This is a genomic window from Plantactinospora sp. WMMB782 (assembly GCF_049179135.1).
Classification (GTDB): Bacteria; Actinomycetota; Actinomycetes; order Mycobacteriales; family Micromonosporaceae; genus Plantactinospora.
This window is the reverse complement of sequence record NZ_JBMHMC010000007.1, coordinates 7382315-7439255: the sequence shown is the minus strand read 5'-3', so window position 1 is coordinate 7439255 and position 56941 is coordinate 7382315. Positions and strand designations below refer to the sequence as shown.

Below are 56941 nucleotides of genomic sequence, written 5' to 3'. Positions count from 1 at the left end.
GTCGGTGGTCAGCCTGCCGACGCGCGGCGGGCGGGTCGAGTCGGCAGCCCTGGTGACCCAGACCGTCAGCGGGAAGACCGTCGAGTACTGCGACGTCCAGGCGGCGATCTTCCCGGTCGACCCCGCCGCGCCGGACATCAGGATGCGGCTCGGCCTGCCGGTCGGCTGGAACCGTGCCGCGATGATGTTCGGCGGCGGCGGCTTCAACGGCACGGTCCCCAACCTCGCCCAGAACGTGCCGTTCGGCCGGCCCGACCAACCCGCGCCGCTGGCCCGGGGCTACGCGACCTTCGGCAGCGACTCCGGCCACCAGGCGGGTCCGGCCGGATCCCTGGACGGTTCGTTCGCGATGAACGACGAGGCACTTCGGAACTTCGCCGCCGGCGACGCGCTCAGGAAGACCCGGGACGCCGCCGTGCACCTCATCCGCCGTGGCTACGGTGCCGGACCTTCCCGGGCGTACTTCGCGGGCGGTTCGACGGGCGGGCGCGAGGCCCTCGTCGTCGCGCAACGCTGGCCGGACGCCTTCGACGGCGTCATCTCCGCCTACCCCGCCTGGAACAACACCGCCGAAGTCCTGCACCTCGGCCACATCGCGCAGGTGATGTCGCGGCCCGGCGCGTTCCCCGGGCCGGCCAAGCAGACCCTGCTCTACGAGAGCGTGCTGGCGGCCTGCGACGGACGGGACGGCGTCGAGGACGGCATCGTCTCGAACCCCGACGGCTGCCACTTCGACCCCCGGGTGCTGCGCTGCCCCCGGGGTGCCGACACCGGGGACGACTGCCTCTCCGACCCGCAGATCGCCTCGGTGGTCGCCGCCTCCACACCGTTGCGGTGGCCGTACCGGATCGCCAGTGGCGAGAGGTACTACCCGGGCTTCCCGCTCCTCTCCGGTGCCGACATGCGGACCCCGGTACTCGGCTTCGGCACCTCGGCCCCGGCCAACCCCATGCCGGTGACCAGCGGCTACGGCGTGCAGTACTGGGACCAGTGGGTGAAGTACTTCCTGACCAGGGACCCCGGACACAACTCGCTCGACGTCGACCCACGGCGGCCGGGCAGGTGGCTGCCCCGGATCAGTCACCTCTCCACGATCCAGGACCGCAACGACCCGGACCTGCGGCCCTTCGCGCGATCTGGAGGGAAACTGCTGCTGTTGCACGGCGCCGCCGACGAACTGGTCTCGCACTGGTCGACGAACGACTACTACCGGCGGGTGCTCGGCACCGTGGGGCCCGGGCAGACCCGGCAGTTCATGCGGTACTACCTGGTGCCGGGCGCGAACCACGCCAACGTCGGCGCACCCGCCTTCGCCGCCAACTGGGACTCGCTCTCCGCGCTCGAACGGTGGGTCGAGCAGGGCCGGCCGCCGGTCGAGCCGGTGGCCGTCGACGGCAGGGACGGCCGGACGCGCCCGCTCTGCGAGTACCCGGGCTGGCCGAGGTACCGCTCGGGTGACCCCGACAGCGCACAGAGCTTCGTGTGTTCGCGATGACGGCCCCCGACCAGCTGGTGGGCAGCGACGTGCCGGGCGACGGTCGGGTGGCGCTGCGTACCCGGGCCCTGACGAAGGTGTTCCGCGGGTTCCGGGCGGTCGACTCGGTCGACCTGGCGGTCCGCGAGGGCACCGTGCAGGCGCTGGTCGGCCCGAACGGTGCCGGCAAGACCACGCTGTTCAACCTGCTGACCGGCTTCGTCTCCCCGACCTCCGGGACGATCGAGCTGTTCGACGAGGACGTCACCGGCCAACAGCCCGAGCAGGTCGCGCGGCGCGGCGTGGCCAGGTCGTTCCAGATCACCAGCCTCTTCGAGACCCTGACCAGCCGCGAGCACGTCGAACTGGCCCTACAGGGGCTGACCAACCAGGGGTTCCGGTTCTGGCGCTCGGCGAAGCTGCTCGGCCGCGACCGCGGCCGGGTGGACGAGCTGCTCGGACAGGTGGGGCTGACGTCGCTGGCCGAGAAACCGGTCGGCCTGCTCGCCTACGGGCAGAAGCGTGCGCTGGAACTGGCCCTCGTGCTGGCCCTGGACCCCCGGGTGATGCTCCTCGACGAGCCGACGGCCGGAATGGGGATCGAGGACGTCGACCGGACCATCGAACTGGTCCGGCGGATCGCCGCCGGCCGGACCGTGGTGCTCGTCGACCACAACATGCACGTGGTCGGCAGCCTCGCCGACCGGGTGACGGTGCTCCAGCAGGGCAGGATCCTGGCGGAGGGCCGTTACGAGGAGGTCCGCGCCGACGAACGGGTGATCACCGCCTACCTGGGCGAGGCCGACCATGCTTGAGGTCACCGGTCTACGGGCGTGGTACGGCGAGGCACAGGCGCTGCACGGAGTGGACGTACGCGTGGGGGAGGGCGAGGTCGTCACGCTCGTCGGACGCAACGGCGCCGGCAAGACCACCCTGGTGCGGTCGCTCATCGGCCTGCACCGGCAGGTCGCCGGCACCGTCTCCTTCCTCGGCCGCGACGTCACCCGGACGCCGGCCCACCAGCGGGCCCGCGCCGGGATGGGCTGGGTCCAGGACGACCGGGGCATCTACGCGAGCCTCAGCGTGGAGGAGAACCTGCTGCTCCCGCCGAAGGTCTCCGACCGGGCCTGGACGCTGGCGCAGGTCTACGAGGCGTTCCCGGTGCTCGCCGAGCGCCGCAGGGCGCCGGGCACCACGCTCTCGGGTGGCGAGCAGCAGATGCTGGCGATCGCCCGGGCGCTCGGCACCGGTGCCCGGCTGCTGCTGATGGACGAGCCCTCCGAGGGCCTGGCCCCGGTGGTGGTGGCCCGGATCCGGGAGATCGTCAACCAGATCAAGGCCACCGGCGTCGGCGTGCTGCTCATCGAGCAGAACGTCAAGTTCGCCGCCACCGTGGCCGACCGGCACTACCTGCTCAGCCAGGGCCGCATCGTCGAGACCCTGGACAACTCCGAGTTCCGGCGGCGCGAGGGCGAACTCCTCAAGCACCTCGGCATCTGACCGCCCCCAGCGGACGACGCGACACACACCGACACCACACGAGGAGAACCACCATGGAGAGCAGAGGGATTCGGGCCGGTGCCGCGGCCATGACCGGAGTACTGCTGCTGGGCGCCTGCGGTGGCGGCGGCCCCGGCGGGTCGGGCGGCGACTTCACCGACGACAAGCTGGTACTGGCGGTGCTCAACGACCAGTCCGGCGTCTACAAGGACGCGTCGGGGCCCAACTCCGTCAAGGCGGTCAAGATGGCCGTGGCCGACTACCAGAAGAAGTACGGCGACGAGGCGGTGGTCGACAAGATCGAGGTGACCTCGACCGACCACCAGAACAAGCCGGACATCGCAAACACCAAGGCCAAGGAACTCTACGAGCGTGGCGGTGCCGACGTCATCCTCGACGTGCCGACCTCCTCGGCGGCGCTGGCCGTCGCCAACCAGGCGAAGAGCCACAAGAAGCTGTTCCTCGACGTCAGCGCGGCGACCACCGAACTGACCGGCGCCCAGTGCAACAAGTACACCTTCCAGTGGGCCTACAACACCTACATGCTCGCCAACGGCACCGGCACGACAGTCACCGAGAACGGCGGCAGGAACTGGCACATCATCTACCCCGACTACCAGTTCGGGCAGGACATGACCAAGTCCTTCACCGAGGCGATCAAACGGGCCGGCGGCACCGTGCAGGGCACCATCCCGACGCCGTTCCCGAACGACAACTTCGCGACCTTCCTCACCCGGGCCGGCAGCACCAACCCCGACGTGATCGGCACCATGCAGGCCGGCGGTGACCTGATCAACGTGGTCAAGCAGTTCAACGAGTCGGGGTTGAAGGAGCGGGGCATCGAGCTGGCCGTCGGGCTGATGCTGATCACCGACATCCACTCCCTCGGCGTCGAACAGTTCGCCGGGACGATGTTCACCGACGCCTGGTACTGGAACATGGACGCCGAGGCGCGCGCCTGGGCGGACCGGTTCCGTGACGAGACCGGGACCCGGCCGACCTTCGAACACGCCGGCAACTACTCCGCGGCCCTGCAGTACCTGGAGGCGGTGCAGGCCGCCGGCACCGACGACGCCGACGCGGTTGTCGGCAAGCTCGAGGGCAAGAAGCTCAACGACGTCTTCCTGCGCAACGGCGAGATCCGCGCCAAGGACCACCTCGTCGTGCACGACGCCTACCTGGCCCGGGTCAAGGAGCCGTCGGCGGTCAAGGAGGAGTGGGACTACGAGGAGATCGTGGCCACCATTCCGGCGGCGAAGGCGTTCCCGCCCGCCGAGGCGTCCCCCTGCTCGTTGTGAGCGGCTGAGCCGGTTTCGCGGCCCTGGGCGCCACGCGGCGCCCGGGGCGCGGCACCGGGAAAGGAATCCATGAACGCAGTACTGCAGTACGCCGTACAGGGCCTGGCGGCCGGCAGTTTCTACGCGCTTGCCGCCCTGGGACTGGCGATCATCTTCGGTGTCCTGGGCGTGGTGAACTTCGCCCACGGCGCGTTCTACATGCTCGGCGCGGTCGCCACCGCCGTGCTGCTCGACACCCTCGACCTCACCCTGTGGTGGTCGCTGCTGGTGGTGCCGGTGCTGATGTTCGGCTTCGGCGTCGCGGTGGAGCGGCTGCTCGTGCAGTGGCTGCTCCGGCTCGACCCGCTCTACAACTTCCTGCTCACCTTCGGCCTCACGCTGGTCCTGGTCGAGCTGGTCAAGCAGCGGTACGGCGTCTCCGGGCTGCCGTACAAGCTTCCCGGCGCGCTCTCCGGGCGGGTCGACCTGGCCGGCGTCGTACTGCCGCGCTACCAGCTCTTCGTCCTGCTGTTCTCGGTGGCGGTCTGTGTGCTCGTCTGGCTGCTGATGACCCGGACCAGGATCGGCATGATCGTCCGGGCGTCGACCGAGAAGCCCGAACTCGCCCGTGCCCTGGGCATCAACGTGGGCCGCTGGGTGACGCCGGTCTTCGGCTTCGGTGTCGCGCTCGCCGGCCTGGCCGGCGTACTCGCCGCGCCGTTCCGGGCGATCACGGCCGACATGGGGAACAACTTCGCGATCATCCTCTTCGCGGTCGTGGTGATCGGCGGGCTCGGCTCGATCGTCGGCGCGGTGGTGGCGGGCTTCATGGTGGGCCTGGTGGAGGCGTTCGGCCAGGCATACGCCCCGACCTTCGCACAGATCCTGATCTTCGTCCTGATGGCCCTTGTCATTCTGGTCCGGCCCGCCGGGTTGTTCGGACGCAAGGAGGCGACGGCATGACCGGGTCCGCGCTCACCGAGGCCCCGGCGACCGGGACGCGGGCCGTCGAGCCGGCCGGCGACACGCGGCGACGATGGGTACTGCTGGCCGCCGGCCTGGTGGCAGCGCTGGCGCTGCCGTGGTTCGTCTATCCGCCGGTGGCGACGGACATCGCGGCGATGGCACTGTTCGCGATCGCCCTGGACATTCTGCTCGGCTACACCGGCCTGCTGTCCTTCGGGCACGCGGCGTTCTGGGGCAGTTCGGCGTACGTGACGGCGCTGATCGCGACGCACTACGGCGCGCCGTTTCCGGTGGCCGTCCTCGGCGGCGCGCTGTTCGCGATGCTCCTCGCCCTTCCCGTCGGATACCTGTCGGTGCGCCGGTCCGGAATCTACTTCGCGATGGTGACCCTCGCCTTCGCGCAGATGGTCTACTTCATCGGCTACCAGTGGAGCGACCTGACCGGCGGCGAGAACGGCCTGCAGGGCGTACCCCGGGCGTTCTTCGGCATCGAGTTGGTGGAAACCGACTCGTTCTACTTCTACTACGCGGCCCTGCCGATCCTGCTGCTCGGGATGTGGGCGGCCTGGCGGATCGTGCACTCGCCGTTCGGTCGGGTGCTGGTGTCGATCCGCGACAACACCCAGCGAGCCCGGGCACTCGGTTACGAGGTGGAGAAATACAAGGTCATCGCATTCGTGCTCTCCGCCGGACTCACCGGCCTGGCCGGCGGGGTGTTCGCCATCAACCACGGCTTCGTCGCGCTTACCGAACTCCACTGGAGTACCTCCGGCGAAGTCGTGCTGATGACGGTGCTCGGCGGCATCGGCACGCTCTGGGGAGGAATCCTCGGCGCGTTCCTGGCCGTGCTGCTCGCCGACTATCTCGCCTCGTCCGGCTACAACGGTATCGACCTGGTCACCGGCGCGGTCTTCGTCCTCGTGGTGCTGCTGTTCCGTCGTGGAATCTGGGGTACCGTTCGTCATCAATGGCTGGCCCGGCAGCAGCGCCGCACGTCGTCGCGGCGCACCTCGGCCGGTACCGACCAGGCGCGGCGGTGAGCTGCGGCAGCCGCGGCGCAGGGTCGGGAAGTTCGGCAAACCCCACGATGCGCGGGAAACCCACTTCGCGCCTCAGCAGATCAGGAGAGGGCGCCAGTCGGTGACTTCGCGGAGAATACTCGAGACCAAGTACCGGATCTCGGAAACGGCGATGGCCCTGTTCCTGGAGGAGGGGTACGCGAATGTCACCGTGGAGGCCGTCGCGGAGGCGTCGAGCGTGTCCCGGCGTACCGTCTTCCGGCACTTCGAAAGCAAGGACGAACTCGCATTCCCGGACCACACCGAACGGCTCGGACTCGTCGAGCGGTGCCTCGTCGAGTCCGCCCCCGGTACGGACCCGGTAGAGGCCGTCATCGCGGCCACCGAGGAATCCCTGCGAGATTTCCTCAGCCGGCCGGAACTCGTGCTGCGACGGTACAAACTCACCCGCGTCGTCCCGGAACTACGCAAGCGGGAGGTCATCGAGCACGAGCGGTACGTGGCGCTCACCCGCTCGTACCTGCGCGACCATCTTCCACCGGACGCCCCGCCCTTCCAGGCGACGGCCCTGGCGGCCCTGATCGACGCGATCCACCGGTCCGCGCTCGGGAACTGGGTGCGCGGCGGCGGTGTCACCGACGCCGTCGCCGAGCTGGTGGCGGGGATGGAATGGGTCCGCGGCCTCATGGTCGGGCAGTCGACCTTCTCCACGTCCCCGCTGCTGCTCGCGTTGCTGCCGGACACGCCGCAGACCCGCCGCGTCCTGACCTCGTTGCGGGACGCGGCGGAGGAGCTGCGCTAGCCATGGCGGCGCAGCAGCACGGAGGCCAGGTTTCGGGCGGTCCCGGCCGAGATCACGGACGTGTTCGTCGGCCGTCACCAGCCAGGTCAGTGAGGAGGAGCAGGAGTTGCCGAACCTGACGTTCGACTTCGCGGGGAGAACCGCGATCGTGACCGGAGCGGCCCGGGGCCTCGGACTCGAGTTCGCCCGCCTTTTCCACGAGTCCGGGGCGACGGTGTTCCTGGTCGACGCCGACGCCGACGCGGTCGCCCTGGCGGCGGACGAGCTGGCCGCCGTCGGCGTCGCCTGCGACGTCACCAGCACCGAAGCCGTCGAGGCCCTGGTGGACCGGGTGGTCACGGCGACCGGTCGGCTGGACATCGTGGTCAACAACGCCGGCATCCTCCGGGACCGTCGACTGTGGAAGCTGTCCGACCAGGACTGGGCAGAGGTGCTTGACGTCCACGTGGGCGGGACCTTCCGGCTGACCCGCGCCGCGGTCCCGGTGTTCCGCGCGCAGCGGTACGGCCGGGTCATAAACGTGACCTCGTACACCGGCCTGCGCGGCAACATCGGGCAGGCGAACTACGGCGCAGCCAAGGCCGGGATCATCGGCTTCACCAAGACCGCGGCGAAGGAACTGGCGGCGTTCGGCGTCACCGTCAACGCCATCTCGCCGAACGCCGAGACCCGGATGGTCGGCTCGATTCCCGAGGAGAAGCGGCAGGAACTCGCCGCCGCCATCCCGCTCGGCCGGTTCGCGGCACCCAGCGAGATGGCCGCGGCCACGGCCTTCCTCGCCTCCGAGGAGGCCGGGTACATCACCGGGATCGTCCTGCCCGTGGACGGAGGTATTTCGATATGACCGGCCCGGACCAGCGGATCGTGCTCGTCGACGGCGCCCGTACCCCGGTGGGCAGGTACGGCGGGGTGTTCCGGGACACCCCCGCGCACGAGTTGGGTGCCGTCGCCACCCGGGCGGCGCTGGCCCGCTCGGCGGTGCCCGCCGACGCCGTCGAGGAGGTCGTGATGGGCTGCATCGGCCAGGTCGGGCCCGACGCCTACAACGCCCGTCGGGTGGCCATCGCCGCCGGACTTCCCGCCCGCACCCCCGCCTACACCGTCAACCGGCTGTGCGGGTCCGGGCTCCAGGCGATCTGGTCGGCGGCCATGGAGATGCGCTGGAACGGCATCGGCTGCACGGTCGCCGGCGGGAACGAGTCCATGACCAGGATGCCGTTCTACGACTTCGAGGCACGGGCCGGCTATCGACTGGGCGACCGCGCCCTGGTCGACGGCACCGTACTCATGCTCACCGACCCGTTCCACGGCATCCACATGGGCGTGACGGCGGAGAACGTCGCCGAACGCTACCGGGTCTCCCGGACGGAGCAGGACGAGTTCGCCGCCGAGTCGCAACGCCGCGCCGCGACCCCGGCGGCCCGGGCGGCGTTCGCCGAGGAGATCGTGCCGGTCAGCACGGGCGGGCGCCGTGGCGTCGAGGTGACGGTCGACGAGCATCCGAGACCCGACACGACAGTGGAAGCGCTCGCCCGACTCCGTCCGGCCTTCAAGGCAGGTGGGACCGTCACCGCCGGCAACGCCGCCGGCATCAACGACGGTGCCGCCGCGGTCGTGCTCGCCACCGGCTCCGCCGCGGCCGAACGTGGGCTGACGCCGCTGGTGGCCGTCGAGGCGGTCAGCACCGCCGCGCTGGATCCGGACATCATGGGCTACGCCCCGGTCGCCGCGCTCCGCAAGCTCTTCGCGCGGACCGGTACGACGCCCGACGACGTCGACGCCGTCGAGTGCAACGAGGCGTTCGCGGCCCAGGCGGTAGCCGTGATCCGCGACGCCGAACTCGATCCGGAGAAGGTCAACCCCTACGGCGGCGCCATCGCGCTCGGTCACCCGGTCGGCGCGACCGGCGCCATCCTCGCCCTCCGGCTGGCCAAGCACCTGGTGCGCAACGACCTCGAACTCGGCATCGTCACCATGTGCATCGGTGGTGGCCAGGCCCTCGCCGCCCTCTTCCGACGGGTGTGACGGCAGCGGCCCGCTCGCTGTCGAGCGGTGTTGGGAACTGGTCCGGATCGCCGTCGAGCTGGGGAGCACCGAGCCGGCCCGAATCCCGTCCGGGGACCTGGACCGGCTTCCGGTCTGCCCATGGCGGATCGGCTTCCGGTCTGCCCCTCGGGGACCCGCGTTCGGTCAGCCCTTCGCGGACCGGCTTCCGGTCAGCCGTTGCGGGACTGCTGGCACGGCATGCAGAAGCGGGCGTGCGGAAGGATCTCCAGCCGCTCGGTCGGGATGTCCTGCCGGCACTTCTCGCAGCTGCCGTAGGTGCCGTCGGTCACCCGCCTGAGCGCTTCGGTGTTGTCGGCCACTGCCCGCTGGGTGGTGGCGACGAGCGCGGTGACGGTCTGCGGATCCAGACCGATCTGCTCCGGACTCGTACGGTGCGCCCTGAGCCTGGCCAACTCCGCGGTCTGCTGGTCGAGTTGTTCCTGTAGTACGTGCCGGAGGTTTCGCAGCCGGCTGTCGTCCACGGTGGTCATCCGGATACTTCCTTTCTGGGTTACCAAGGCTGGTGAGGCCGCTCGGCGGTGCGCGCCCGGATCGTCCGGGCGGTAGGTGCCGACGCGGGTGGTGGGTCCGATGCGCCGGGTCAGCGCCGACCCGGGGTCACTGCCGACCCCGGCGGCGGACCGCCGCGAGAGCGGACAGGCCGGCGCCGTGCACGGCGGCGACGCGCGGGCGGCTGGCCGACCGGACCGGCAGCCGCAGTACGCCGGTGGCCCGGGCGGCCAGTTCCGGCGCGTCGGCGCCGCCGCCGACCAGGAGCAGGCCGCGGTGCAGGGCGGCCCGCTCGACGTCCCGCGCCCGTCCGTCGCGACGTAGGTCCTGGACGAGTTCGCTCACGGTGTGCCCGACCACGTCCACCGCGGTCGGGCCGATGAGGTCCCGGATCCCGACGTTGGCCTGGCGGGCCGCGACCAGGCCACCGTCGGCCAGCAGTGCGACCTCGACGAGCTGTGCCCCGACGTCCGCGATGAGCAGCGGTCCGGGTGCGGCGCCGGCACCGATCGCGGCGGCCCGAATGGTCGGGGTCACCAGCAACCGGGACGGGGCGAACACCGTGCCGAGCAGGTCGCGCATCGCTCGTTCGTCGTCCGGCGTGCTCCGGACCGGCCGGCAGGCGACCAGCACCGCTCCGGCGGGTAGCGGGTGTCGGTAGTGGGAGAGTACCCGGGCCAGCAACGTCCGCAGGCCCCGTTCGTCGACGATGCGGCCGCGCCGTACCAGGGGTCTGGGAATGCGCGGGCTGTCGTCGAGGCTGGGTAGCTGGACCAGTGGACGCCCGGAGGCCCAGACCCGGATGTAGGCACTGCCGAGGTCGATCCCGACGGCGGCCGGCTCCGTGCCACTGGCCCCGACGGCGGGACGATCGCTACGGAAGGCGGCCGTGGCTGATGCCGATTCCACGGCACCGTGCTGGTCGACGATGCTCAACGTCAGGCCCCCTTCCACATCGATTACGGACCGGTCGTGGAGCTAGACCGGAGCGAGTGCCGGCAGTACGTATCGCCTGCCGAGCGTCGGCAGGTCCGGCAGGTCGGTGCTGCCAGCGGACGATCTCGCAGGTCCGCGACCAGATAGAACCTCGAGCATCCGCCGCGCCGGCGGTCGCGGCACCGGCCGTCGCCGGTAACGTCGCCGCCCTCTCGTTGCCGGCGGCCGGCAAGCTGGGGCCGGCTGCCGGGATGCCGGCGTACTACCCGATCCACGACTTCTACGGCTTCCCACCGGAACTGTTCGAGGTGCAGTATCCCGCGCCGGGGCTGCCCGAGATGGCCGCCGAGGTCAGCGACGTCGTCCATCCGACCTGGGTGGGTGCGGACGTCGACAGCTGGGGCATCGACCACGGCACCTGGTCCGTGCTGGTGCACGCCTTCCCGGATGCCTCCATCCCGGTGGTCCAGCTCAGCATCAACGCCGACAAGCCCCTCGACTACCACCTCGAACTGGGCGCGAAGCTGGCCCCGCTGCGCAACCGGGGAGTGCTCGTCGTCGCCAGCGGCAACGTGGTGCACAACCTGCGCGGGATGGACTGGAAGCTCGCCGACGAGGGCTACGACTGGGCCCGGCGCTTCGACGAGGACGCCAGGGCCCGGATGCTCACCGACCCGACCGGGTTCGCCACCCTCGACGCCCACCCCGACTACGGCCGTGCCGTACCGACGCCGGACCACTTCATTCCCGCCCTGTACCTCGCCGGCCTGGCCGGAGCCACCGACGCGCCGGGCACCGAGATCCTGGTCGACGGCTACGCCTACGGGTCACTCTCCATGACGGCGTACACGCTCGGCCTCAGCTGCCCGGCCACTCCGGCCGGCAGCGGCGCGCCGCGACCGCCGGCCGACCTGCCGCCCGACGGATCCAACATCTAGTTCAGCACGCGGCGGCCAGCAGGTCCCGCAACCTGACCAGTCCGTCCTCGTGCCCGACAGCCACGACCACGTCCCCGGCCCGGAGCACGAAGTCGGGACCCGGTGCGGCGTTGACCTCCGCACCGCGCAGCACCGAGACGATCGAGGCCCCGGTGCGGCTCCGCGCCCGGGTGTCCCCGAGCGGGCGGCCCGCGTACGTCGATCCGGCCCGGATGCGGATGCGTGCCGCCCGCACCCCCTCAGCAGGCTCGACCAGGTCGGCGACGTGGTCCACGGTGACCGTGGCGTGCAGGACGTCCGCCACCGTACGCGCGTCGTTCGGCCGCAACGTGACGCTGCCGACCGCCTGCTCCGGCTCGGTCCGGTCGTAGAGCACCAGGACCTGCCGACCGTCGAGGTGCGACACGATCCCCAGCCGGTTCCCCTCCCGGGTGGTCAACACGTGGGAGATCCCCAGGCCGGGCAGACCGGTCCGTTCCATGATCATGGGCACTCCTTCTCGGATCGGAGGCGACGACCCTGGCCGGGTCGGACGCCCTGTTCGTCGGGGTGTCGGTCCCCTCGACAGGTGCTCGGTTGCCGGACGTCGGCAACCCGTATTCCCGGACCGGGCCTGTCGGCTGTGCCCGGGCAGCGGAGCGTTCTGCTGCCACACCCTGGCCAGACATCGCACGCTTCTTGGCGTCTGGCCCGGTCCCGGTGTGAGAACTCCATGTTCGCCCGCCGCTGCCGGACCGGACAGGGGCGCGGCGCGCAGACACCAGCGGGGTTAGACTGCCGAGGGTCGGCAAGTTGCGAGGTCACGGCCGGTGCCGGGGCCGGTGCTGTGCCGAGGTCGGATCCGCCGCTGCCGGCGGGTCGCCGACGGTCTGTGACGACCCCGGCGGGAGGTGCATGGAGCGTGGCCGCGTCCAGACGTGACAGGCGTGCCGCACCCCGGCAGACCTGGCTGGACGAGGTGGCCGAGGCCGCCGCCCGGGACGCCGGCAACGTACCCGTGCAGTTGCTCGGTGACTATCTTCCGTTGCTGGCCGACGCGGCGGTCTCCGGGCGTCGACCCAGAAGGGCCGAGTTGGAGGCGGTCGGCCGGCTCGGGCGCCAGGCCGCGGAGCGGGGGATCTCCGCCGGTCGGGTGGTCCAGCTCTACCTGTCGGCAGCCCGGCGGTTGTGGCAGGACCTGCCCGTGGTGGTCCGCTCCCGCGACCCGGAGGCGGTCCGCGCGGCCGCCGCCGCGGTGCTGCACGTCGTCGACGACGCGGTCGCCACCCTCGCCGAGGGCTATGCCGAGGCCCGGCGGGAACTCGTCCGCCGCGAGGAGACGCTGCGCCGGGAACTGATCGACGACCTGCTGCGGGGCGACTCCGACCTGGCCTCGCTGGTCGAGCGGACCGAGCCGTTCGGGCTCGACCTGGCCCGGGTCCACCAGGTGGCGCTGGCGGCGCCCGTCCGGCGACTGCCCGACACCGATGCCGCGATCAGCGCACTGGAAGCGGTCATCTTCGACCGGCTCGGCGACCGTGACGTCCTGGTCGCCACCAAGGACGGGCTGCTGGTCGTCATCGCGCCCGCCGAACCGGCCGCGACCGGCCCCACCACCCGCGCCGACGCTCGACGGCACGAGCTCGGCCAGTTGATGCACGGGGTACTCGACCGGCTCCGCCAGGGGCGGCCCTGGCGGATCGCGGTCGGCCGTGCACATCCCGGGCTGTACGGCATCGCCCGCTCCTACGAGGAGGCCCGGGAGGCGCTGACCATGGCCGGTCGCCTGCACGTGGACCAGCGGGTCGTCAACGCACAAGACCTGCTGGTCTACCGGGTACTGCTCCGGGACCAGCCGGCCATCGTCGACCTGGTCTCCGCCGTGCTCACCCCGCTGTCCCGGGCCCGTGGCGGCGCCGAGCCACTGCTGGCCACCCTGGAGGCGTACTTCGGCACCGGCGGGGTGGCGACCGAGTCGGCCAAACACCTGCACGTGTCGGTGCGGACCGTCACCTACCGGCTCGACCGGATCAGGAACTTGACCGGCTACGACCCGTCCGACCCCGCGCACCGGTTCACCCTGCAGACCGCCGTACTGGGCGCGAAGGCGCTGAACTGGCCCGCCGAACCCCTGCCGAGCGCCGGCTGACCGGGCTTCCCCCCGGTCGGCGCGTCCGGTCCGGCACCTCGCCGCTGGACCGGGCGACGGGCAGCACCGGGGGAGTGCCCCGGTCAGCGCCGTTCCAGCTCCGACTCCATCCGCTGGATGAGCGTCTTGCGGGCCTTGCCCGCCCGTTCACGTTGCAGCGCCGTCCGCAGCTTGCCGGTGTCGAGCGTACGCACCAGCTTGGTCGCCTCGGTGACCGGCAACTCCGCGATCTGTCCGGTCGCCGAGGCGGACTTGCGGGCCCGTTTGGCCGGCTCGGTGTTGCCGACGTACTGCCTGCCGGTCTTGGACTCCTTGCGCTTCTTCGCGTCGGTCTCGCGCCGTTGCTTCTCGGAGAGCTGCTCCCAGGCGCGCTTGGGCAGGTAGCGACCCGTTTCACCCCTGCCGCGTGCCCGGGTGTCCCCCTCCTTGGTCTGCCAGTCCTCGGCACCCCACCGCTGCAACGACTTCTGCCGCTCGTCCTTCGGGCCCAGGAAGCCCCCGCCGCGTCGCTTGTATTCCTGGGTGAGCAGCTGCGACTTGCGGGCCGACCACTGTCCCGGTCTGCCACCCTTGTCGGAAGCCTGGATCTCTTCCTTGATCTGCTCCCTGAGCTCGGGCTTCGTGTACCGCGCCATGCCCGGCGTCTACCCGGCGGCAACCGGCTCATGCCCCCGCCCGGGGACGTTTACCTCCAGGTCGCCTGCGCCAGGATCCGGTCCAGGTCGGGTGTCTGCCAGTTGTCCACGACGAGTACCTGCTCCTTCCGGAGATACCAGTACCGCTCCACGTACGACACTCCTGCCGGACCTTGGCGGGCACCCAGGCCGTACCAGTGGGAGCGGACTCCGTATTCCGTGATCACGAGGGGGTGAGGACGAGGCTGGCGGTGCGGTTGCGGGCCGGTTCGCGGAAAGGGCCCTGGGACTGGTCGGCGGAGCGCAGCGTGAAGGCGGTCAGCGGCAGGTCGCCCGCCTGGGCCAGCTGCCGGGCCGCGACCCGGGCCCGGGTCAGCGCGGTGTTCGAGCCGCCACTGGTCGGGCCGCCGGGCACCGGCACGCTGTGCCCGACCACGGTGACGGCCACGTCGAGGTCGGGCAGCCGGCGTCCGACGTCGGCGAGCACGTCGGCGCCGTGCGCGGTCAGCCAGGCGTCCCGGCTGAACAGCCCCTTCCGGAAATAGACCTCCACCGCGCCCGGCCGGCGTTTCACGAGCACGCCGGGCAGGGTGACGGCGCGGGCGATGGCGTCGAGCCGGACGGCCAGCGCCTGCGCGGCCGCCGCCCGGTCCGCCTCCAGCTTGTCGAGCTGGCTCTCCAGCGCCGCCGCGCGGCGGCGCTCGGCGTCCAGGGCGGCGGTGTCCGGCGCCGGGGTGTTCACGGAGGCGGCGGGCTTCGCGGGCGGCGAGGCCGACCGCGACGGAACCACGAGTACGGTCCCGGCGGCGAGCACCACCACCAGCCCCGCCCCGGCCGCAGCGAGGCGTACCGGTGGGGCGAGCGGGTGTGCGCGCCGGTCACCGGCGAGGATGGCGGCGATCGCCCGCCGACCCGCGGCGGCGCCCTCGTGGTCCGGATCGGTTGCCTGGACCGTCGCCCAGCACTCGTCCGCCTCCCGCCAGCGACCCTGTTGGGCGCGGATCCGGGCGAGCAGGTCGAGGACGGCCGGCTCCGCGCCGTCAAGCGCGACGAGAACCCGGGCCGCGTCGTCCAGGTCGCCACGCCGGGCGGCGGCGGTCGCCCGACTCACCGCCAGGTCGGTACCCAGGGCCGGCGCGGTCACCGGCCGACCAGCCCGATGATCTTCGGCTGCTCCTCGCGCGGCAGCAGCCGGAAGAGCCGGGAGTTGACCGCGTCGAGTGCGCGTTCGTCGCCGGCGGCCAGAGCCTCCTTGCCCTCCCGGACGAGCGTCCGGGCCTCGCCGGACGGCTGCATCCGGCCCTGCTGCTCGCACAGCGCGTAGAACACCCGTACCGACCAGCCGGGCTGGCGCCGCTCCAGCTCGATCAGGAACTCGGTGACCCGCTCGGTCTCCGCCTTGATCCGCGCCGAGCTGCCACTCGCGATCGCCTCGTCGGCGCGCTGCCCGAGTTCGGCGAGCGCCGTCCGGTCGGCGGGATGCCCCACCTCGGACACCAGCCGGCCGGCTTCGGCGAGCAGGTCGCGCAGTTCGCGTACCAGCGCCGGTTGGTCGGCCGCCTCCTCGATGTCGTCGAGCTGCGCCTGCACCTCGCGGAGCCGGTCCTCTGCGGTGGCGGCCGCACCCGGATCCACGGCGGCGGCCCGGACCTGCTCCCGGGCGGTGGTCAGGGTGCCTTCGTCGTCGAGCCGCTGTAGCCGGTCCCGCACCTCGGGTGCCTCCGACGCGCGCGACTCGTGCAGTGCGGCCATCCGCTGCTCGGCCTCGGCGAGCGCGGCCGCCAACTCGTCCGGCTGCGGCGTGCGGACCTCGTCGAGATTGATCTCCGCCTCGAACTGGGCCTGGATGAGCGGCACGTCGGCGACGACCGTGACGAGGTTGGACGCGTCCACCTCGAACGTCACCTCGACCTCGGTCCCGGCCGGCAGGTCGATCCGCACGTCGAGCGGGCGGATCTCCAGCATGCCGACCAGGCGGTTGCGGTCGGCGCGGTCCCGCTCGCCCTGCACCACCGGGATCCGGAGCACGGCGTCGGCGTCGGAGCGGCGCAGCGCCGCGGCGGTGCGGAACACCTCGCGCGCCCGGGTCGGCAGCGTCGCGCCCTTGCGGAGCAGCGGTGCGAACGCGCGGTCGACGAGTTGGATGCCGAGCGAGTGGGTCAGCCGGGCGCCGCCGAACTCGACCTCGCGGTGCGTGATGGACAGCGAGTCGGGCGACACCTGCTGCGGCACACCGGAGGCGTCGGTGAGTTCCACGGTGAACCGTGACGTCCGGTGCGGATCGACGGAGACCTCGGTGAGGAAGGCGCCCTCGGCGTTCAGCGCGACCCGTCCGGTGCGGAACGGCGGCTGCCCGTCCGGGTTGCTGAGCGTCACGCCGTACCCGGTCCAGTCCACCGGTGCGGCGGCGTGCAGCTTGCCCGCCACCACCGGGGTGGTGGTGGTGACGCTCGGCTCGTACGCGAGTTGCAGGGCGTACTCGCCGGCGGCCGGTTCGAACGACGGCGGATCCGGGCGCCGGACGGTGCTGGCGAAGATGGCGGCGCCGCGGGCGACCACTGTAGTCGGGTCGAGGCTGGTGTCGAGGGTGATGCCGAGACCGTCCCGGCTGTCGGCGAGCCGCTCCCGCAGCCCGGGTGCCAGGGTGGCGCCGCCGACCAGCAGCAGCCGGTCGATGTCACCCGCGCCCAGCCCGCCGTCGGCGAGTGCGGTCCGGCACAGGTTCACCGCCCGGGCGTAGAACGGCTCGGCGACCCTGTCGAGTTCGTCCCGCCGGAGCGTGTACTCGAACGTCTCGACCTCACCGTCGCCGAGCGTCAGCTCCACCATCAGGTCGATCGCGTCCCGGCGGGAAAGTTGGATCTTGCCCTCCTCGGCGAGCCACTTCAGCTTGGCGAAGTTCAGCCGCCATGCCGGGTTGTCCCGACGGAAGTCGGCGAGGTCGAACGCGGACGCGGCGGCCGGGGCCAGGATCCGCTCCACCACCGCCCAGTCGATGAGCTTCCCGCCCAGGTACGGGTCACCGGCATGGTTCAGCACCCGCAGGTCGCCGTCCCGCTTGCTCACCACCGCCGCGTCGAAGGTGCCGCCGCCGAAGTCGAACACCATCCAGTACGCCCGGTCGTCGGCGTCGTGGAAGCCGTACGCGAAGGCCGCCGCGGTGGGTTCCTGGACGAGCGGGCACGCGGCGCTGAGCCCGGCCCGGACGGCGGCCTCCAGGGTGGCCTTGTTCTGGTTGAGCGAGAAGGCGGCCGGCACGGTGATCACCGCCGCCTCCGGTGGACTGCCCGTGTGGTGCGCGGCGTCCGCCCGCAGCGACTTGAGCACCTCGGCGGAGAGCTGCGGCGGCGTCAGCGTGGTGCCGGCCTTCGCGAACCGCTTGCTGACGTCCGCCAGCCCCATCTCCAGCTTGAACTCGGCGACCGCGTTGTCCGGGTCGCTCTGCACGCGCTCGCGGGCCCGCCGGCCGACGTGCACGACACCGGGCTTCGGGATCCACACCGCCGAGGGGGTGATGTCCCAGCCGTCGTTGTTCTTGATGATGGCGGCGCCGCCGTCCTCCTCCACCACCGCGATGGCGCTGTTGGTGGTGCCGAGGTCGATGCCGAAGTCGATGGTGTCACGCATGTTCGTTCCTTCCGTCAACCGGCTGCGCCGGGGTGCCGACGATGACCTGTCCCATCTGGACGAGGCGGCCGTGCAGGTAGACCGAGGGCCGTACGGTCTCGATGACGACCTCGGCGGTCAGGTTGGGGTTCTCCTGGTAGACCAGGACCTCGAGTTCCCGTCCCGGGTCGAAGGCGTCGCCGTCGTGCTCCTGGACGACCAGGCCGGCACCCGCCAGCGCTTCGGTGGACGTACGCAGGTATCTGCTGGCCTGGCGGTCCCGGGGTGAGGGCCGCTCACCCGTCGAGCTGAGCTTCCGCTGGGCTCGCCACAGGTTCGTGACCGCCGTCGCGAGCGCCGCCTCGTCCGGCTGCGCGGCCGGGGTCTCCTGCGCGGCCGGGGTGTCCTGCGCGGCCGGGGTGTCCTGCGCGGCCGGGGTGTCCTGCGCGGCCGGGGTCTCCTGGCCGGGCGGCGTTTCCTGCTCGACGGGCCGGGCGTCCCGCACCGCTGTCAGCAGGTCCGCCAGGCGGGCCTGCTGTTCGTCGTCCCAGACCGGAGGCGCGATCCGGAACTCCCGGTGGTGCCGGCGCTGGCGAAGCTCCTCGCGCAGCAGCTTGATCCGTCTCACATCGTCACTCCTCGTCGCCACAGGGCCAACCTGGGCTGGTAGCGGGCGCGCAGGTCCGGCGCCAGCTCCAGTGCCTCCGCCATCAGCTCCGCCGCCCGGTCGAGCTGGCCGGCCTGCCGGGCCAGCTCCAGTGCCTCCGCGGCGAGCCGGCGGGCCCGCGAGTCGGGCGATCCGCCCGAGCCGCGCGCGGCGCCGCCGAGCCGCCGGTCGCGCAACGCGGCGGCCAGCACACCGGCGGAGGCGGGCCGCTCGGCCGGATCCACCCGCAGGGTGGACAGGATGATCCGGTCCAGTTCCGGGTCCACCTCCGGGTGGTACCGGCTCGGCGGCAGCGGCGCCCGCGCGAACCGAGCCGGCGAGTACGACGACAGCGGTGCCCCGTCGTCGTAGGGCAGCCGGCCGGTCAGCAGCAGGTAGCCGATCGTCCCCACCGACCACACGTCGCTGGCCCGCGAGTATCCCTCCCGGCGCAGCACCTCGGGTGCCATGAAGGCGAACGTGCCCTGGGCACTGGCCAGCATCGTGAACGGGTCGGCGCGCTTGGCGAGCCCGAAGTCGCTGACCCGGACCCGCAGGCCGCTGCCGTCGTACCCGACGAGGATGTTCGCCAGGGTGAGGTCGCGGTGCAGGATCGGCGGATCCTGCTCGTGCGCGACGGTCAGGCCGGCGGCGATCTGCTCGGCCGCCTCGACCGCCAGCTCCACCGGCATCGCCGGCGCGTGCGCCCGGATCAGCCGTTCGAGGCTGCCCCCGGCCACGTACTCCATCGTGAAGAAGCCACGGACGCCGTTCGAGGTGCGCACCGTACCGGCGTCGAAGACCCGCACGATGTTCGGGTGCCCGAGGGTGGACAGCAGGCGGGCCTCCTCCAGCAGGGTGCGCGTCTCGTCGAGCGAGACGACCTGCTTGAAGACCTTCATGGCCTGCCAGCCGAGATACTCGTGGCGCACCCGGTGCACCTCGGCGAACGCGCCCTCCCCGAGCAGCCGGTCCACCACGAGGGTGTCGGTGACCCGGTCGCCACTGGCCAGCATGCTCACGGCTCGTCCCGGGAGTCCGCGACGTTGAGCCGGTAGCCGATGCCGGTGATGGTCTCCAGGATCCGCGGCGCGGACGGATCCACCTCGACGGCCCGGCGCACCGCGCGCACGACGCCGGCCAGGTCGGTCCGGTTGTAGGCCCGGCCGGGCGGCCACTCCTCGGGCGGGCCCCAGAGCGCGGTGACGAGTTCCTCGTGACCGCACGCGACGGCGGCACCGGCGCTGCTCCGACCCACCATGTACCGCAGCAACTGGTGGCCCTGCGGCCGCAGCCCGCCGACCGGGGTCTCGCCGTGCTCGTCGCTGCGGTACGCCCGCGCGGCCACCCAGTCGTAACGCAGGCCCGGCCCGCGGGCCGGCACGGCCGGCGGCGGCTCGAACGGCGCGGCCTGGGTGGTGTGCGGGTCGAGCAGGGTCAGTTCCCAGTACAGCGGCTCGCCGTCCGGGGACATGTCACCGAGGATCAGCAGCGCGTCGCCGTGCCGCAGCCGGCGGCTGCCCACCAGACGCTCGGTGCGCCCGTCCAGGCAGCGCAACAGCGTGCCGTTGACGCTCGCGTTGTCGGTCACCGTCCAACCGCCCTCGTGGAGATCCAGCGTGCAGTGCAGGCGGCCGATCCAGCGCTGCGGATCCGGCTCCAGCGTCACCTGTGGTGCGTGGTCCGGCGCGGTACGCCCGACCGTGACCGGCCCGTCCGTCAGCTCGACACCCCGGACCGATCCCTCGGGCGAGGTGATCCGCAACGTCACGCCCGCGCCCGTCCGCGTTTGCTCAGCCACCGTCGACTCCCTGGTTGGCACCATCGGCCCGGCTACCGGACCCGCCCGTAGAAGGGCTGGTGGTCCTCGCGATGTGCCACGCAGGCCGCGTACATCCGTTCCTGACTCTGCTCGGTCCACCATTCGGAGACGACCGGCAGGACCGAGTACGTGTCGGGCACCTGTAGTTCGGTCGCCAGCTTCCGGCAGGTGCGGTTCGCCTCCTCGACGAGCTGCGTCCGGAGCGTCGCGCCGTCGGGCGGCGGCCACCGCAGGATCTCGTAGCCGAGTATCTCGGCCCAGTGCGGCTCGTCGCAGCGCACGATCGGCCACACGTTCTCCGCCCGGTCGGGCTCCTGTCTGCCCCGCACGCAGTAGCCGACCGGCGCGTTGTGGTCCCGGCCCTTCTGGGACGTCAGCGGTCGCTGCACGGGGCGCTGCGCCCCGGTCTGCTGGGAGGCGGCCAGGAAGGACCAGCGCTCCACGTCGGTACGCATCACCAGGCAGGTCGCGTAGTTGGACGCCGAGTCCGAGCTGTGGATGACGTCCCGGTCGGGCAGGATGACCTCGGTGGTGTACGTGCTGCCCGACGTGAGACCGAAGTGGTTCGCCTGCTCGCCGCAGCTGAACCGGGCGAGGCCGGCCAGGTAGTCGTAGTCCGCGGCGGGCCAGGAGAGGTTCGCCTCCCGCAAACCCAGATAGGCGATCACCTCGGCGGCGTGATCCTGCCCGCAGGGCACGCTCGTCACCGTCGTGTCGCCGTCGCGCCAGTCGTTCCTGTCCCGGACGCAGACGATCTCCGTCGAGACGTTGCCGTAGGCGGCCGGGTGGATGTCGACGGTGTCCTCCCCGCCGATCGCGGCGTTCATGATCCAGACAAGCCCCACCAGGACGACCACGCAGAGGACGACGACCCCCACCGCCCGGCGCCGCCGCCGTGCCTCCTGCTTCTCCCACTCGTGCAGTCGGACCGGCGCGCGCAATCCGGACGGACGGCTGGGCGCGCGGTACGAGATCGGTGCGCCGGCATCCAGATCGGCCAGCATCTCCCGGATGGCCGCCGCGAGCGCCTCGTCGGTGACCTCGGGCAGGAGGCCCCGCAGGAAGCTCGCGGCCTCGTACCGCCCCCGGGTCCGCCGGATCTCGTCGACCGTGCGCCGGAACTGGTCGAGTGCCTTTTCCGCCTCGTCGAAGCCCCGCAGGTTCTCCCGGACCCGGCGCTTGGTCTCCGGATCTGTGGCGAGCTTCGCCGCCTCCGTCAGCCAGTTCTTGACCTTGTCCTCGTACTGACCCGTGGACCGGTTCCGGGCGAGTGCGCAGTTGTTGAGGAGCACGGCCACCTTGTCGCGGGCGGCCTCCGTGCGGCGGTGCTGGTCGCGCGGCGTCAACCCCTCCAGCCGGGCCAGCAGCGGGTTCACCCGTTCCCGCAGCTCGGCCACGACCTCGTCGGGGTCACCGGAGTCGAGCCGGCCGTGCAGGTCGCGTACGGTGGATTCCAGCTCGGTGTACAGCGGCTCGGCGGCCTCCTCGAGCAGCCGGTCGCGTTCCCGGGCCGGCACCGGCCACTGGTCCAGGTGCTTGCGCAGCGGAGCCGGATAGGCCGCCGACGCCGCCAGCCGCGACAGTGGACGCACCAGCGTCAACGGCAGTTCGGCCCGCAGCGTCTCCACGGCGGAGTCGTCGAGCTGCCGGTCGTCGAGCTGTCGCACCCGGTGGTGCAGGTGCCGCCAGAACGACGCCGACCGGAGCGTCTTCGTCCAGGCCGTCGCCGCCGCCGTCCACTGGCCCGGCAGGGCGCCGGCCATGGTCGCGGCCAGCAGGTCGTCCGGCTCGATGTCGAGGGCCGCGGTGTGTGCCCGCACCGCGTTGTCGTGATCGTGGTGCACGCCCGCCGGGCATTCGCAGCCGTCCGGTGCGCCCCAGACGGCGAACACCTCGTGCACCAGGCGGCGGCGTGGATCACCCAACACGTCGAAGGCGGCGCGCACCTCGTCGGCGGTCGCCGAGGGACCCTGCCAGCCCACGTCCGCGCCGACCCGCAACGCCGCCGTCAGCTGCTGCTGACGCGCCCGCGCGGCACGTCGGTCCACGTCCACCGGCAGGCCGGTGATCCGGAAGGCGTTGCGCCGGTACAGGTCCGGCCCGGCCAGCTCCCGCAGGCTGGTGATCGCCACCTCACTCACTCGGGCTCCCCAGGACGTCGGCATCTCGGACTCGGACCGGCTCGGTACCAGCATCGTGGGGCCGGAGACCGGACACCACGGAAGACAGTTGGAAGTTGGATGTACGCCTAGGACAGCTCGCCGCGGATCGGATCCTCGCCGACCCGCTTGAGGTAGTCACCCGGGCTGGTGATCGGCCTGCCGTGCTCCCGGTACTTCTGCCGGACCCGTTCCAGGTGGGTTTTCACGGTGCTCTTCTCGATGCCGAGCCGGCGGGCGATGACGGCGTGCGTCATGCCCTCGGCCACGCCGAGCAGGATCTGCCGTTCCCGGGGCGTCAGCGACGGGCCACGCCGGTCGTCGTCGCTGAGCAGGAACGCGTGTTCCGGCGAGGTCGGCGTCTCGCCCCGGTGCACGGCCCGGATCGCGCCGGCCAGATCATTGAGGTCGCGTTCCTTGGGGATGTAGGCCACCGCGCCGGCCTCGGTCGCGGAGACCACCCAACGGCGGTCCTTCACCACCGAGATGACGATCACCTGGCGGCCGGCGGCGGTCAGTTGCGCGACGTTGTGCGCCGGATCGGTGAAGTTGCCCAGGTCGAGATCCAGCAGCACGATCGTCGGTGCGTCGGGTTCGGCAAGGTACTCGTCCACCGAGGCGGCCGTCGCCGTCAGACGGATGTCGGGCGTGCTGCCGAACCAGTTCGCGAACGACTGGAGCAGCATCTTCTCGTCGTCGATCGCGCCGATGGTTATGACGGTTTCCATGTGATCTCCACGGTGGTGCCCTCGCCGGGCGTACTGGCAATGTCACACTGGCCGCCGGCCTCGACCACCCGGTGCCGGATCGAGCCGAGCAGGCCGTACCCGCTGCGTGCGGCCGTGGGCACGAAGCCGGCGCCCCGGTCCACGACCGTGACGCGCACCCCGCCGGTGCCGTCGCCGCGGGACGTCAGCCACGCCTGCCCGGTGCCGGCGTGCTTGCGGGCGTTGTTCAGCGCTTCCCGGGTCGCGCCCAGCAGTGCCTCGGTGACGTGGCCGGGCACGCCCGCCGGAAGTTCGGCGGAGTTGTGGTCGATCCGTAGCCCGAGGGCCGCGAGGTCGCGCACGACGCGTCCGAGCCCGGTGCCGAGGTCCGTCGAGACCGCCTCGTCCGACCCGGTGATCAGGGAACGCAGGTACCGCGCGTCGCGCTCGCACTGGCTGCGGAACTGTTCGGTGTTGAGGTCGATCTGCCCCATCGCACCCACGGTCAGCGTGGACAGCACCGTGTCGTGCAGGTTCCGGTACTGCCGCCGCCGCTCCCAGTCCCGGGCCTCGACGGACGCCATCCGGGCCGCCGCGTCCGCCGCCTGGCGCTGGGCCGCCAGCGCGGACGCGTGGGCCTCGTCCGCGGCCCGAGCCGACGCGCGTACCCAGGTCGCGGCGAGCCCGGCGGCGACGGTGAACAGCACCAGCGAGCCGATGTTGCCGGTCACGGAGGCGAGGAGCGAGGAGTCGGCGGCGAAGTCCCGCCAGACGCCGGCGAGGTAGCAGCCGGACAGCAGCAGGATCGACGGTACGGCCAGCCAGCGCGGGCCGAACACGACGGCGAGCACGCCGGCCGCGTTCGCCGGCGCGACGGTCCAGTTCGCCCAGCCGATCGCGTGTCCGGGCGCGGTCAGCCGGCCGACGACGACGAGCGCGACACCGATCAGCAGGACGTCGGCGGCGACGGCGACCCAGGTGATGCGCCGCCCCCGCAGCGCGCCGCCGTAGAGCAGCAGCGACCACGCGGCGGCGACTGCGTAGAGGCCGAACACGACGTCCGGTCGCGAGTAGGCGGACCGGTCGGTGGAGACGGCGGCCACCCCGGCCGCGGCGTACTGCGCGAGGCGGACCGCCCCGAAAACGCGCACCAGCACGCGCTCGGCCTGTTCCCGCCCGTCGACCCCCAACACCCTACAAACATTTCAAAACCCGGAGGTTCCCGGAAGTCCGCTCTGTGGCGGACCCCCGGGAACACGAGTCGACTCCGGGTTCTCACCGGCCCGGTGCGGATCACGATCGCGAGGCCCGTGCCCACCGTCCTACCTGTCCTGGACGCGCGGCTGGCGCCCGTCGGAGGACAGCTGGTGCTCAGGAGGCGGTGCAGACCGGGGTCAGGCCGGTCGCCGTGCCGGTGCCCTGGAAGCCGAACTCGGTGGACTGGCCGGCGTTCACCGCGCCGTTGTAGCTGACGTTGCTGAACTGCACCGTGCCGCTGGTGCCGCTGCGGTTGGCGTTCCAGGCGTTGGTCACGGTGGTCCCGGACGGCAGGGTGAGCTGGACGCTCCACCCGTTGATCCGCGCGCTGCCGGCGGTGACCCGCACGGTGGCGACGAAGCCGCCGGTCCAGGAGTTCAGCGAGACCGTGGCCGTGCAGCCGGTGGTCGGGTTGGGCGGGGTGGTCGTCACCGGCGGGGTCGTCGGCGGCGGGGTGGTCGGGTCGACCGGCGGCGTGGTCGGCGGGACGGACGGCGTCACCGGCGGCGTGGTCGGCGGCGGGGTGGTGGTGGTACGACCCCTGTTCAGCTCGTCGAGCACGGCGTTGTAGGCGGCCTTCTTCTGGTAGCTGCCGTTGCCGCCGGTGAACAGCAGACCCCGCTCGGAGGAGCGCCACGACTCGCTGTCGGAGATGCCCCAGACGGTGATGCCGGTGCACTTCGCGACGTTCAGGCAGGCCCGGACGACCTTGCGGTAGTTCTCCGCCTGGCCCGCGCCGATGTCGTTGTTGCTCAGGTCGTCGTCGATGTCGAGTTCGCTGATGTGCACCTCGACGCCGAGGTCGGCGAAGCGCTGGATGTTGGCCTGCAGATCGTCTGTGATGATGCTGTTCGGGTTGTCGTTGAAGTGTGCCTGGAACCCGACGCAGTCGATGTACTGCCGGTAGTTGCGGACGATGTCGTACAGCGCGTTGGCCTTGCGGTTCGGGGTGCCGCCCCGGACCGTCAGACCCTCGACGTCGTAGTCGTTGATGCAGAGCTTGGTGGTGAATCCGCCGGCCTGCACGACCTGCCTGGCCCGGATGAACGAGTCCCGGATCACGTCGGTGTCGCCGGAGTCGAAAACGTCTCCGTCGCCGTTCGCGTCCCGGTTCATCGTGTGCGGCCACTGGTTGCGGCGCCGGCCGGTGTTGTTGTCCTCAAGCGCCTCGTTGACGACGTCCCAGTAGGCGATCCGGCTGCCCCAACGGTTGATGGCGTTGCCGATGAAGTTGTTCAGTGTCCCCTGGCTGGCGCCCTGCAACTGCCCGGCCTGTGAGTGCCACACCAACGTGTGGCCCTTGACCAGCATGTTGTTGCTCTGGGCGTGGTTGACCAATTGGTCCGCGCCGCCGGTGTTCTGCAGCCCACCGCTCGACGTGGCGATCGTGTCCGGCTTCATGGCGTTCTCGGGAGTCAGCTGGCTGAACTCCTGGCCGACGATCGGGTAGAGCCGGTTGGGGTTTGCCGCGACGCCGAAGAAGAGCCCGGCCTTGGCGGCCGCGGCCCGCAGCGTGGTCTCGGCCGCGGCGGCCGGGTTGATGGACTGGACCGTCACAGCGCTGCCTACCAGCACCAACACCGCCGTCGGCAGAGCTATCCTCGCAACTTTCCTACGCTGTCTCAGGCTGCTGTTCACGGGCCCTCCCTGACGCGCTATGCCTGTAATCGATGCCTGTGTATACCCTCGGAACGGTCAGTATCGATACCGCCCAGGCGCAGTGTCAACAACTTCCGGAAATGCTCCGGAAACCTCCGCGAGGTCAGGTGGCCGGGCTGATGCGGGTTCGCGCAGGTGGGAGAGGTCCGCGGCCGAGCGGTCCGCCCCGATCGAACGGCCGACGCTCGACCGGGTCCATGGTCGACATCACAGGTACCGAAAATCCGCGAGTGCGGCACAGTGGATCGACGCTCGGGATCGCCCGGCGGTCGAGGTCGACCTGACGCCGCCGCGGTGATCATCGAACCACCTCGTAGTGCAGGTGGGTCACCCCGGGCGCCGGGACGACCTCGACGAGTCGGAGTCGCACGTGTTCGGGCAGCGAGAGGAAGAACGGCCGGCCGGCGCCGAGCAGGATCGGTACCTGGTGCAGGATCACCTCGTCGACAAGTCCCGCCGCCAACGCCGCCGTCGCGGCGCAGCCGCCCATGACGGCGACGTCCCGGTCGCCGGCGAGGGCCCGCGCCGCCGCGACCGCGTCCTCGATCCCGGTCGTGACGAGCGTCTGACGGCCGTCGGTCATCCCGGGAACCGGCCGGTGGCTGAGCACCACCAGCGGCGCGTCGGGGTGCGGCGTCCCCCCGTCGATCCACCCCGAGTCGTCGTACGTGCGGCGGCCGGCCAGGCTCGCGCCGACGCGACCGGCGAGTGCGTCGAACACCCGGGCGCTGGGCGCACTCAGTTTGAACCCGTCGAAGACCCGGCTCGGGGTGTCGCCGTCGAAATACCAGTCGAACAGCATCGGGGCGTCGCCGAGGCCGCGCCCGGCGCCGGGGTCGCGGCCGGTGAGACAGCCGTCGACGGAGACGGAATGGGCGCTGATCACCCTGCTCATATCGGGTCCTTCCGTTGAAGTCGGGCGTGGTGCGGAAAGTCGTCGAGCGAGCCGCCGAACCGGGCCGGAGGCAGCCCGGGGTCGGACGCTACGACCGACCCGACCCCGGTGTCTTGAACGAATCGCGCACGGTCAAGACCCGCAGCGGTGGCCTTCTCCGGTCGGCGAGGAACGGCCGGTAGGACGCCGAGTGGTCGTGGCCGCAGGCGCACCGGTCGAGGTCCCCGCCGAGGAGCCGGCCTGGCGTGAGACCCGTAAGGCGGCGGCACTCCCGGCCGAGGTGAGCCTGGTCGGCGTACCCCAGGTCGACCGCCAGCTCCGCCATCCCGTCCGCACCGGACCGGCCCCTGGCGGTGGTGCCGGCCTGCGCCAACGGGAGGAAGCCCTGGAACCGCAACGTCCGCTGGAGGACCTTGGGGCTCATCCCCACGGCGTGCAGGAAGCGGCGGCGCAGTTGGCTCTCGGAGAGTGCGAGACGAGCGGCCAGGGCGTCGATGGTGACCGGATGCCAGGGCATCAGCGCCCGGACGGCCCTGGGCACCAGCGGGTCGAGCCCGGCCGAGCGCCGGAACTCCCGCAGGATGTGGTCCTGGACCACCAGGAGGGCCCGCTCCGGCGTACCGGCTCCGGCCAGCTCTGCCACGAGCCGGTCCACCGATCCGCCGCAGAGCGCCGCCAGGCTCACGCGCTGGTCCACCAGGTCGTCGAGCATCGTCGGCAGCGGCGGTGCCGTCCCGGGGCGGAACCGCACTCCCACGACGGTGGTCCGGGCCGGGATGACCTCCACCTGCGGCCCGGTCAGCGGACCGACCAACTGCGGAGTTCCGCCGAGCGGGAAGTGCAGCTCGACTCCACCGGTCGGCAGGTGCCGCTGCACGTACGGCAGGTCGCCGGTGCGTTGTATCCAGACCGTCCGCACCACGCCGGCGAGCCCCGGCGACGGAGGGCGTTCGACGTAGGAGTCCACCCGGGCAATCCTCGCACCGCCCGGCGCGGTCCGGGGCCGACTCCCGGCCGGCTGGTCCCGGCAGGTACGACAACCTGCGTACGTCGAAGGTCGCTCGAGGGCGGATTCCGGATTGCCGCGATCCAGCTGGAATGACGGGGCACCTACCGGTCCGCACCCAGGAGCCCTTCCTCATGAGACGACACCATCGACGCACCCTCGCCCTCGCCCTCGCCGGAGCCGTACTGGTCGGCGTCAGCACCATCCCCACGACCGCCGCCAACTCGGCGGGCGAGCGGTCGCAGTCCGCCACGTCACTCGGCCGGTGGCTCGAACGCCAGGCTGTCGCGGCGCCGGTCGACGGAGCCGGAGTGGACCTGGCCCGGTTGGGACGGCTCACCGGTGACGCGACCGTCGTCGGTCTGGGCGAGGCGGCGCACGGCCTGGCAGAGGTGACCAGGGCGAAGAGCCGGGCGGTCCGATACCTGGTCGCCCAGCGTGGCTACCGCACGGTGGCCTGGGAGGACGACTGGACGCTCGGCCTCCAGATCAACGACTACATTCACGGGCGCCGGGACGACCGTGACGCGCTCGTGGGGCAGCTGAGCCGGGAGGCGCGCACCCGCGAGGTCGCCGACCTGCTGAGCTGGCTCCGGGAGTACAACCGCACGCGCCGTGAGCGGGTGACCTTCGTCGGCGCCGAGTACTTCGCCACCCGCCCGCTCGCCTACCAGGCCGTCCGCGCCCACGTCGCCGCCGTCGCCCCCGACCGGTTGGCCGAACTGCGACCGCTCATCGCACTTCTCTGCCCGCCCGACGACGACATGGGGACGTACCTGGACTGGTTCCGCCGCGAGGTCGGGGACAAGACGCCGTACGTACGGGCCGCCGCCGAGCTGTACGACCTCGTCGAGTCGCTGCCTGGCCGGGCGGGCGACCGCGTCCACACCCTCGCCCTGCAACACGCCCGGCAGATCAGGTCGTTCTACACCGCGTTCAGCCTGCCGGCGGAGCAGGTGATGGGCTATCGCGATGCCCGGGCCGCGGAGAACGTCAGGTGGTGGCAGCGGTACAGCCGGGACCGGGTGGTCTACTGGGCCGCCGCCGCCCACGTCAGCACCGTCGCCGAGGTGGCCCTCACCGTGCCGGCCTACCCGGCGACGACGTTCGCCCCCGTCGGGTCCTATCTGGAGCGGTGGTACGGGCAGCGGTACGTGACCGTCGGCTACACGTTCGACTCGGGCACCATGTTCCGCCCACCCGACCAGCAGGCCGAACTGGCGCCCGCGCGTCCGGACTGGTTCGAGGCGCCCCTGGCGGAGGTCGGCCGGGACAGCTACTTCGTCGACCTCAGCGGGGAGGCTCCGCGGGCGGTGCGGAGCTGGCTGGACGGGCCCATGCTCACCCGGGGCGTTCCCGAGGCGGGCCCGGGGTCGACGATGTCCGGGGGCACCCCAGCGCAGTGGTACGACGCACTGGTGCACATCCAGCGAGTCACCGCCTCGACGCCATTGACCGCGGTGCGTCCGCTGCCGCCCGGTTGACGCCTGCGCGATTCGTTCAAGACCGGCCGCCGCGCGGCTCCTAGGTTGTTGGACCTCTGGAAACTCTTCGATCAGGTGAGGAAATACATGAGCAAGAAGTTCGGCGCCCGGACGATCCTGGTTACCGGCGGGCTGGGCATGATCGGCGCCCATGCCGCCCGCGCGCTCGCCGATCTCGGTCACCGGGTGGTCGTGACCGCACACCGCCGTACCGGGGTCCCGTCCTTCCTCGCCGGCCGGGTCAGCGTGGAGTCTCTCGACGTGACCGACCGGGCCGCCTTCCTCGCCCTCGCCGACCGTCACGAGATCAGCGACATCGTCCACCTGGCCGGCAGCGTTCCCGGCACCGATCCGCTGCCGTACCTCCGGACGGACACGACCGGCCTGCTCAACGCGCTCGACGCGGCCCGCGCCCGGGGCGTGCGCCGGTTCGCCGTCGCGAGCAGCCTCGGCGTGTACGTCGGCTGCTCGGAGATCCCGTGGCACGAGGGGCTGGCGTTGTCTCCGGCGGGGCTGCCCCATCTGATCGTCGCGTTCAAGAAGGCGGTCGAGCCACTGACCACGCACGCGCTGCGGGACAGCGGCGTCGAGCCGGTCGTGTTGCGCATCGGCAGCGTCTGGGGACCACTCATGGACCCGGAGTCGCCGTTCAACCACGTCCCGCCCTACCTCAGCGCGGTGCGCCGCGGCGATCGGCCGCGGCCACTGCACGCCGACGACGGTGGCGACTGGTGTTACGCGCCCGATGCCGGCCGGGCCATCGCCCTGCTGACCACCGCGCAGACCTTGCGGCACACCATCTACAACGTGTCCGGCGGCCGACCGTTCACCAACCGGGAGTTCGTGGACGCCGTGCAGGCGGCAATGCCCGGCCAGCGGCTCGACCTGCTGCCCGGACGGCAGGCGGGCGCCGGCGCGAATCCGTACCTGGACACCAGCCGGCTCAGCCACGACACCGGGTTCAGCCCGGCCTTCGACCTCGCCGCGGCAGTCGCCGACTACGTCGCCTGGCGCGCTGTGAACCCGCGCTGAGGGGAGCGGAGCGTGCTGGACCCGCTCACTCCCGCACAGCGGTGCTCGCCTGTTCCGGAGCCTGCGGGACGATCGGCACCGGGCGTCGCCCGGCCGTGGCGCGGGGGCACCTGCGTCTGCGGCAAACGGCCGACACGACCGCGATCGCTCGTTAGAGTCGTGGTGTGGTTGCCGCATCCCGCCGGCTCACGCCTGGTCCTGGCCGGCGCCGGCCGAAGGTGAGCCCGCTGCCCGGCGGCTCGATCGTCGACGATTAGCGATGCCATGCGTCCGATCCGCCGGAAGAGGAGCGGGCCCGACACCCGGAACTCGACACCGCTGCCGAAGAACCACCGTGGCCCGCGCGACGCGCGCCTCGATCGACTCGTCGTACGGCCGGCGGTGCACGACGACCTCCGGGTGATAGCCCACAGTCACGTCGCGCTTCTGCCGGTCGGGCTGTTCCCGTCGCTCGGGGCGCGCTTCGTCCGCCGTTGGCAACGCACCTTTCTCGACTCCCGCCACGGCCTCGGGTACGTCGTAGTCGACACGGCGGCACCGGGGGACGGCATCGTCGGTTTCCTGCTCGGCACCACCGACCAGGCCGCACACATGGCCGCACTGCTCACCGATCGGCGGACGGTCGCCTCTCTCGCGGTCGCCGGGGTCGGAGCACTGCTGTGCCGCCCCCGGGTGGCGGCGCGCCTGCTGCGCTCGCGGGCCTGGCCGTGGGTACGCCAGCTCAGTAGGCGGCGGGCGGCGGGCGCGCCGCCGAACTCCTCGCGCCCGTCGCCGCAGGTGGCGGTGATGATCGCCTTGGCCGTCCATCCGGAGTGGCGCGGCAGCGGGCTCGGTGAGACGCTGGTGGCCCGGTTCGTCGAGGATGCCCGCCATGCCGGAGCCGGCACGGCAGAGCTGGTCACCCCGACCGGCCCTACCGGGGCGGCCACCTTCTACGAACGCCTGGGCTGGGAGGCCGGACCGTACCGGCAGACCCGGGACGGGGACGGCCTGCGCGGCTACCGCCTCCACCTGCGCGACCCGGAGTGAGTCGGTGACCGGCTGTTCACGCCGGCTAAATCGATCCATAGATTTCCCTCCGCCTCTAGGCGCGAGTTTCCTTAATGGGTAAGGTGATCGCACCGCCGGGCAGGCCGACGTCCCGGGCTGGCGGCGCGCGCGTTCGGGAGAAGTCGGGGAGCGGCCGGCCGCACGCAGGGGCAACTTTCTGACGACTGCGCGCGGAGGCGGGCTGCGACCACCCGATCGACGATCGTCCCCGGGTGGCGGTTCGCAGCTGCCCCAGGGGCGGCAGCGGACCTTCCGGCCTCCGTCGGCGGGCAGCGATGAGGCGAGACGAAGGAGGGGGAACGGCCATGGAGGACAACCTGTTCAGGTCCCGGCGCGGCTTTCTGGGGATGGGGGTGGGGCTGCTCGGCGCGGCCGGGCTGGCCGCCTGCGGCGACAGCTCGCCGTCGACGCCGCAGGTGCAGGCCGAGGTCCCGAAGGAGCTGATCGATGCCGCGGCATCGTTGAAGGGCTCCTCGATGGGGATGTTGTCGCAGAAGCTCTACTCGGAGGCGGCGAACGCGGCGCTCGACAGCTCGATCAGGAAGTTCGCCGACACCACCGGCACGAAGATCGACAACAGTCTGGTCCAGGCCGACGCCGGTGACGTGGTGGCGAAGATCCACGCGGAGGTCGAGGGCGGCGTCGCGCGTGACCTGGCGTTCATGACCGACTCGCGCTTCGTCGCGCAGTTCCATGCGCTGGGCGACCTGGAGGACGTGACCGACGTCGTCCAGACGCTTACCGCCAGATACGGCGAGCCGACCGCGGAGTCCAAGAACTTCTGCGTCTTCGACGGCAAGTGGTTCGCCATCCCTTACCACTTCATCGGGATCGGGTCGTTCCTGCGCAAGGACTGGATGCAGGACAAGGGCATCACCCCCAAGGACATCTACAGCTGGGAGGAGCTGCGCGACCTGTGCCTGGCCATCTCCGATCCGTCCAAGCGGCGGTTCGGCTGGGGCATGACCGTCAACCGGTCCGGTGACGCGAACGGCATGATCGAGGCGCTGATCAACTCCTACGGCGGGTCGATCGCCACCGACGACGGCCGGAAGGTCACGTTCAACTCGCCCGAGACGGTGCAGGCGGTCAGCTTCCTGGCCGACATCTACACCAACCCGAAGTACAAGCCGATGCTGCCGCCGGGGGTGGCCGCCTGGACCGACTCCAGCAACAACGAGAACTGGCTCGCCGGGATCCTCGGGTACACCCGCAACCAGCTCAGCGTCTACGCGGACTCGAAGACCAAGAAGAACCCCGTCTACGACAAGACGCACGTCTTCGCCGACTGCATCGGACCGGCCACCGACAATCCCTTGCTGCTCGGCCAGTCCCAGGCCTTCGTCATCTTCAAGGGCGCCAAGAACTCGGCCCTCGCCAAACTCCTGGCCCAGTACCTGGTCACCGCACCCGCGCTGCTCGGGGTGGCGAAGGAAGCGCCCGGCCTGGCGCTGCCCGCCTGGGAGAAGGTCTGGGACGCCGACCCGTTCTTCACGAGTGGCGACCCGGCGTTCCCGATCATGCGCAAGATCACTCAGCTGTCGCTGCCGCTGACCACCAAGAACGGGCTGAACTTCCCGCAGAAGGCCAGCGCCGGCCAGCAGGCCGCCGTCGGCGCGTACGTCCTCACCGACATGATGCAGCAGGTCATCCAGGGCACGCCCGCCGCGCAGGCCGTGCAGGCAGCCCACAACAAGATGGTGCAGATCTTCACCCAGCAGGGGCTGCCGCAGTGACGTCGGTCCGCCCAGCACCGGCCCCGGCGGCGGGGGCATCCTCGCCGCCGGGGGCCGGCTCCCTCACCCCGACCCAGCGGCGGCTCGGCCGTGACTGGCGGCTGGCGGCGCTGTTCCTGGCGCCCACCGCCCTACTCGTCGGCGGGCTCGTGCTGCTGCCGATCGCCTGGTCGTTCGTCACCAGCACGACGGAACGGCACGGACAGCAGAGCGTCTTCGTCGGCCTGGCCAACTACGTGGCCCTGTTCGGGGACGACCAGTTCCGCACGGGCGTAATCAACTCGTTCGTCTTCACCGCGTACGCCGAGGTCTTCAAGGTGGTGCTGGGGCTCTCCGCGGCCCTGCTGCTGCACAACCTGCGCCGCGGCCGCGCGGTGCTGGCCGGGCTTCTCCTGCTGCCGTGGGTGGTGCCGACGGTGGTCACGGCGTTCAGCTGGCGCTCGCTGCTCGACCCGATCTTCGGCAGCGTCAACCTGCTGCTCACCGAGTCGGGGATCGGGCCGCTGCTGGCCAAGGCGCATTTGGTCGACACCTGGCCGGCGGGCTGGCTCTCCGAGGCGTCCCTGGCCATGCCGTCGGTGATCATGGTCAACGTGTGGAAGGGGGTGCCGTTCTTCACCGTCGCGTTCCTCGCCGGGCTGAAGGCCATCCCCGCGGACCTCTACGAGGCGGCGACCGTCGACGGCGCCTCGTCGTGGCAGCGGTTCCTCCACGTGACGCTGCCCGGACTCCGCCACGTGATCACCGTGACGGTGACCCTGTCGTCGATCTGGACGTTCAACAACTTCGACCTCATCTGGCTGTTGACCCAGGGCGGCCCGGGTGACGCGACGGCGCCGTACGTGCTGGTCGCCTACTCGAAGGCGATCCTGCAACTACAGTACGGCGCGGGCGCGGCGGTCACCCTCGTGATGATGCCGGTCGTCGGCGTTCTTGTCTTCTTCCTGGTCCGGTTGCTGCGCCGGGACGTCGTCACCGCGTCACCCCGACGGGCCCGGACGGCACGGCAGGTGCGGCAGGCGCGCAAGGCGCTGCCGTGGGCCGTCGCCCTGGTGCTCACCGGTCTGCTGGCCTGGGCGTCGCCACACATCGTCTGGAAGGCGGCGCTGGTCCTCGGGGTGATCCTGCTGGTCGCCGCGGCGGTCGGCCGGGTGGTCTCGGCGCTCCGGTCCTGGGGACGTCGCCGGGCGTCGTCCGTGACGTCGAAGCTGGCCTCCGGGGTCGCGCTGGCCGCGCTGCTCGTCTTCGTCCTGGTCCCGCTGTACTGGATCGTCGTCACGGCCTTCAAGTCCGAGGGCCAGATCGTCATGCGGACCAGTGACCTGTGGCCGACACCGTGGACCCTCCAGCAGTTCACCGACCTTTTCGCCACCAAGCCCTTCGGTCGCTGGTACCTCAACACGGTGCTGGTGTCCGCGGCCTCCACCGCGGTGGCACTTGTCTGCGCCGCCCTGGCCGGCTACGCACTGGCCCGGCTGCGGTTCCGCGGGGCGCAGGGTTTCACCGTCACCGTGCTGGTCACCTACGTGATGCCGGGCGCGCTGCTGTTCATCCCGCTGTACCAGCTGCTGATCGGCGTACGGCTCACCGACTCGCTGTGGTCGCTGGTGGTCACCTACCCGACCTTCACGCTGCCGTTCGCCACCTGGCTGCTGGCGGGGTACTTCTCGTCGATCCCCATCGAGTTGGAGGAGGCCGCGCTCGTCGACGGCTGCACCCGCCTCCAGGCGTTCGGTCGGGTGGTGCTGCCGCTGGCCAAGCCGGGACTGCTGGCGGTCGCGCTGTTCACCCTGACGAACGCCTGGAACGAGTTCCTCTTCGCCTTCGTGTTCATCACCAAGGACGAGTACAAGACGCTCCCGGTGGGGATGCAGTCCATGATCGCCGGGGACGTCGTCCCGCAGGGACAGCTCGCCGCGGCCTCGCTGCTGGTCAGCATCCCCGTGGTGATCATGTATGCCTTCGGGCAGCGCTTCCTCACCGAGGGACTCACCGCAGGGGCGGTCAAGGGGTAGCCGTTCGGTGAGTACCCGACCAGCCGGGGCCGGCGTCACGGCGAGGCGGGGCGACCAGCGTCGGTGGAACGGCCGACCAACGCCCGCCCGCCGTGACCCCGGCCGCACGGCGGGCGGGGTCACGGGCGGGCTCCTCCTGTGGTGGCGGCTGCCGCGCCGAGCCCGATCACCACCGGGACGGAGCCGAGCAGGGCGCCCAGCAGCAGACCGACGGGCAGTACCAGATCGTGCCCCGCCGGCCCGGAGGCGAGTCGCGGCTCCCGACCCGAGGCGGCGCGGGTCTCCGCCGGGGTACCCGGTCCTGGCGGGGCTGCGTCGGTACGGCGGCGTCTCCCAGTCAAAACGAAATCGGTTATCGTCTTCGACTGGACGTTGGCGCGACTGTTCCGGGCACCACGTGGGCAGCACCGCCGCACCCGAACACCTCGTCGACCGAAGACCGCGGCTCCCCGCCTAGGATGGGCTGCCAGTTCGGCCTGCCGAAGGGACACCGGACCGTGCCAGACAGGGTGACCGCGCCGAGACCCACCGGCGACGAGGTCGAGCCAGGGTCCGCCGCCGCCGACGACGAGCGGTTCGCCGAGGCAGGGCCCACCGCCGCCGACGAGCGGTTGGCCGAGCCGGCGCATGATCCGACACCGCCCGCCGGGACCGACGACGACGGGTCCCGGTGGTGGCGCATCGGCTCGCTCGAGGTACTGGCCGCGCTGTTCCTGCTGCTGGTCGTCTTCCAGGGGCCGGTCGGGTCGTTCCTGTCGACGCCGCGGCTACAGACCTGGACGACCGTGTTCGTCTCGGTGATGGTCCAGTCGGTGCCGTTCCTGGTCTTCGGCGTGCTGCTCTCCGCCGCGATCGCGGTCTTCGTACCCCGGTCGTTCTGGGCGCGGGCGCTGCCCCGCCATCCGGCCCTGGCCGTACCGGTGGCCGGCGCGGCCGGTGTCGTGTTGCCCGGCTGCGAGTGCGGTTCCGTGCCGATCGCCGGGTCGCTGATCCGGCGTGGGGTGACCCCGGCCGCCGCGCTGGCGTTCCTGCTCGCCGCCCCGGCGATCAACCCGATCGTGCTGGCCGCCACGGCTGTCGCCTTTCCGGACAACCCGGAGATGGTGGTCGGCCGGGCGGCCGCCAGCCTGCTCGTGGCGGTGCTGATGGGCTGGCTCTGGCTGCGGCTCGGCCGGGCCCACTGGATCCGGCTGCCGCACCGGCCCGAACTGGACGACCTTTCCCGGGGCCGGGCCTTCTGGGCGGCGGTACGGCACGACGTGGTGCACGCCGGTGGCTTCCTGGTGCTGGGTGCGATGGCCGCCGCCGCGATCAACGTACTGGTGCCGGAGCGCTGGCTGCGGACCCTGGCCGACAATCCGGTGCTGTCGGTCCTCGCGCTCGCGGTGCTGGCGGTGCTGCTGTCCATCTGCTCCGAGGCGGACGCCTTCGTGGCCGCGTCGCTGTCACAGTTCTCGCTCTCGGCCCGGCTGACGTTCCTGGTCGTCGGTCCGATGGTCGACCTGAAACTGATCTCGATGCAGACCGGTGTCTTCGGACGCCGGTTCATGGTCCGGTTCGCCCCGACGACCTTCGTCGTCGCCGTACTCGTGTCGTCCGTGGTGGGGATGGTGGTGCTGTGAGCAGCGGCCGGATCGGGGGGCCGGGATGAACCGGCAGGCGCAGGCGGTGGTCCTGCTGCTGCTCGGCGGGTCGGTGCTCAGGGCCAGCGTCACCGACGTCTACCTGCGGTACGTCAAGGAGGGGCTCCGGCCGTTCCTGATCGCGGCGGGGGTGCTGCTGATCGTCGCGGCGGTGCTGACCCTCTGGTACGACCTGCGCGGGTCCGAGCACCGCCAGGAGACGCCGGCCGGGGACGGCCACGACCACCACGGGCACGGCGGCCGGGTCGGCTGGCTGCTCATCCTGCCGGCGGTCGGGCTGCTGCTGGTCACGCCACCGGCGCTCGGCTCCTACGCGGTCAACCAGACGGGCACCGCGCTGACCGGTCAGGAGGTCGACCACTATCCGGCGCTGCCGGCGGGCGATCCGGTGCGGCTGAGCATGCTCGACTACGCCGGACGGGCCATCGTCGACGACGGCCACACGCTCGGGGACCGCAGGGTCCAGTTGGTCGGGTTCACCGCGCCCGGGGCGGACGGGGAGCAGATCCTGGCCCGCATGGTCCTTTCCTGCTGTGCCGCCGACGGGCGCCCGGTCAAGGTCGGGATGGCCGGCGACGTGCCGACCGGGCTGCCGCCGGACACCTGGGTCGAGGTGGTCGGTCGGTACACCGCACAGCGCGGGACGGACCCGGTCAGTGAGGTGGACATCCCCTATCTGGACATCGAGTCGTGGCAGCGGGTCGCCCCACCGAAACAGCCGTACGAGTAACCCGCGGGACCGCCCCCGCCGGTCGCGGATGCCGATCAGCGGTGCCGTGCGGGGCCAGCTCTGCCGGCCGGTCCACCCATCGGGCGGATCTTCCATCCAGGTCACGGTGTCGGCAGTATGGACGGAAGGGCTTGGGGCGGTTGTGGCGGCGGCCATCCCGGCAGGCCGTGAAGGAGACGGATGAGCAACCGTACGAAGCTGCGCCCGGGATCGCGGGTGTCCGCACCGGCCACGTCCAGGCCGGCCGGGCGTCGACTGGCAGCCCTTGCCCTGGCGTTCGCGCTGGGGGCGCTGCTGGCCGGTCCGATCGGTGCGGTGACGGCCGGCGACGACCCGCCGATGGCCGACGAGGTGGCGCAGCTGCGCGCCGAGGAGGCCAAACGGGACGCCACCCAGATCGTCGACCTCACCAACCAGGCCCGACAGGTGCAGCAGAGTCTGGTACCCGTCCTCGACGGGCTGGCCGCGGCGGTGCCGGTGGGCTCGGGGTCCGGACCGCTCGCCGCGGGCACCGCCGTGACCGGCTGGCAGGCGAGCACGGAGAAGGCGGTCGAGGGCTTCGCCGATCCACCGTCGGCGGGTACGGGCGTCAACATCGCCCGCTCGGGCCTGGCCGCCGCCGTACGGGCCCTCGACGTCGCCGTCGACACCTACGCCGCCGCGCTGGCCCTACCTGCGGCCGACCGGCCGAAGCTGCTGGAACTGGTCGGCCGGCAGCGGGACGTCGCCGTCGCCACCTGGTCGACCGCCGCCACCCAGCTCGACCTGCTCAACGTGGACGCGGGCAACGGGCACGCCCACGTCTTCCTGCCCGCCGTGCCGGGACAGGGCGCACTCACCGCCGACGGCGCACCCGAAGGCAGCTGACACCGTCCCAGCGGGTGCGGCGGCGTCAGGTGTCGGTCGGCCTCCTGCGACGCAGCAGCAGAGCCGCACCGACCGCGACCGCGAGCACGGCGCCCAGAATCACGGCCCACCAGAGTGCGGGGGACGACCCGTCGTCGTCATCCGCTTCCGCCGCTGCGGGCGACGCGGCCGGCGGTGTCGTGGGATGCGCGGTCGGGGTCGCCTCTGCCGTCGGGCTGGGCTCGGCGGTCGGGGTGGGCGGCGCGAACCTGTTGGTGAAGGTGAAGGTGCCCTTGATCGGGTGGCCGTCGGCGGAGACGGTGCGCCAGGCGACGGTGATCGCACCGACGGGCAGTGGCTTGACCTTCTGGGTGATCGTCCTGTCCAGCACCTGCGGTTCGGCGTCGCTGTAGGAGATCGTGTCCGGGCCGGTCACCGTCACGGTGGTGCCGGGTTTTTTGACCAGCCCGCTGAACGTCAGCGTCACGGCGGTCAGGGCCTTGCTGACCGTGCTCTTGGCCGCCGGTGAGGTACGGCTCAGCTCGGTGTGCGCACTGGCCGGGCTCGCCGGCAGGACGACGACGAGGGCCCCGACGAGGAGAGTGGCGGCAGCGCAGCGCAGTCGGTTCCGGTTCACCGTGCCACGGTAGCGCTTTGGCTGGCCCGGGGAGGAGACCGCCCCGACCAACCGTTGATGGTGGGTCGGGCGGCGGTGGCTGGGGCTCGGCGCGGCTGCCGGCGAGGTCGATCAGGCCACCGCGAGTCACGGCCGGAGCGCCGGAGGCCGCGTTTCGCGCGGGCCGGAAGAGGGGCTCCTATTCCGGCCCGCGCGAGATGGCCGAGCCCGTCAGCGGCTACCGGCTCCCCGGCGGTGGCTGATCAGCAGCCGTGGCCAGGTGCAGGGACAGTTCCCGGACCAGGTCGTCCATCGACTGGCCCGACTGCGCCTGGAGCAACCCGAGCGCGAGGTCGGCGAGGAGGAAGAAGCCGAGGGTCTTCGCCGCCTCGGTGGGGAAGGTGGCGAGGAGGGCTTCGGCGCCGTCGAGGTCGCCGCGTCGGCGTGCGGCGACGACTCCGGCGGCGCGTTGCACCGTCTCGGCGGCGTGGACCGGATCGGGGTGGCCCACCGCAGGTCAGATCTTGGGTTGGCTGGCTCGGGCGGCGTCGAACCGGGCGGTGACGTCGGTCCAGTTGACGAGGTTCCAGAGTCGGTCGACGTAGTCGGGGCGGACGTTGCGGTATTGCAGGTAGTAGGCGTGTTCCCAGGCGTCGAAGACCAGGATCGGGGTGGAGCCCTGGCCGACGTTGCCGTGGTGGTCGTAGACCTGTTCGACGATCAGCCGGCGGCTGAGTGGTTCCCAGGCGAGGACGCCCCAGCCGGAGCCCTGCACGCTCTTGGTGGCGGTGGAGAGTTGTCCGGAGAACTTGTCGAAGGAGCCGAAGTGTTCGTCGATGGCGGCGGCGAGGTCGCCGTCGGGGCGGTCGCCGCCGTCGGGGGAGAGGTTGTTCCAGAAGATCGAGTGGAGTACGTGGCCGGAGAGGTTGAACGCGTACGTCTTCTCCAGGCCGACGAGGGTGCTGTAGTCGCCCTTGTCGCGGGCTTCGGCGAGTTGGTCGAGGGCGTCGTTGCTGCCCTTGACGTACGCGGCGTGGTGCTTGCCGTGGTGCAGTTCCAGGATCTCGCCGGACATGGCGGGTTCGAGCGCGCCGTAGTCGTAGGGCATGTCGGGGAGCGTGTAGACGGCCATCCAGAGCTTCCTTCCCAGTTCTGCCATAAAGGTGCTCCTGCCACACTATGGCAACAACGCGGATCGGGGGGTGCTGTAGAGCAGTCTCTGGAAACCGGGGCGCTTCCGGTCAACGCCGCACCGGCGAATGCTCACCCGGCGCCAGCCCCGGGCCCCGGACGCCCGTCGGGGTGGTGGGCCCGAGGGGTGCCGCTCAGTCAGTTGCCGTCCGGTGTCCAGAGCGGGTCGCGGCCGAGGTACCGCAGCAGGGCGGCGACCGGGTCGTCGCCGGCCTGGGCGGGTAGCGCGGGGGCGTAGGCGAAGCCGCGCAGCGGTTCGGCGGTCGCCTGCGCGGCCGGCGTCAACTGCTCGGCCAGTGCGACGGTCAGTGGTGTGGGCTGGCCCGTCGCCACCGCGACATCCCAGGCGTGTACGGCGGCGTCGAGAGCGCAGGCGGCGGCCGCGAGTGCCGGCGCCAGCTCCGGCACGGGCGGCAGCGGGGTGCGCACCGACGACGCCGCCGGGTCGACAGCGGCCCAGGCGCCGCTGGCCGCCTCGATCGCCTTTGTGACCGCCTCCTGGACGCCGCCGTCCAGTTGGCGCGGCGGGTCGAAGGGGTCGTGGGACGGCGGCGAACCGGCTCCGACCGTGGACGCCCAGACGTGCTGGTCGGCGGCGGCGTGCAGCAGCACCTGTGCCACTGTCCAGTCCGAGCACGGGGTCGGGCCGTCGAGCCGGCCGGTGCCGACGGCCACGGCGGTGACGTGACGCAGGGTGTCGAGAGCGGTGTTGAGTACGGTGAAGGTCACGGATGGTTCCTTTCGACTGGTCGCGTTCGTGGCCGGACCTGCCGACGATCGCTTCGCCGGCATTCGTCGTGCTCGGACGGGGATACGGCGACGTCCGCGCGATTCCGAGGCGGAGCGTACGTGCGCGCGCTTTCGCCCCGCTGACGGCTCACTGACGGCCAATTCTGATGCAGCTCGATGAGACCGGGCTGTCGGCCGCACCCCCGACCGTGCCGAGGTCCCTCGGACCGTGCGGGCAGTTGGCGACGGGCGGAGGCGACCGCCTCCCGGTCAGACGTCGCCGCCGGTCCGCCAGCGGGCGACCAGGTCGGCCTGGCGTGCGGGGCGGCCGGGCAGCGCTGCCTCGGCGGGGGCGTGCAGCGCCTGGAGGAGCAGGGCGAGGTAGCGACGGCGCAGCGCGGCACCGCCGTCGGCGCCCGGAAGTTCGATGGACGCGACCATCTCCAGCAGCAGCGTGACGTCGGCCTCGGAGATGTCGTCGCGGAGTTCGCCGGACCGACGGACACGCTGGAAGAGGGTCTCGGCGAGCCCGCCGGCCCGCTTGGCGAGGGCCGAGAGTTCCGCGGTCGGGGTGAACGTTCCCGCCAGCCGTTGCGCCAGGGCCTGGCTCTGACCGTCGACGACGCGCTCCAGGCAGGCGACGTAGGCGTCCCAGGGAGCGGCATCAGAGACGAGTGCGGTCTCGAGATCGGCGACGTAACGGTTGAGACCGTCCTCGGCGAGCGCTCGTAGCAGGTGCTCCTTGCTGGGATAGCGCCGGTACAGGGCGCTGATCCCCACCCCGGCGTGCACCGCGACCTTCGCGATCGGAGCTTCGGGGTCGGCGAGGAACACCGCGCGCGCGGCGTCGAGGATTCGCGCGTTGTTGCGCTGTGCCTCCGCCCGGCGGCCGCTAAGTGAGCTGCGGTCTTCCTCGGCCATCCGCTGAGGCTAGCAGTGCGGCGAGTTGTACTTGTTTGCTAGCTTCGACAGAAGTGATACGTTCCGTTCCGTTCCGACTGGCCCTCGAGGCCGAAATCGCGCCCGGGTCGGGCCGGCGTCGTGCGCGGCCTGCGCCAGCAGGCTGCGGTGAGGAGGTTTCCGGCATGACGGTTCGCCAGCTCCGCCTCGTGGTGCACGCCTCAGACTACGAACAGGCGGTGACGTTCTTCCGCGACGCACTCGCGATGCCGGTCGCGGAGTCCTACTCCGGTGCGGGGGGCGCCGAGGTGACAATTCTCGACGCGGGTCGGGCGACACTGGAACTGTCGAACACCGCGCAGATCGAACTCATCGACCGCGTCGAAGTCGGGCGACGGGTCGCACCACGGTTCCGTCTGGCCCTCGAGGTCGAAGACTGCGAGCTGGCCACCCGGGACGCCCTCGCGGCCGGCGCCACGTCGGTCGCGCCACCCACGCGTACGCCATGGAACTCCCTCAACGCCAGGCTGGACGCACCCGGAACCATCCACCTGACCCTGTTCGAGGAACAGCCGGACCCGGGCCCGCCGGATGCCGCGGCCGGCGACCCGGGCCACGGCGGCGAGCCGTCGTCCCCGGTGGCGCGACGCCCTGACGACGACCGCTCCGGGCAGCAGGACCGGACAGACCCGCCTCCCGCGCGGTGACGACCCGACGAGTGACCGCGTCGACCGTGCCCAGGGCAGGCCGCTCGACCGTGACCGCCGCGTCGCCCGGGGAGCCGGTCGCGGCTGTGGTCCACTTCCGCATACTGGGAAACCTGGAAATTCGGCGGAACGGCGCGCTCGTCGTCCTCTCCGCGGCGAAGCTCCGGATCATCCTGGCCTCGCTGCTGCTGCGGGCCGGCCGTGTCGTGCCGGTGAGCGTCCTGGTCGACCGGTTGTGGGACCACGAACCACCGGCCGAGGCGCGAGCGGCCCTCCAGACGTACGTGGCGCGGCTGCGTCGGCTGCTGGGTACCGACGCCGCCATCCAGACGCGCAGCGGCGGGTACGTCATCGAGCTGCCGGCGGGCTGCTGCGATCTCCAGGAGTTCGACGAGCTCCTGGAGAGCGTGCGGATCGCCCTGGGCCGTGGCGACCGGGCGGCCGCGCTCGAGTCGTTGCGGGCGGCGACCGCGTTGTGGCGCGGCCCGATCCTGTTCGACGTGGACTCGGCGGCACTGCATCGCGAGGAGGTGCCGCAGGTGCAGGAGCGGTGCCTGGAGGCTGCGGCGCGCCGGTTCGCCCTGGAACTGGCGCTCGGGCACCACCGGGCGGTGGTCGAGGAGCTGGGCGCACTCGCCGCGGCGTACCCGTTCCAGGAGGAGCTGCGGGCACACCTGATGCGCGCGCTCTACCGGTCGGGGCGGCAGGCGGAGGCGCTGAAGGTCTACCGTGACATCGCGGCGCTGCTCCGCACCGAGCTGGGCCTGGACCCGGGTCCCGAGCTGCGCGCGGTGCACCAGGCGATCCTGCTCGGCGAGGCGGTGGACGACGACGCCCGCGGCGACGCGTCACCGGGCTCGACGGCGCTGTGCCAGCTGCCGCCGGCGATCGGTGACTTCGTCGGCCGGGCAGAGCAGGTCGCCGGGATCGCCAGCCTGCTGGCCAGCGAGGACGAGCCGGCCACGTTGCCCATCGTGGTGCTGAGTGGGGTGGCCGGAGTGGGCAAGTCGGCGCTCGCCGTGCATGTCGCACACGGCCTGCGGGACCGTTTCCCGGACGGCCAGCTCTATGTCAACCTGGGCGGTGGCGGCCCGGCTCCTCGGGACGTCGCCGAGGTGCTGGGCGAGCTGTTGTACGCGCTGGGGCTGCGTCCCGACGCTGCGCCACGCTCCGTGCAGGCGCGGGCGGCGACCTTCCGCGCGCGGGTGGCCGACCGCCGGATCCTGATGGTGCTCGACGACGCCGCCGACGCCGGACAGGTGGCACCCCTGCTGCCCGGTACGGCCAGCTGCGCGGTCCTCGTCACCAGCAGGCGGTCACTCGACGAGATTCCCGCCGCCGACCGCCACCGCCTACAGCCGTTCTCGGTGACGGAGGGGATCTCGCTGCTCGACCAGATCCTCGATCCGGACCGCGTCGCCGGCGAACGGACGGCCGCGGAGGAACTGGTGAAGCTGTGTGGTCGCCTCCCGCTCGCCGTGCGGATCATCGGCGCACGGCTCCAGCCCCGGCCCACCCTGCGACTGCGCGTGCTGGCGGATCGGCTCCAGGACGAGCACCGGCGCCTCGACGAGTTGGCCGTGGGCGACCTGGCGGTCCGCTCGGAACTGGCGGTCGGCTACAGCGGGTTGGCCGGTCCGATCCAGCTGGCGCTGCGCCGGATGGGTCTGCTGCTCGCCGAACCCTTCGCCGCCTGGACCCTCGGCGCGATCACCGACGGCGGCGACGGGGAACGCGCCGTCGAACAGCTGATGGCGGCCGGGCTGCTGGAGCCGGTCGGCCTCGACCTGGCCGGTCAGCTGCGTTACCGGCCGCACGACCTGGTCGCGCTGTACGCCCGGGAGTTGGCCGACGGCGAGGACGAGGAGGCGACCCGGGCGGCGTACCGACGACTGCTGGACACGTTCCTCGTCCTGGCGCACAGTGTGCACCTGCGGGTGGACCGCAAGGACGGGTTGCCGCCCGACCCGCTGCCGGCCGGCATCGCCGCCGGGCCGGTGGACGTCGCCGGCCTCACCGCCGACCCGGGCGGGTGGTTGCAGACCGAGCGGAGCCAGCTGTTGTACGCCATCACGCAGGCGTGCCGGCTGGGCAGCTACGACAGGGCGGCGCTGCTGGCCGACATGATCATCCCGCCGCTCTCCATCCGTGGCGGGTACGAGCAGATCGCCCGGGTCCGCGCGACCGTCCGGGACGCCGCCCGGGCGGCCGGGGACGAGCGGGTCGCCAGCCGGCAGGCGAGCAGCCGGGCGGACGTCCTGCTCTCCCTATGCCTCGACGAGGCCGCCGCGGAGTTCGAGGGATCGGTGGCCGTGTTCCGCCGCCTCGGACTGAGGCACGAACTCGTGCACAGCCTGACCGGCCTGGCGTTCGCCCGGATGTTCCAGGGGCTGCCGGCACTCCCGCACGCGGAGGAGGCGACCGCGATCGCCTACGGGACCGGCGATCCCGACGCCATCGTGCTGGCGCTGCGCACCCACGCCGACACGCTGGTCCTGCAGGACCGACCGGCCGAGGCACTGCCCCTGCTGGACCGGGCGCTGGCCCACGCACCGACGATCTGGAACACCGACAGCCACCGTGCCCTGCTGGTCCGCAAGCTGGACTGCGCGATCTCGCTCGGCGAGCTGGACCTGGCCGACTCGACGTACGCGCAGGCGCGCGAGGTGACCGACGCGGTCAACAACGCGCACGGCCTCGGTTGGCTGCTCGTGCACCACAGCCGGTTGCGCCGCGCGCGCGGCGACTTCCCCGCCGCCATGACCGAGGCGCGTGAGGCGCTGCGGCGGATGGTCGAGGTGGGCGACCCCCGGGGAGTGTTTCTCGCGAACCTACGCCTGGCCGAAGCACTGCTGGCCGGCGGCGACGCCGCGGACGCCGCGGCCCTGCTGCGTACCCTGCTGTCCACCTCGGACGCCGCGTCCGTGCCGCTGCTCAGGGCGAGGGCCGACGCCCTGCTCCGGCAGGCCGGCTCCGGGTGACCAGTCTCCGTGCGGGTCAGGCCCGGAGCCACCCGGCTCCGGGCCTGACCTGGACCACCACGACTGGCATGGCGTTCGGCCGATCGGGCCGGACTGTCAGTTGTAGTAGTAGAAGTAGTAGACCAACTCGGGGCACCCACCGGGGAGGGTGCAGCCCTCGTGGTACTGGTAGATGGGCGAGACCGCGTAGTACCGCGCGAAGTTGGACCGCGTGTGGACGCAGCTCCAATAGTCGTAGCCGCACTGGACGTAGTTCTCGCCCGCGATGCCGACGTCGCCGTCCGAGGTCGGCACGACGCTCGCAGCGGCCTCCGGCGCCTGGTGCGCGGCGCTCGCCGGTGCTGCCGCGGCGGTGGCGATCCCCAACGTCACCATGGCCGTGACAGCCACTCCTACCGCCACTCTCTTCAGGTGCATGAACATCCTCTCGATTCGCGGACAGGTCGTCCGGTTCCCGATCCGACCCCTCACGGCATCGGGACACCGGCCGACCTGTCCCAGCCGGCCTGGCTGTTGGAAACACGGTAGGAGTGGGTGCCCTCGCCGAACTGACACGATCCTTTCGCCCGCCTGTCGCCGCATCGCCGGACGACTTCGGACGGTCGCCGCGCTCCCGCGTTTGTGGGTATGTTGTGGCTGCCCCGGTCTGCGGCCACTTGCGGTTTCGTCGGGTGGCTGGAGCTGGATGGCGCGGAGCGGACAGGGGAGGCCCGTCGGGTGAAGGTCGTTGCGTTGTCCTGCACGCAGAAACGTCAACCGTCCCTGACGGACGCGCTGCTCGAGGCGGCGATCACCGGTGTCGTCCGGGAGGTCGCCGACGCGGAGATCCAGCGCATCCGGTTGATCGACCACCGCATCGAGATGTGCGAGGGGGAGGACACCTGCCTCGATCCCGAGGTGGGCCGGTGCACGCTCGACGACGATTTCGAGCAAGTGGTCGACCTGGCCGAGGGCGCGCAGGGGATGCTGCTCGCCATGCCGGTGTACGCGGGGAACGTACCCGCGGTGTTGAAGATCTTCCAGGAACGTCTGAAAAGCTTCATGAACGCCCGGCAACGTCCGTTCGGCAACCTGCTGGTGGGAACGATCGTGCATTCCCGCACGATGCTGACCGAGCCCGCCCTGGGCGCGCTGTTCCCGTGGTATCTGCGGTTACGGAACAGGAACGTGGCGTCGGCGTGTTTCAGTCAGAACGGTCACCAGGACCTGACCCGCACCGCGGCGGCCGACCTGTGTGTGGCCGTGGGCCGGCAGCTCGGCATGACGCTCCACAACAGCCGGTCGCCGGCCGACGAGCGCACCGCACTGCCGGTTGTTCAGTCACCGCCCCGTCCGCGGTGTGGCGACCCGGCCGCGTCCTCGCCTGGACCGTGCGGGGACTCCGCCCGCCAGGTGCACCCGTCACCGGCCTGTTCGCACGAGACCGAGACGTCCGGTTCCAGGTAGCGGGCGGCGATGGCGGTGTTGAGTTCCTGGCAGTACGGGCACGGTGACGAGAACGTCAGTACGACGCCCGCGCGGGCGGCCCGTTTGCGGTAGCGGAGGATTCCGCAGTCGGCGTTGCGCAGGACGGTGCCCGAGGGCTGGGGTTCGGTGGTCACCGTCGAGTCGTACAGCAACAGCTGACGGCGCAGCCGGGTCATGAAGTGATCGGTGGCGGACACCCCGGCGGGCCGTTGCGCCCGCAACAGCGTCGCCGTGATCCGGGAGTTCGCCTGGATCCAGGCGGCCAGGCCCTCTTCGCCGTGCTCGCCCAGGATGAACTCCTCCGCCGCCGCCTGGGCCTCGAAGAACCGCTGGCGCCACAGGTCGACCTTCTCGGCCGGGTCGAGGGGAGGCGGTTCACCGGTCATGGTCCGGGTCCTTCCCACCGGCGCCGTCCAGCTCGGCGAAGACCTCCTGGGCGACCCGCAGCCCGTTGTTGGCGACCGGCCAGCCGCCGTAGTAGGCGAGCTGGATGATGACCTCGACGATCTTCTCCCGGGACATCCCGAGGTGCAGGGCGGCACCGATGTGGCCGCGCAACTCCCATTCGGTCCGGGCCAGCGTGACCGCGGTCAGCGCGACCAGTTCGCGCTCCTCGACGCTCAGGTGCGGGCGGGTCCAGATCTCACCGAACAGGTGGTCGACGGTGATCCGCAGGAACTCCGGATAGGAGCCCGGGCGCGGTTCGCGGCCGAAGACCTGCTGGAACATGGCCGCACCCCGCTCGTGTCGGGCAGCCGGCTGGTTCATCGATCAACTCCTTGGTGTCGGTCGAACAGATGTCAACGTCCACGACGCCACGAAGGCGACGGTCAGCAGCGCGGCGCCGCTGCCGAAGGCGGCCGGCACACCCACCCGCTCGGCGACGAGGCCGACGACCACCGGTCCGACCACGGCGCCGACGTCGGTGCACATCGAGAAGACGGCGACGCCACTGCCGCCCCGGCCGGCGACGACGTCACCGATCAACGCCGCCGGTGCGGCGTTGAGCAGCGCCGATCCCGCCGCGTACACGCTGAGCAGGACGACGAGCCAGACGTACCGGTCCACGAACACCAGGGCCGCGATCGCCGCCGCGGCCACACCGGTGCCGGCGGTCATGGCGGGTCGGCGACCGGCCCGGTCGACCACCCAGCCGGCCGGCATGATCAGCAGCGCTTGGACGACGGCGGAGATGGTGAACGCCCAGCCGACCCACGTCACGTCGTGGCGCCAGGCCACGACCACCGTGGGTACCAGCGCGCTGCGCAGCCCGAACAGGACCCATCCCTGCGCCAACGCCGCCAGACAGGCCACCAGGTAGCGTCGGTCCCGCAGCAGGACCGGCAGCCGGACCACGTCGCGGCCAGGCTCGGCGCCGGCAGGTCGGCCGGTGCGGAGCACCGCCAGGCTCAGCACCGCGGCGGCCAGCAACAGCACCGCGTACGCCAGGAACGGCGTGGACAGGCCGAGCAGCGCGAGAAGCCCGCCGAGTGCTGGTCCGCAGATCCCGCCGAGCAGGAAGCCCGCTTCGAACACGGCGCTGGCCCGGCCCCGCTGTTCGGCCGGCGCGATCGCCAGCAGGGTCGCGAGTGCGGACACCGAGAACAGCACCGAGCCGACGCCGCCGAGGCCGCGGAAGACGAGCAGTTGCCCGTAGGACCCGGCGAACGCGGTGAGGGCCGAGGAGACCGCGCAGAGCAGCAGGCCGGCGACCAGGACCCGCCGCTCCCCGAACCTGACTCCGAGCCGACCGCAGAACGGGCTGGTGGCCAGTCGCATCAGCGCGAACAGGGCGACGAGTACACCGATCTGGGCGGGCCCGGCCCCGAACGTCGCCGCGTAGACCGGAAGCACCGGGAGCACCAGTCCCAGGCCCAGCATGACGCAGCCACCGACGACGCTGAGGACGTGGACCTCGCGCGGGAGACGCGGCTGGGCGACGGCAACGGATGTGGCGCTGCCAGGGCCGGCCGCCGTCACTGTCCGGTCACAGGATGATGCTGAGCTTGCCGTGCTCGTACAACGTCTCGTGGTCGAGTACCACGATTCTTCGCCGGACCCGGAACGACTCGCCCTCGACCACGAGTTCGAGGCGGCACTTCCCGACGTAGGCGTCGGAGCGCCCGTGTCCGAACCGGTACACGACGAGATTCGCCGCCACCTCCAGATGGCTGCCCCGATCGGTCAGGATCTCCACATTGCTGATCATCCGATTCGTCCGCGACCGGGGGTTCTCGCACCACACCTCGCCGTTCAGCAGCTGTTCGATCCGCTGGCGTAGCCGGGCGGCGTCGTCGTCGACGAGCCCGAGCGCATCGGCCGGCTCGCCGCGGACGTCGGTGGCCGGTACCGAGTAACGGACGTCGTCGGTGAGCATCTCGTCGTACCACTCGAGCAGGCGCCACTCGTCGAGCAGCCGCGCCTCACGGAAGAGGAACTGGTTCACCCGGTGCCACAGCCGCACCCGGGCCGCTTCGTCGACCGTCAGTCCAATGGTCATCGTGGGCCCGCCCCCTGCGTCTCGGCCCGGTGCGCGACCTCGACGTGGCAGTCGTCGCCGTGCATCAGCCGGTCCCACTGCCGCCAGAACTCGCGGGCGGGAAGCTCGTCGGTGGTTTCCGGGATCTCCTTGTGCATGCCGCGTGACAGGTCCGAGTAGCGGATGGTGCGGTTGAGATAGCCCCGCTGGCAGGACTCGATGATCTCGATGTCGTCGGGGGTCGCGAAACCGGCGGGGCCGAGGAACGTCAGATAGTGGCTCTTCCGGAGTTCCCGGATGTCCGGATCCTCGTCCCTGGGGGCCAGGGCGACCGAGGTGATGGCCATCTGGCCGGCGCCGACCGGGTCGATCTTGCGGATCGTGATCGCGATCGCGTCGATGATCATCAGGTTGGGGAAGACCAGCAGCGCCCGGTTCGTGCCGGTGATCCGTTCGGCGCGCTCGGCGCCGAACCGGTCGACGAACCGGGCGGCCGTCGCCTCGATCCGCGGCCGGACCTCGGCGCCGAACATCGGCGTCCAGTAGGCGAGCGGGCGGGCCGCCGCCGGTGGCAGCTCGTTGGCTCCGTGCCCCAGTCCGAGAGCGCGACCGAAGCCGCCCCGTCGGCGTGGTGGCACCGACCCGAGCGACTCCATGTAGCCGACGTAACGCTTGTGCAGAGCCCGGAAGTGGTAGATGTCGACGCTGTTCTCCATCATCAGCTTCCAGTTCGCCCGAGCCCCGTGCAGCTGCGCGCCCTGGATCACCTCCATCCCCACCTCCGACTGGTCGTCGATCAGGTCGAGGTACTCCGTCGCACCCGCGAGGTATTCGGGCAGGGTGCGCGGCTGCTCCGGATCGAAGGTGGCGAAGACGAAACCGCGGTAACTGTCACTCCGGTGCTGTGCCAGGCCGAAGTCCGCCTTCCGGAAGCCCGGCCCGTAGCCGTCCGGAATCGGGACCCCGACCAGATCGCCCCGGTTGGAGAAGGTCCAGTCGTGATAGGGGCAACGGAACGACCTGGCCTGCCCGGCCGGCTGCGAGCAGATCAGCGCCCCGCGGTGGGTGCAGCTGTTCGCGAACACCCGGATCACGCCGTCGGACCCGCGCGCCATCACCACCGGGCGCCCGCCGACGTCCCTTGCCACATAGGAGCCGGGCCCGGGTATCTCCGACTCGTGTCCGACGTACAGCCAGCAGCGGTCGAAGATCCTGGTCAGCTCGAGTGCGGCCAGGTCGTCGTCGGTGTAGGCGCGGCGATCCACCCGGAACGAGAGCCGTTCGAGATCGTCGAACACGATCCGGTCGCCCACCGGCCGGTGCAGTTCGATCGTCACTGCTCACCCTTTCGTCCCAGCGTCTCGACGGTGCCGACGACCAGTTCGGCCGTGCGCGCGGCAGCGTCGCCGCACTCCGGCTGCGCGGCCCGCAGCCGGGTCCGGTAGTCCCGGTCGGGATCGAGCAGCTCGGTTACGGCGTCGGCGACCGCCTGCCCGGTGACGCCGGCCGGATCGAGGGCCGTCCCGAAACCGGCACCACCCACGAAGTACGCCTGGACCGGCTGATCCACGGCCAGCGGGATCACCAGCATCGGCGTCGCCGCCCGGATCGACTCCGCGACGGAGTTGTAGCCGCCGTGCGTGATGAACACGTCGGCCCGCTCGAGCACCTCACGCTGCGGCAGGTACGGGGCGGTGAGCACCTCGTCGGGCAGCCCCAGCTCCTCGGCGAGGTCTCCGACCGCCGCGATCACCTGGGCGCCGGTCGCCGCCGCTCCGAGGATCACGGTGCGCAGCAGCTCCGGCCGCCGGTAGAAGATCGTGCCGAAGGAGACGTACACCAGCGGGCGGTCGGGGTCGATCCGATCCAGGGCCGCGAAGTCGACCTCGTCGCCGCGGGTCCCTGCCGCACCCGGCAACCCGACCAGGCGCACACCGTCGTCGGTGACCGCGTCCTCCCCGACCAGAGCGGGAATCGTCGGCATCACATTGAGAATCGGCGAACGCGCCGAATGCGTCCGGGTCGACCACAGCACTCCGTGGCTGGTCAGATAGTCGCCGACCTGCTCGTCGTACGGCCAGCGACCCCGGCGGTGCTCGCTCGGACATACGCCACCCAGGTTTGCCCAGACCATCCCGTACGGCACGCCGGACGCCTCCGCGCCGACCATTGCCGAGGCCGTCACCGGCAGCGAGTCGACGAGCACGAAGTCCGGCGCCGTCGCGCGAATCACGTCGGCCGTCTGTTCCGCCACCGGCGATGACCGGAGCATCGGGCCGATCCTCGCCGGGTCGCCGCTCCACGGTGCCATCTCGACCTGCCCGACCGGGTGGACCTGCGTCTTTCCCAGGGCCTGGCGACGCTGCTCGTCGAGCGTGCCACCGTCGGCGGACAACAGCAGCAGCGAAACCTCACTTCCGGCAGTTCGGAGCGCATTCACCACCGGGACATAGGGGTTCAGATGGCCGTGCTGGGTGGTGGTGAGCAGGGCAACGTGCATCAAATCTCCGATTCATCGAGTGAGGACGACCAGGTCGACTCGGATCTGACTCTGTATGCACTACCGGAAGGCCAGAACGCCCTCGGAACAATCTCGAAACAATCGGTTCATCACCTGCCCCGGACATTTCCGCAAAGCCTGCCGGGATGTGCGATCGATGTCAATGCCTTGCGACTTTCGTGGGGATTCCCCGGTACGCCCGGTCGTATACCGGCTCTCTGCGCAATTGGAATGTGTCGGGCTGGCCGGGCAAATGCCTGCCCGGCGGGCCCACGGCAGTCCGGGACCGGGTCCGAAGAGCCGGTGGCTCCCCCCGCGGAGGGAGTGCGTTCCCCTCCGCCGGGGATGAGGTGTCGCCGGTAGCCGCAGAGCATTGCCCCATGACGAGAGCCCGGTACGTCGGTGGGGGGACACCTCCGGCAGGGGATCGACGGGACACCCGCGGCAGGGGAGTTGACATGTCGGATCGTGCCGTTCGTTCTGCCCGGTCGGCTGCGGCCGCCAGGGCCCGGCCGTGGGCGGTGGCGTGCGTCCTGTTCGTCGTCGCCCAGGTGGTGCTGCGTACCTACTGGATCGCGGGTGGCCGGTGGGGGTACACCGCGTGTGACCGCACCGATCCGGTCGACCCGGCGGGTGGATGCGGCGCGCACCGGGTCGAGGTGCTGCCGTTCTGGCCGGGCTGGGGAGCGGTGGGAGCCGGTCTCGCCCTCGCGCTGGTGGTCGCGTGCGCGGTCCGGTTCCCCGGCCGCTCCGCCGCCGCGGCGAGCTGGGCGGCGGCCGGGCTGCTCCTGGTCGTCGCGTTTCCGTTGCACCTGCTCTTCGAGATCCCGGCGGCGCTGGCGGGGCGTCCCTCGGACTGGCGCGATCTCGGCGCCCGGCTCGCGCTGGTGACCGGGGGTGTCCTGTTCGCCGGGCTGGCGAACGCATGCGGTCCGCGGCGCGTACCGGTCACCGCCGGCTACCGGCCGGTGCCGCGGTGGACGCGCCGGTGGGCGTACGCGGCGGTGGCCCTGCCGGTGATCGGTTGGGCGGTGCCGCACGGGTTCTGGGTGCTCGGCGTCCCGCTCGGCATCTCCGCCCGGCAACTGGACGACATCCACCGGAGCCTCTCCACCGGGACCGGCGTGGCGATCACCCTCGTCCCACCGCTCGCCGGCCTGCTTGTCCTCGGGCTGGTGCAGCGCTGGGGGCAGCAGTTTCCGCGCTGGCTGCCGGGACTGCGCGGCCGGCCGGTTCCCCGGCTCCTGGCGGTGATCCCGGCCGGAGTGGTGGCGCTCGCACTGGTCAGCTACGGCGCGCTGAGCGTCGGGGTGCTCGTGCGGCAGCTGCTCGCGGGGGACACGCACTGGTCGGAGGTGCGGCAGGGGTGGGCGGTGACCGCCACGCTGCTGGTGTTCCTCGGATGGGGTGTGTCGACGGGCGCCACCGCCATCGGCTACGCCCTCGCCACCGGCTCCGTCAGGAACAGGGCGCCGGCCCGCCACCCCGAGCCGTCGGTCCGACCGGATCACGGCCCGGGCCCCATCGACGTCGACATTCGAGGATCGGAGCACTCGTGACTTCCACCGACCCCGGGCGTACCCGGGCAGCGGCGCCGGCACCCTGGGCCGTCTGGGCCGCCTACGCCGTCCCGCTCTGCGTCCTGCCGTCCGCGGTCTGGCGGGTGTCGCTCGTGTTCACCGACGAGACCGCCACCACGTGGTACATGATCTTCCTGTCCACCCTGTCGATGGTGCTCGCCCTGTCGACACTGGGACTCGTACACCGGTGGGGAGAACGGGTCCCGCGCTGGGTACCGCTGCTCGGCGGCCGGCCGATCCCGGCACGCCCGGTCGTGGTCCTCGCCGTGACCGGCGGTGCGCTGCTCGTCGCCCTCACCGGGTACGTCGTGCTGAACCTGAATTTCCACTTCGTGCCGCGTGGATGGGTCGGAGTCGGCCGGGACGAACCCGCGCACCCGCCCCCCGGCTGGGATGTCCTCAGGTACTACGCCCCACTGGTCGCCTGGGGTCCCCTGGTCATAGCCGTGGCCGCCGACTACCGTCGGCGCGTCACCCTGGCCCTGGCGTCGGCGCGATAGCGTCTCGGGCCGCTGGTGGCTTCCGCGTCGTCCCGACCCGACCGGAGCCCCGAGTGTGCGGCCGTCAGCTCGTCGTCCGACCGGGACGGTGCGACAAACGGGGGAGGGGCGATGCCGAAACACGCTGTCCGGGCGGCGCGGATGTTCGACGGCGAGCGGTTGGTGGACGGTGGGGTGTTGGTCCTGCTGGACGACGGCCGCATCGTCGGCGTGCACCAGGGCCGGGCCGAGGCGCCGGAGGGCTGGCCGGTACGCGACGAGCCGGACGGCACCGTGCTGCCCGGCCTGGTCGACGCGCACGTGCACCTGTGCGCCGATGCCGGGCCCGATGCGCTCGGCCGGCTCGCCGAGCGTCCCGGGTCCGACCTCGACGCGGTCGTCGAGGCGTCACTGCGCGCGCACCTGGCGGCCGGCGTCACCACGGTCCGGGACCTGGGCGACCGGCGCGGCGCCGTGCTCCGGTGGCGGGCCCGGGAAGTGCGCGACGAACTGCCGACGGTGCTGGGGTCGGGCGCCCCGCTCACCAGCGTCGGCGGGCACTGCTGGTCGATGGGGGGCGAGGCGAGCGGCGTCGACGGGATCCGCGAGGCCGTGCGACTGCGGGCGGAGGCCGGCGCCGACCTGGTGAAGGTCATGGCCAGCGGCGGCGTGTTCACTCCCGGCACCGACACCACCCGGCCCCAGTTCACCGACCAGGAGCTGACCGCCGCGCTGACCCGGGCGCACGACCTGGGCCTGCCGGTGACCGCACACGCGCACGCGCTCGGTGCGGTCGAGCAGGCGCTGCGCGTCGGGGTCGACGGCATCGAACACTGCACCTGCGTGACCGCGACCGGCGCCCACGTCCCCGACGAACTCGCGGACCGGCTGGCCAGGTCCGGGGTGGCGGTCTGTGCCACGCTCGGCACCGACCCGGCCGTGGTCACGCCGCCGGAGGTGGTGGCGATGGCGGCGCGGGCCGGGCTCAGCGAGGCCACGCTGCGCGGCGGCGTCACCACCCTGCACCGGGCCGGGGTGCGCCTGGTGGCCGGCTCGGACGCGGGCCTCGGCCCGGCGAAGCCGCACGGGATCCTGCCGGAGACGATCGTCGAGTACGTCGCGTGCGGCATCCCGGCCACCGCCGCCCTCGCCGCGGCCACCTCGGTCGGTGCCGAGGTGTGCGGCCTGGGGCGGAGCAAGGGCCGCGTCCGCACCGGCTTCGACGCCGACCTGCTGCTCGTGCCGGGCGACCCGACGAGCGACGTCACGGTACTGCGCCGCCCGCTCGCCGTGTACCGCGCCGGAGCCCCGGCGAGACCGCGGTAGCGGCGGGCAGGCCGCGATACGCCGAGTTGGATATTGCCAGCAGTCGATGTATCGTCGGGACCGCTCCCAAGATTGCGTCCGCCACCCTGCTCGAGGAGCTCAAACCATGTCGCGACGTCGTCGTCGGCCGGCCACCACCCTGGCCGCCCTGCTCGTGCTGGCCCTGTCCGCGCTCCTGTTGCCACCGGCGTCGGTGGCCGGCACCGCCACGGCCGGCACGACACCCAGGCGCGCGGTGCCACTCACCGAGCTGACCGTGGTGTCCGAACAGGTGGCCTTCGGTCTGCGGCGTCCGATCGCACTCACCGGGCTGCCGGACGGCCGGATGCTCATCGCGGAGAAGGACGGCACCGTCCGTGCCTACCACCCCGACACCGGCCTGGCGGCCGAGCCGGTGCTCGACCTGAGCGCCCGGGTCGACACGTCGGGCAACGAGCGCGGCCTTCTCGGCATCACCCCGGCGCCGAACTTCGCGCGGACCGGGATGCTCTACGTGGCCTACACGAGCCTGCCGGCCGGCGCCCTGACCCTGGCACGCCTGCCCATCAACGCCCCCGAGCGGCTGCAGGTGCTGCTCACCCAGGAGCACGCCGAGTACAACAACCACAACGGCGGACAGGTGGCGTTCGGTCGCGACGGCTACCTCTACTGGTCCCTCGGCGACGGCGGCCACGCGAACGACCCGTTCAAGGCAGGTCAGGACCTCGGCACCCTGCTCGGCAAGATCCTGCGGATCGACGTCAACCGCAGTTGCGGAGCGAAGCCCTACTGCGTGCCCGCCGACAACCCGTTCGTCCGCACCCGCGGCGCCCGGCCGGAGATCTGGCTCTACGGGTTGCGCAACCCGTGGCGGTTCTCCGTCGACCCGGTCGACGGCTCGCTCTGGATCGGTGACGTCGGCCAGGGCCTGGTCGAGGAGATCAACCACATCCGCCCGTGGCAGGGTGGCGCGAACCTCGGCTGGTCGTGCCGGGAGGGCACCCCGGTCTTCGACGCCGAGCAGTGCCGGTCGGGCGTGCGGTACACCGACCCGGTCTTCGAGTACGAACACTTCATGACGGAGAGCTGCTCGGTGACCGGCGGCGTGGTGTACCGGGGCTCCGCCACCCCGGAGGCGTGGGGGACCTACATCGCGAGCGACTACTGCTCGACCCTCGCGTTCGCCGTACGGCCCAAGCCCACGGGCGGCTACGAGACCGCCACGATCGGGAACCTCCCCACCCAGCCGACCGCGATCGACGCCGACGTGCACGGCGAGCTGTACGTGCTCAGTGACCTCCCTGGTTTCCTGAGCCGGGTGCGGTTCGAGCGTGTCCAGCCCCCCGCTGGCGGCACGGTGTCGGACCGCTGAACCGCCCGGGCCCTCGGCCTGGTCCGGCCCCACCGGCCGGATCAGGCCACCCGCGCAGCGGGACACCTACGCGCGGACGATCGGCGCGTGACCGAAGGTGGCCGTCACCGG

53 protein-coding genes and 1 pseudogene (1 of these 54 only partly in view) are annotated in these 56941 nt (G+C 71.7%); 26 read left to right on the top strand and 28 right to left on the bottom strand.

Translation table 11 applies throughout. The annotated features are described in order from the left end of the window. The 9 genes from ACN28A_RS35225 to ACN28A_RS35185 all read left to right on the top strand — a co-directional run. Positions 1-1495, top strand: the 3' portion of a protein-coding gene (locus ACN28A_RS35225) for a tannase/feruloyl esterase family alpha/beta hydrolase (protein WP_421402916.1). The gene continues 167 nt to the left of window position 1, outside the view; only the last 1495 of its 1662 coding nucleotides appear in the window; its start codon lies beyond the left edge, outside the window; it ends in the stop codon at positions 1493-1495. Further along, complete coding sequence (locus ACN28A_RS35220) at positions 1492-2289, top strand: ABC transporter ATP-binding protein (RefSeq protein WP_421402914.1); 798 nt, start codon at positions 1492-1494, stop codon at positions 2287-2289. The genes ACN28A_RS35225 and ACN28A_RS35220 overlap by 4 nt, the downstream gene beginning before the upstream one ends. After that, a complete protein-coding gene (locus ACN28A_RS35215) occupies positions 2282-2974 on the top strand; it encodes an ABC transporter ATP-binding protein (protein ID WP_421402912.1) in 693 nt (230 codons plus the stop codon). Before ACN28A_RS35220 ends, ACN28A_RS35215 begins: the two co-directional genes overlap by 8 nt. A gap of 53 nt (positions 2975-3027) precedes the next feature. Then, positions 3028-4272: an ABC transporter substrate-binding protein gene (locus ACN28A_RS35210; RefSeq protein WP_421402911.1), complete on the top strand. Its 1245-nt coding sequence runs from the start codon at positions 3028-3030 to the stop codon at positions 4270-4272. Between the two features lie 69 nt (positions 4273-4341). Next, positions 4342-5214, top strand: a complete 873-nt coding sequence (locus tag ACN28A_RS35205) for a branched-chain amino acid ABC transporter permease (protein WP_421402909.1) — start codon at positions 4342-4344, stop codon at positions 5212-5214. Continuing rightward, positions 5211-6257, top strand: a complete 1047-nt coding sequence (locus ACN28A_RS35200) for a branched-chain amino acid ABC transporter permease (RefSeq protein ID WP_421402907.1) — start codon at positions 5211-5213, stop codon at positions 6255-6257. The genes ACN28A_RS35205 and ACN28A_RS35200 overlap by 4 nt, the downstream gene beginning before the upstream one ends. 151 nt (positions 6258-6408) lie before the next feature. Then, entirely contained in the window at positions 6409-7038 is a 630-nt protein-coding gene (locus ACN28A_RS35195) for a TetR/AcrR family transcriptional regulator (protein ID WP_421402905.1), read from the top strand. Positions 7039-7144: 106 nt separating this feature from the next. Then, on the top strand, positions 7145-7882 hold the full coding sequence (gene fabG / locus ACN28A_RS35190; RefSeq protein ID WP_421402903.1) for a 3-oxoacyl-ACP reductase FabG: 738 nt from the start codon (positions 7145-7147) through the stop codon (positions 7880-7882). Beyond that, positions 7879-9063 carry a thiolase family protein gene (locus ACN28A_RS35185; RefSeq protein ID WP_421402901.1) on the top strand — a complete coding sequence of 395 codons (1185 nt, stop codon included), beginning with the start codon at positions 7879-7881 and terminating at the stop codon, positions 9061-9063. The genes fabG and ACN28A_RS35185 overlap by 4 nt, the downstream gene beginning before the upstream one ends. A gap of 191 nt (positions 9064-9254) precedes the next feature. Here the strand turns inward: ACN28A_RS35185 and ACN28A_RS35180 are convergent, their stop codons facing one another. After that, entirely contained in the window at positions 9255-9575 is a 321-nt protein-coding gene (locus ACN28A_RS35180) for a TraR/DksA family transcriptional regulator (RefSeq protein ID WP_421402899.1), read from the bottom strand. A gap of 127 nt (positions 9576-9702) precedes the next feature. Further along, complete coding sequence (locus tag ACN28A_RS35175; RefSeq protein WP_421402897.1) at positions 9703-10530, bottom strand: cell shape-determining protein MreB; 828 nt, start codon at positions 10528-10530, stop codon at positions 9703-9705. A 56-nt stretch (positions 10531-10586) separates the two neighbouring features. Between ACN28A_RS35175 and ACN28A_RS35170 the strand changes: the two genes are divergently transcribed. Next, complete coding sequence (locus ACN28A_RS35170; protein WP_421402895.1) at positions 10587-11468, top strand: dioxygenase; 882 nt, start codon at positions 10587-10589, stop codon at positions 11466-11468. 1 nt (position 11469) lies between these two features. On the opposite strand, the gene ACN28A_RS35165 is transcribed toward ACN28A_RS35170, so the two are convergent. Beyond that, on the bottom strand, positions 11470-11955 hold the full coding sequence (locus tag ACN28A_RS35165; RefSeq protein ID WP_421402893.1) for a cation:proton antiporter regulatory subunit: 486 nt from the start codon (positions 11953-11955) through the stop codon (positions 11470-11472). A gap of 414 nt (positions 11956-12369) precedes the next feature. On the opposite strand from ACN28A_RS35165, the gene ACN28A_RS35160 reads away from it, so the two are divergent. After that, the gene (locus ACN28A_RS35160) at positions 12370-13596 is read left to right on the top strand and encodes a PucR family transcriptional regulator (protein WP_421402891.1); all 1227 of its coding nucleotides are present in this window, start codon (positions 12370-12372) and stop codon (positions 13594-13596) included. An 83-nt stretch (positions 13597-13679) separates the two neighbouring features. On the opposite strand, the gene ACN28A_RS35155 is transcribed toward ACN28A_RS35160, so the two are convergent. From ACN28A_RS35155 to ACN28A_RS35100, 12 genes are all read right to left on the bottom strand, one after another. Further along, on the bottom strand, positions 13680-14231 hold the full coding sequence (locus tag ACN28A_RS35155; RefSeq protein ID WP_421402889.1) for a DUF5872 domain-containing protein: 552 nt from the start codon (positions 14229-14231) through the stop codon (positions 13680-13682). Between the two features lie 223 nt (positions 14232-14454). Next, a complete protein-coding gene (locus ACN28A_RS35150; protein ID WP_421402887.1) occupies positions 14455-15342 on the bottom strand; it encodes a hypothetical protein in 888 nt (295 codons plus the stop codon). A gap of 29 nt (positions 15343-15371) precedes the next feature. Next, entirely contained in the window at positions 15372-17858 is a 2487-nt protein-coding gene (locus tag ACN28A_RS35145) for an Hsp70 family protein (protein WP_421402886.1), read from the bottom strand. Then, entirely contained in the window at positions 17851-18465 is a 615-nt protein-coding gene (locus ACN28A_RS35140) for a hypothetical protein (RefSeq protein ID WP_421402884.1), read from the bottom strand. The genes ACN28A_RS35145 and ACN28A_RS35140 overlap by 8 nt, the downstream gene beginning before the upstream one ends. Then, positions 18462-19499 carry a serine/threonine-protein kinase gene (locus ACN28A_RS35135; RefSeq protein WP_421404824.1) on the bottom strand — a complete coding sequence of 346 codons (1038 nt, stop codon included), beginning with the start codon at positions 19497-19499 and terminating at the stop codon, positions 18462-18464. The genes ACN28A_RS35140 and ACN28A_RS35135 overlap by 4 nt, the downstream gene beginning before the upstream one ends. 2 nt (positions 19500-19501) lie before the next feature. Continuing rightward, the gene (locus tag ACN28A_RS35130) at positions 19502-20284 is read right to left on the bottom strand and encodes an FHA domain-containing protein (protein WP_421402882.1); all 783 of its coding nucleotides are present in this window, start codon (positions 20282-20284) and stop codon (positions 19502-19504) included. Between the two features lie 32 nt (positions 20285-20316). Next, positions 20317-22446, bottom strand: a complete 2130-nt coding sequence (locus ACN28A_RS35125) for a septum formation family protein (protein WP_421402880.1) — start codon at positions 22444-22446, stop codon at positions 20317-20319. Between the two features lie 107 nt (positions 22447-22553). Further along, positions 22554-23192: a LuxR C-terminal-related transcriptional regulator gene (locus ACN28A_RS35120; RefSeq protein ID WP_421402878.1), complete on the bottom strand. Its 639-nt coding sequence runs from the start codon at positions 23190-23192 to the stop codon at positions 22554-22556. Beyond that, a complete protein-coding gene (locus ACN28A_RS35115) occupies positions 23177-24364 on the bottom strand; it encodes a sensor histidine kinase (protein WP_421402876.1) in 1188 nt (395 codons plus the stop codon). The genes ACN28A_RS35120 and ACN28A_RS35115 overlap by 16 nt, the downstream gene beginning before the upstream one ends. Positions 24365-24542: 178 nt before the next feature. After that, positions 24543-25985, bottom strand: a complete 1443-nt coding sequence (locus ACN28A_RS35110) for an endo-1,4-beta-xylanase (protein WP_421402874.1) — start codon at positions 25983-25985, stop codon at positions 24543-24545. 400 nt (positions 25986-26385) lie between these two features. After that, complete coding sequence (locus tag ACN28A_RS35105) at positions 26386-26982, bottom strand: dihydrofolate reductase family protein (RefSeq protein ID WP_421402872.1); 597 nt, start codon at positions 26980-26982, stop codon at positions 26386-26388. An 88-nt stretch (positions 26983-27070) separates the two neighbouring features. After that, positions 27071-27949, bottom strand: coding sequence for a helix-turn-helix domain-containing protein (locus ACN28A_RS35100; RefSeq protein ID WP_421402870.1), 879 nt, complete (start codon positions 27947-27949; stop codon positions 27071-27073). A gap of 173 nt (positions 27950-28122) precedes the next feature. On the opposite strand from ACN28A_RS35100, the gene ACN28A_RS35095 reads away from it, so the two are divergent. The 5 genes from ACN28A_RS35095 (at position 28123) to ACN28A_RS35075 (ending at position 35305) form a co-directional block, all read left to right on the top strand. Continuing rightward, complete coding sequence (locus ACN28A_RS35095; RefSeq protein ID WP_421402868.1) at positions 28123-29472, top strand: erythromycin esterase family protein; 1350 nt, start codon at positions 28123-28125, stop codon at positions 29470-29472. Positions 29473-29559: 87 nt separating this feature from the next. After that, on the top strand, positions 29560-30504 hold the full coding sequence (locus ACN28A_RS35090; protein WP_421402866.1) for an NAD-dependent epimerase/dehydratase family protein: 945 nt from the start codon (positions 29560-29562) through the stop codon (positions 30502-30504). 264 nt (positions 30505-30768) lie between these two features. Further along, a complete protein-coding gene (locus ACN28A_RS35085) occupies positions 30769-31533 on the top strand; it encodes a GNAT family N-acetyltransferase (protein ID WP_421402865.1) in 765 nt (254 codons plus the stop codon). 326 nt (positions 31534-31859) lie between these two features. Continuing rightward, on the top strand, positions 31860-33290 hold the full coding sequence (locus tag ACN28A_RS35080; protein ID WP_421402863.1) for an extracellular solute-binding protein: 1431 nt from the start codon (positions 31860-31862) through the stop codon (positions 33288-33290). Then, positions 33287-35305 (top strand): ABC transporter permease subunit, encoded by a 2019-nt coding sequence (locus ACN28A_RS35075; protein ID WP_421402862.1) that lies wholly within the window; start codon positions 33287-33289, stop codon positions 35303-35305. The genes ACN28A_RS35080 and ACN28A_RS35075 overlap by 4 nt, the downstream gene beginning before the upstream one ends. A 119-nt stretch (positions 35306-35424) precedes the next feature. Here ACN28A_RS35075 and ACN28A_RS35070 read toward each other — a convergent pair whose 3' ends face one another. Continuing rightward, complete coding sequence (locus tag ACN28A_RS35070; RefSeq protein WP_421402861.1) at positions 35425-35646, bottom strand: hypothetical protein; 222 nt, start codon at positions 35644-35646, stop codon at positions 35425-35427. Between the two features lie 270 nt (positions 35647-35916). On the opposite strand from ACN28A_RS35070, the gene ACN28A_RS35065 reads away from it, so the two are divergent. From ACN28A_RS35065 to ACN28A_RS35055, 3 genes are all read left to right on the top strand, one after another. After that, a complete protein-coding gene (locus tag ACN28A_RS35065; RefSeq protein ID WP_421404822.1) occupies positions 35917-36927 on the top strand; it encodes a permease in 1011 nt (336 codons plus the stop codon). A 25-nt stretch (positions 36928-36952) separates the two neighbouring features. Next, positions 36953-37678 (top strand): TIGR03943 family putative permease subunit, encoded by a 726-nt coding sequence (locus ACN28A_RS35060; protein ID WP_421402860.1) that lies wholly within the window; start codon positions 36953-36955, stop codon positions 37676-37678. 180 nt (positions 37679-37858) lie between these two features. Further along, a complete protein-coding gene (locus ACN28A_RS35055) occupies positions 37859-38545 on the top strand; it encodes a hypothetical protein (RefSeq protein WP_421402859.1) in 687 nt (228 codons plus the stop codon). A gap of 25 nt (positions 38546-38570) precedes the next feature. Here ACN28A_RS35055 and ACN28A_RS35050 read toward each other — a convergent pair whose 3' ends face one another. From ACN28A_RS35050 to ACN28A_RS35030, 5 genes are all read right to left on the bottom strand, one after another. Continuing rightward, the gene (locus ACN28A_RS35050; protein ID WP_421402858.1) at positions 38571-39161 is read right to left on the bottom strand and encodes a copper resistance CopC family protein; all 591 of its coding nucleotides are present in this window, start codon (positions 39159-39161) and stop codon (positions 38571-38573) included. Between the two features lie 217 nt (positions 39162-39378). Beyond that, on the bottom strand, positions 39379-39651 hold the full coding sequence (locus tag ACN28A_RS35045) for a superoxide dismutase (protein WP_421402857.1): 273 nt from the start codon (positions 39649-39651) through the stop codon (positions 39379-39381). 6 nt (positions 39652-39657) lie between these two features. Beyond that, a complete protein-coding gene (locus ACN28A_RS35040) occupies positions 39658-40272 on the bottom strand; it encodes a superoxide dismutase (protein ID WP_421404820.1) in 615 nt (204 codons plus the stop codon). Between the two features lie 197 nt (positions 40273-40469). Then, the gene (locus ACN28A_RS35035) at positions 40470-41060 is read right to left on the bottom strand and encodes a TIGR03086 family metal-binding protein (protein ID WP_421402855.1); all 591 of its coding nucleotides are present in this window, start codon (positions 41058-41060) and stop codon (positions 40470-40472) included. A gap of 270 nt (positions 41061-41330) precedes the next feature. Beyond that, positions 41331-41981 (bottom strand): TetR/AcrR family transcriptional regulator, encoded by a 651-nt coding sequence (locus ACN28A_RS35030; RefSeq protein ID WP_421402853.1) that lies wholly within the window; start codon positions 41979-41981, stop codon positions 41331-41333. A gap of 164 nt (positions 41982-42145) precedes the next feature. On the opposite strand from ACN28A_RS35030, the gene ACN28A_RS35025 reads away from it, so the two are divergent. Both ACN28A_RS35025 and ACN28A_RS35020 read left to right on the top strand, forming a co-directional pair. Continuing rightward, a complete protein-coding gene (locus tag ACN28A_RS35025) occupies positions 42146-42667 on the top strand; it encodes a VOC family protein (protein ID WP_421402851.1) in 522 nt (173 codons plus the stop codon). Positions 42668-42678: 11 nt separating this feature from the next. Further along, positions 42679-45648: a BTAD domain-containing putative transcriptional regulator gene (locus ACN28A_RS35020; protein ID WP_421402849.1), complete on the top strand. Its 2970-nt coding sequence runs from the start codon at positions 42679-42681 to the stop codon at positions 45646-45648. A gap of 96 nt (positions 45649-45744) precedes the next feature. On the opposite strand, the gene ACN28A_RS35015 is transcribed toward ACN28A_RS35020, so the two are convergent. Next, the gene (locus tag ACN28A_RS35015) at positions 45745-46065 is read right to left on the bottom strand and encodes a hypothetical protein (protein WP_421402847.1); all 321 of its coding nucleotides are present in this window, start codon (positions 46063-46065) and stop codon (positions 45745-45747) included. Between the two features lie 210 nt (positions 46066-46275). Between ACN28A_RS35015 and ACN28A_RS35010 the strand changes: the two are divergent. Beyond that, positions 46276-46725, top strand: a pseudogene (locus ACN28A_RS35010) (flavodoxin family protein); the annotation flags it as partial. Positions 46726-46964: 239 nt separating this feature from the next. Here the strand turns inward: ACN28A_RS35010 and ACN28A_RS35005 are convergent. Genes ACN28A_RS35005 through ACN28A_RS34980 form a run of 6 tightly spaced genes read right to left on the bottom strand, consistent with a single transcriptional unit; the run spans position 46965 to position 52094 of the window. Continuing rightward, positions 46965-47501, bottom strand: a complete 537-nt coding sequence (locus tag ACN28A_RS35005) for a hypothetical protein (RefSeq protein ID WP_421402845.1) — start codon at positions 47499-47501, stop codon at positions 46965-46967. Continuing rightward, complete coding sequence (locus tag ACN28A_RS35000; RefSeq protein ID WP_421402843.1) at positions 47491-47883, bottom strand: carboxymuconolactone decarboxylase family protein; 393 nt, start codon at positions 47881-47883, stop codon at positions 47491-47493. Before ACN28A_RS35000 ends, ACN28A_RS35005 begins: the two co-directional genes overlap by 11 nt. Before the next feature lie 3 nt (positions 47884-47886). Further along, complete coding sequence (locus ACN28A_RS34995; RefSeq protein ID WP_421402842.1) at positions 47887-49095, bottom strand: MFS transporter; 1209 nt, start codon at positions 49093-49095, stop codon at positions 47887-47889. Positions 49096-49102: 7 nt separating this feature from the next. Further along, on the bottom strand, positions 49103-49615 hold the full coding sequence (locus tag ACN28A_RS34990) for an aromatic-ring-hydroxylating dioxygenase subunit beta (protein ID WP_421402840.1): 513 nt from the start codon (positions 49613-49615) through the stop codon (positions 49103-49105). Next, positions 49612-50931 (bottom strand): aromatic ring-hydroxylating oxygenase subunit alpha, encoded by a 1320-nt coding sequence (locus ACN28A_RS34985; RefSeq protein WP_421402838.1) that lies wholly within the window; start codon positions 50929-50931, stop codon positions 49612-49614. The genes ACN28A_RS34990 and ACN28A_RS34985 overlap by 4 nt, the downstream gene beginning before the upstream one ends. Continuing rightward, a complete protein-coding gene (locus tag ACN28A_RS34980) occupies positions 50928-52094 on the bottom strand; it encodes a glycosyltransferase (RefSeq protein WP_421402836.1) in 1167 nt (388 codons plus the stop codon). Before ACN28A_RS34980 ends, ACN28A_RS34985 begins: the two co-directional genes overlap by 4 nt. Before the next feature lie 458 nt (positions 52095-52552). Here ACN28A_RS34980 and ACN28A_RS34975 point away from each other — a divergent pair, with 458 nt between their 5' ends. The 4 genes from ACN28A_RS34975 (at position 52553) to ACN28A_RS34960 (ending at position 56830) form a co-directional block, all read left to right on the top strand. Beyond that, complete coding sequence (locus tag ACN28A_RS34975; RefSeq protein ID WP_421402835.1) at positions 52553-53653, top strand: hypothetical protein; 1101 nt, start codon at positions 52553-52555, stop codon at positions 53651-53653. Further along, complete coding sequence (locus ACN28A_RS34970) at positions 53650-54174, top strand: hypothetical protein (protein ID WP_421402833.1); 525 nt, start codon at positions 53650-53652, stop codon at positions 54172-54174. Before ACN28A_RS34975 ends, ACN28A_RS34970 begins: the two co-directional genes overlap by 4 nt. 111 nt (positions 54175-54285) lie before the next feature. After that, positions 54286-55479 carry an amidohydrolase family protein gene (locus ACN28A_RS34965; RefSeq protein ID WP_421402831.1) on the top strand — a complete coding sequence of 398 codons (1194 nt, stop codon included), beginning with the start codon at positions 54286-54288 and terminating at the stop codon, positions 55477-55479. Positions 55480-55585: 106 nt separating this feature from the next. After that, the gene (locus tag ACN28A_RS34960; RefSeq protein ID WP_421402829.1) at positions 55586-56830 is read left to right on the top strand and encodes a PQQ-dependent sugar dehydrogenase; all 1245 of its coding nucleotides are present in this window, start codon (positions 55586-55588) and stop codon (positions 56828-56830) included. Positions 56831-56941: the final 111 nt, after the last annotated feature.

Coding starts and splice junctions, on each gene's coding strand:
- ACN28A_RS35220 (WP_421402914.1), top strand. CDS start 1,492: ATGACGGCCCCCGACCAGCTGGTGGGCAGCGACGTGCCGGGCGACGGT.
- ACN28A_RS35215 (WP_421402912.1), top strand. CDS start 2,282: ATGCTTGAGGTCACCGGTCTACGGGCGTGGTACGGCGAGGCACAGGCG.
- ACN28A_RS35210 (WP_421402911.1), top strand. CDS start 3,028: ATGGAGAGCAGAGGGATTCGGGCCGGTGCCGCGGCCATGACCGGAGTA.
- ACN28A_RS35205 (WP_421402909.1), top strand. CDS start 4,342: ATGAACGCAGTACTGCAGTACGCCGTACAGGGCCTGGCGGCCGGCAGT.
- ACN28A_RS35200 (WP_421402907.1), top strand. CDS start 5,211: ATGACCGGGTCCGCGCTCACCGAGGCCCCGGCGACCGGGACGCGGGCC.
- ACN28A_RS35195 (WP_421402905.1), top strand. CDS start 6,409: ATGGCCCTGTTCCTGGAGGAGGGGTACGCGAATGTCACCGTGGAGGCC.
- ACN28A_RS35185 (WP_421402901.1), top strand. CDS start 7,879: ATGACCGGCCCGGACCAGCGGATCGTGCTCGTCGACGGCGCCCGTACC.
- ACN28A_RS35180 (WP_421402899.1), bottom strand. CDS start 9,575: ATGACCACCGTGGACGACAGCCGGCTGCGAAACCTCCGGCACGTACTA.
- ACN28A_RS35165 (WP_421402893.1), bottom strand. CDS start 11,955: ATGATCATGGAACGGACCGGTCTGCCCGGCCTGGGGATCTCCCACGTG.
- ACN28A_RS35155 (WP_421402889.1), bottom strand. CDS start 14,231: ATGGCGCGGTACACGAAGCCCGAGCTCAGGGAGCAGATCAAGGAAGAG.
- ACN28A_RS35145 (WP_421402886.1), bottom strand. CDS start 17,858: ATGCGTGACACCATCGACTTCGGCATCGACCTCGGCACCACCAACAGC.
- ACN28A_RS35135 (WP_421404824.1), bottom strand. CDS start 19,499: ATGCTGGCCAGTGGCGACCGGGTCACCGACACCCTCGTGGTGGACCGG.
- ACN28A_RS35120 (WP_421402878.1), bottom strand. CDS start 23,192: ATGGAAACCGTCATAACCATCGGCGCGATCGACGACGAGAAGATGCTG.
- ACN28A_RS35105 (WP_421402872.1), bottom strand. CDS start 26,982: ATGAGCAGGGTGATCAGCGCCCATTCCGTCTCCGTCGACGGCTGTCTC.
- ACN28A_RS35095 (WP_421402868.1), top strand. CDS start 28,123: ATGAGACGACACCATCGACGCACCCTCGCCCTCGCCCTCGCCGGAGCC.
- ACN28A_RS35090 (WP_421402866.1), top strand. CDS start 29,560: ATGAGCAAGAAGTTCGGCGCCCGGACGATCCTGGTTACCGGCGGGCTG.
- ACN28A_RS35085 (WP_421402865.1), top strand. CDS start 30,769: ATGCGTCCGATCCGCCGGAAGAGGAGCGGGCCCGACACCCGGAACTCG.
- ACN28A_RS35080 (WP_421402863.1), top strand. CDS start 31,860: ATGGAGGACAACCTGTTCAGGTCCCGGCGCGGCTTTCTGGGGATGGGG.
- ACN28A_RS35060 (WP_421402860.1), top strand. CDS start 36,953: ATGAACCGGCAGGCGCAGGCGGTGGTCCTGCTGCTGCTCGGCGGGTCG.
- ACN28A_RS35055 (WP_421402859.1), top strand. CDS start 37,859: ATGAGCAACCGTACGAAGCTGCGCCCGGGATCGCGGGTGTCCGCACCG.
- ACN28A_RS35040 (WP_421404820.1), bottom strand. CDS start 40,272: ATGGCCGTCTACACGCTCCCCGACATGCCCTACGACTACGGCGCGCTC.
- ACN28A_RS35030 (WP_421402853.1), bottom strand. CDS start 41,981: ATGGCCGAGGAAGACCGCAGCTCACTTAGCGGCCGCCGGGCGGAGGCA.
- ACN28A_RS35025 (WP_421402851.1), top strand. CDS start 42,146: ATGACGGTTCGCCAGCTCCGCCTCGTGGTGCACGCCTCAGACTACGAA.
- ACN28A_RS35015 (WP_421402847.1), bottom strand. CDS start 46,065: ATGCACCTGAAGAGAGTGGCGGTAGGAGTGGCTGTCACGGCCATGGTG.
- ACN28A_RS35005 (WP_421402845.1), bottom strand. CDS start 47,501: ATGACCGGTGAACCGCCTCCCCTCGACCCGGCCGAGAAGGTCGACCTG.
- ACN28A_RS35000 (WP_421402843.1), bottom strand. CDS start 47,883: ATGAACCAGCCGGCTGCCCGACACGAGCGGGGTGCGGCCATGTTCCAG.
- ACN28A_RS34990 (WP_421402840.1), bottom strand. CDS start 49,615: ATGACCATTGGACTGACGGTCGACGAAGCGGCCCGGGTGCGGCTGTGG.
- ACN28A_RS34980 (WP_421402836.1), bottom strand. CDS start 52,094: ATGCACGTTGCCCTGCTCACCACCACCCAGCACGGCCATCTGAACCCC.
- ACN28A_RS34975 (WP_421402835.1), top strand. CDS start 52,553: ATGTCGGATCGTGCCGTTCGTTCTGCCCGGTCGGCTGCGGCCGCCAGG.
- ACN28A_RS34965 (WP_421402831.1), top strand. CDS start 54,286: ATGCCGAAACACGCTGTCCGGGCGGCGCGGATGTTCGACGGCGAGCGG.
- ACN28A_RS34960 (WP_421402829.1), top strand. CDS start 55,586: ATGTCGCGACGTCGTCGTCGGCCGGCCACCACCCTGGCCGCCCTGCTC.